At 32.4% G+C, this 57,671-nt stretch carries 55 protein-coding genes and 1 other RNA gene (1 of these 56 running past the window's edge); 27 read left to right on the top strand and 29 right to left on the bottom strand.

The features are described from left to right. Window positions 1-624 carry the 5' portion of a glycosyltransferase gene (locus V7719_RS17180; protein WP_335731207.1) on the bottom strand. Its footprint begins 102 nt before the window's first position, so only the first 624 of its 726 coding nucleotides appear in the window; the start codon lies at window positions 622-624; its stop codon lies beyond the left edge, outside the window. Between the two features lie 123 nt (window positions 625-747). Here V7719_RS17180 and V7719_RS17175 point away from each other — a divergent pair, with 123 nt between their 5' ends. After that, complete coding sequence (locus V7719_RS17175) at window positions 748-1,686, top strand: glycosyltransferase family 2 protein (protein WP_335731182.1); 939 nt, start codon at window positions 748-750, stop codon at window positions 1,684-1,686. Here the strand turns inward: V7719_RS17175 and V7719_RS17170 are convergent. Then, window positions 1,669-2,067 (bottom strand): sugar 3,4-ketoisomerase, encoded by a 399-nt coding sequence (locus V7719_RS17170; RefSeq protein ID WP_335731181.1) that lies wholly within the window; start codon window positions 2,065-2,067, stop codon window positions 1,669-1,671. The genes V7719_RS17175 and V7719_RS17170 overlap by 18 nt on opposite strands. Before the next feature lie 13 nt (window positions 2,068-2,080). Further along, complete coding sequence (locus V7719_RS17165; protein WP_335731180.1) at window positions 2,081-3,178, bottom strand: glycosyltransferase; 1,098 nt, start codon at window positions 3,176-3,178, stop codon at window positions 2,081-2,083. A gap of 34 nt (window positions 3,179-3,212) precedes the next feature. Here V7719_RS17165 and V7719_RS17160 point away from each other — a divergent pair, with 34 nt between their 5' ends. Beyond that, on the top strand, window positions 3,213-4,364 hold the full coding sequence (locus tag V7719_RS17160; protein WP_335731179.1) for a glycosyltransferase: 1,152 nt from the start codon (window positions 3,213-3,215) through the stop codon (window positions 4,362-4,364). 9 nt (window positions 4,365-4,373) lie between these two features. Further along, entirely contained in the window at window positions 4,374-4,850 is a 477-nt protein-coding gene (locus tag V7719_RS17155; protein ID WP_335731178.1) for an acyltransferase, read from the top strand. Here the strand turns inward: V7719_RS17155 and V7719_RS17150 are convergent. The 8 genes from V7719_RS17150 to V7719_RS17115 form a co-directional block, all read right to left on the bottom strand. Further along, on the bottom strand, window positions 4,847-5,578 hold the full coding sequence (locus V7719_RS17150; RefSeq protein ID WP_335731177.1) for an acyltransferase: 732 nt from the start codon (window positions 5,576-5,578) through the stop codon (window positions 4,847-4,849). The genes V7719_RS17155 and V7719_RS17150 overlap by 4 nt on opposite strands. A gap of 12 nt (window positions 5,579-5,590) precedes the next feature. Continuing rightward, complete coding sequence (locus V7719_RS17145) at window positions 5,591-7,084, bottom strand: oligosaccharide flippase family protein (protein WP_335731176.1); 1,494 nt, start codon at window positions 7,082-7,084, stop codon at window positions 5,591-5,593. Window positions 7,085-7,100: 16 nt separating this feature from the next. After that, window positions 7,101-8,408: an O-antigen translocase gene (locus V7719_RS17140; RefSeq protein WP_335731175.1), complete on the bottom strand. Its 1,308-nt coding sequence runs from the start codon at window positions 8,406-8,408 to the stop codon at window positions 7,101-7,103. After that, window positions 8,409-9,512 (bottom strand): DegT/DnrJ/EryC1/StrS family aminotransferase, encoded by a 1,104-nt coding sequence (locus V7719_RS17135; protein WP_335731174.1) that lies wholly within the window; start codon window positions 9,510-9,512, stop codon window positions 8,409-8,411. Beyond that, entirely contained in the window at window positions 9,509-10,381 is an 873-nt protein-coding gene (locus V7719_RS17130; RefSeq protein WP_335731173.1) for a GNAT family N-acetyltransferase, read from the bottom strand. The genes V7719_RS17135 and V7719_RS17130 overlap by 4 nt, the downstream gene beginning before the upstream one ends. Window positions 10,382-10,533: 152 nt before the next feature. Further along, on the bottom strand, window positions 10,534-11,712 hold the full coding sequence (locus tag V7719_RS17125) for a hypothetical protein (protein ID WP_335731172.1): 1,179 nt from the start codon (window positions 11,710-11,712) through the stop codon (window positions 10,534-10,536). A gap of 310 nt (window positions 11,713-12,022) precedes the next feature. After that, complete coding sequence (locus V7719_RS17120; protein WP_335731171.1) at window positions 12,023-13,405, bottom strand: class I SAM-dependent methyltransferase; 1,383 nt, start codon at window positions 13,403-13,405, stop codon at window positions 12,023-12,025. After that, a complete protein-coding gene (locus V7719_RS17115) occupies window positions 13,389-13,604 on the bottom strand; it encodes a hypothetical protein (protein WP_335731170.1) in 216 nt (71 codons plus the stop codon). Before V7719_RS17115 ends, V7719_RS17120 begins: the two co-directional genes overlap by 17 nt. Window positions 13,605-13,785: 181 nt before the next feature. On the opposite strand from V7719_RS17115, the gene V7719_RS17110 reads away from it, so the two are divergent. Together V7719_RS17110 and V7719_RS17105 are read left to right on the top strand one after the other, a co-directional pair. After that, a complete protein-coding gene (locus V7719_RS17110) occupies window positions 13,786-15,075 on the top strand; it encodes a hypothetical protein (protein ID WP_335731169.1) in 1,290 nt (429 codons plus the stop codon). A 27-nt stretch (window positions 15,076-15,102) separates the two neighbouring features. Continuing rightward, window positions 15,103-16,260, top strand: a complete 1,158-nt coding sequence (locus tag V7719_RS17105) for a glycosyltransferase family 2 protein (RefSeq protein ID WP_335731168.1) — start codon at window positions 15,103-15,105, stop codon at window positions 16,258-16,260. Window position 16,261: 1 nt separating this feature from the next. Here the strand turns inward: V7719_RS17105 and V7719_RS17100 are convergent, their stop codons facing one another. Together V7719_RS17100 and typA are read right to left on the bottom strand one after the other, a co-directional pair. Further along, complete coding sequence (locus V7719_RS17100) at window positions 16,262-16,825, bottom strand: class I SAM-dependent methyltransferase (RefSeq protein WP_335731167.1); 564 nt, start codon at window positions 16,823-16,825, stop codon at window positions 16,262-16,264. Window positions 16,826-16,984: 159 nt separating this feature from the next. Next, on the bottom strand, window positions 16,985-18,784 hold the full coding sequence (gene typA, locus V7719_RS17095) for a translational GTPase TypA (RefSeq protein ID WP_335731166.1): 1,800 nt from the start codon (window positions 18,782-18,784) through the stop codon (window positions 16,985-16,987). Window positions 18,785-19,107: 323 nt separating this feature from the next. Between typA and V7719_RS17090 the strand changes: the two genes are divergently transcribed. From V7719_RS17090 to V7719_RS17080, 3 genes are all read left to right on the top strand, one after another. Beyond that, window positions 19,108-19,467 (top strand): hypothetical protein, encoded by a 360-nt coding sequence (locus V7719_RS17090; RefSeq protein ID WP_335731165.1) that lies wholly within the window; start codon window positions 19,108-19,110, stop codon window positions 19,465-19,467. A 134-nt stretch (window positions 19,468-19,601) separates the two neighbouring features. Next, window positions 19,602-20,420 carry a 3-deoxy-8-phosphooctulonate synthase gene (gene kdsA / locus V7719_RS17085; RefSeq protein WP_335731164.1) on the top strand — a complete coding sequence of 273 codons (819 nt, stop codon included), beginning with the start codon at window positions 19,602-19,604 and terminating at the stop codon, window positions 20,418-20,420. 3 nt (window positions 20,421-20,423) lie between these two features. Continuing rightward, window positions 20,424-20,900: a GNAT family N-acetyltransferase gene (locus tag V7719_RS17080; RefSeq protein WP_335731163.1), complete on the top strand. Its 477-nt coding sequence runs from the start codon at window positions 20,424-20,426 to the stop codon at window positions 20,898-20,900. Window positions 20,901-20,904: 4 nt separating this feature from the next. On the opposite strand, the gene V7719_RS17075 is transcribed toward V7719_RS17080, so the two are convergent. Together V7719_RS17075 and V7719_RS17070 are read right to left on the bottom strand one after the other, a co-directional pair. Next, on the bottom strand, window positions 20,905-21,264 hold the full coding sequence (locus V7719_RS17075; protein WP_335731162.1) for a DUF1801 domain-containing protein: 360 nt from the start codon (window positions 21,262-21,264) through the stop codon (window positions 20,905-20,907). A 5-nt stretch (window positions 21,265-21,269) separates the two neighbouring features. Next, complete coding sequence (locus V7719_RS17070; RefSeq protein WP_335731161.1) at window positions 21,270-21,623, bottom strand: hypothetical protein; 354 nt, start codon at window positions 21,621-21,623, stop codon at window positions 21,270-21,272. Between the two features lie 107 nt (window positions 21,624-21,730). On the opposite strand from V7719_RS17070, the gene V7719_RS17065 reads away from it, so the two are divergent. The 4 genes from V7719_RS17065 (at window position 21,731) to V7719_RS17050 (ending at window position 24,998) form a co-directional block, all read left to right on the top strand. Further along, window positions 21,731-22,363 (top strand): hypothetical protein, encoded by a 633-nt coding sequence (locus tag V7719_RS17065; RefSeq protein WP_335731160.1) that lies wholly within the window; start codon window positions 21,731-21,733, stop codon window positions 22,361-22,363. A gap of 42 nt (window positions 22,364-22,405) precedes the next feature. Beyond that, the gene (locus tag V7719_RS17060) at window positions 22,406-22,699 is read left to right on the top strand and encodes a winged helix-turn-helix domain-containing protein (RefSeq protein WP_335731159.1); all 294 of its coding nucleotides are present in this window, start codon (window positions 22,406-22,408) and stop codon (window positions 22,697-22,699) included. Window positions 22,700-22,768: 69 nt separating this feature from the next. Next, window positions 22,769-23,569: an oxygenase MpaB family protein gene (locus tag V7719_RS17055; RefSeq protein ID WP_335731158.1), complete on the top strand. Its 801-nt coding sequence runs from the start codon at window positions 22,769-22,771 to the stop codon at window positions 23,567-23,569. 28 nt (window positions 23,570-23,597) lie between these two features. Continuing rightward, a complete protein-coding gene (locus tag V7719_RS17050; RefSeq protein WP_335731157.1) occupies window positions 23,598-24,998 on the top strand; it encodes a DUF4153 domain-containing protein in 1,401 nt (466 codons plus the stop codon). A 51-nt stretch (window positions 24,999-25,049) separates the two neighbouring features. Here the strand turns inward: V7719_RS17050 and V7719_RS17045 are convergent, their stop codons facing one another. Continuing rightward, window positions 25,050-25,214 carry a hypothetical protein gene (locus V7719_RS17045; RefSeq protein ID WP_335731156.1) on the bottom strand — a complete coding sequence of 55 codons (165 nt, stop codon included), beginning with the start codon at window positions 25,212-25,214 and terminating at the stop codon, window positions 25,050-25,052. A gap of 156 nt (window positions 25,215-25,370) precedes the next feature. Here V7719_RS17045 and V7719_RS17040 point away from each other — a divergent pair, with 156 nt between their 5' ends. Genes V7719_RS17040 through V7719_RS17020 form a run of 5 tightly spaced genes read left to right on the top strand, consistent with a single transcriptional unit; the run spans window position 25,371 to window position 27,819 of the window. Further along, window positions 25,371-25,871 (top strand): Coq4 family protein, encoded by a 501-nt coding sequence (locus tag V7719_RS17040; RefSeq protein WP_335731155.1) that lies wholly within the window; start codon window positions 25,371-25,373, stop codon window positions 25,869-25,871. Window position 25,872: 1 nt separating this feature from the next. Continuing rightward, window positions 25,873-26,160, top strand: coding sequence for a hypothetical protein (locus V7719_RS17035; RefSeq protein ID WP_335731154.1), 288 nt, complete (start codon window positions 25,873-25,875; stop codon window positions 26,158-26,160). Window positions 26,161-26,162: 2 nt separating this feature from the next. Beyond that, window positions 26,163-26,795, top strand: a complete 633-nt coding sequence (locus V7719_RS17030) for a SanA/YdcF family protein (RefSeq protein WP_335731153.1) — start codon at window positions 26,163-26,165, stop codon at window positions 26,793-26,795. Further along, the gene (locus V7719_RS17025; protein ID WP_335731152.1) at window positions 26,792-27,175 is read left to right on the top strand and encodes a ribosomal maturation YjgA family protein; all 384 of its coding nucleotides are present in this window, start codon (window positions 26,792-26,794) and stop codon (window positions 27,173-27,175) included. Before V7719_RS17030 ends, V7719_RS17025 begins: the two co-directional genes overlap by 4 nt. After that, entirely contained in the window at window positions 27,163-27,819 is a 657-nt protein-coding gene (locus tag V7719_RS17020; RefSeq protein ID WP_335731151.1) for a DUF1361 domain-containing protein, read from the top strand. Before V7719_RS17025 ends, V7719_RS17020 begins: the two co-directional genes overlap by 13 nt. A gap of 26 nt (window positions 27,820-27,845) precedes the next feature. Here the strand turns inward: V7719_RS17020 and V7719_RS17015 are convergent, their stop codons facing one another. Both V7719_RS17015 and V7719_RS17010 read right to left on the bottom strand, forming a co-directional pair. Further along, the gene (locus V7719_RS17015; protein WP_335731150.1) at window positions 27,846-28,592 is read right to left on the bottom strand and encodes a slipin family protein; all 747 of its coding nucleotides are present in this window, start codon (window positions 28,590-28,592) and stop codon (window positions 27,846-27,848) included. 113 nt (window positions 28,593-28,705) lie between these two features. Beyond that, window positions 28,706-29,911, bottom strand: coding sequence for an NAD(P)-dependent oxidoreductase (locus V7719_RS17010; RefSeq protein ID WP_335731149.1), 1,206 nt, complete (start codon window positions 29,909-29,911; stop codon window positions 28,706-28,708). Between the two features lie 407 nt (window positions 29,912-30,318). Between V7719_RS17010 and ssrA the strand changes: the two genes are divergently transcribed. Continuing rightward, window positions 30,319-30,714, top strand: a transfer-messenger RNA (tmRNA) gene (gene ssrA / locus V7719_RS17005). 177 nt (window positions 30,715-30,891) lie between these two features. Further along, window positions 30,892-31,125: a helix-turn-helix domain-containing protein gene (locus V7719_RS17000; RefSeq protein WP_335731148.1), complete on the top strand. Its 234-nt coding sequence runs from the start codon at window positions 30,892-30,894 to the stop codon at window positions 31,123-31,125. A 647-nt stretch (window positions 31,126-31,772) separates the two neighbouring features. Here the strand turns inward: V7719_RS17000 and V7719_RS16995 are convergent. From V7719_RS16995 to V7719_RS16980, 4 genes are all read right to left on the bottom strand, one after another. Next, window positions 31,773-32,990 (bottom strand): 5-methylcytosine restriction system specificity protein McrC, encoded by a 1,218-nt coding sequence (locus V7719_RS16995; protein ID WP_335731147.1) that lies wholly within the window; start codon window positions 32,988-32,990, stop codon window positions 31,773-31,775. A gap of 55 nt (window positions 32,991-33,045) precedes the next feature. After that, window positions 33,046-35,544: an McrB family protein gene (locus V7719_RS16990; RefSeq protein ID WP_335731146.1), complete on the bottom strand. Its 2,499-nt coding sequence runs from the start codon at window positions 35,542-35,544 to the stop codon at window positions 33,046-33,048. 168 nt (window positions 35,545-35,712) lie between these two features. Next, window positions 35,713-36,222 carry a hypothetical protein gene (locus V7719_RS16985; RefSeq protein WP_335731145.1) on the bottom strand — a complete coding sequence of 170 codons (510 nt, stop codon included), beginning with the start codon at window positions 36,220-36,222 and terminating at the stop codon, window positions 35,713-35,715. 264 nt (window positions 36,223-36,486) lie between these two features. Further along, a complete protein-coding gene (locus V7719_RS16980; RefSeq protein WP_335731144.1) occupies window positions 36,487-37,800 on the bottom strand; it encodes an OmpA family protein in 1,314 nt (437 codons plus the stop codon). 963 nt (window positions 37,801-38,763) lie between these two features. On the opposite strand from V7719_RS16980, the gene V7719_RS16975 reads away from it, so the two are divergent. The 5 genes from V7719_RS16975 to V7719_RS16955 are packed head-to-tail and all read left to right on the top strand — an operon-like array spanning window position 38,764 to window position 49,954. After that, on the top strand, window positions 38,764-39,297 hold the full coding sequence (locus V7719_RS16975) for a T9SS type A sorting domain-containing protein (protein ID WP_335731143.1): 534 nt from the start codon (window positions 38,764-38,766) through the stop codon (window positions 39,295-39,297). 2 nt (window positions 39,298-39,299) lie between these two features. Further along, complete coding sequence (locus tag V7719_RS16970; protein WP_335731142.1) at window positions 39,300-40,568, top strand: OmpA family protein; 1,269 nt, start codon at window positions 39,300-39,302, stop codon at window positions 40,566-40,568. A gap of 12 nt (window positions 40,569-40,580) precedes the next feature. After that, window positions 40,581-42,878: a hypothetical protein gene (locus V7719_RS16965; protein WP_335731141.1), complete on the top strand. Its 2,298-nt coding sequence runs from the start codon at window positions 40,581-40,583 to the stop codon at window positions 42,876-42,878. 30 nt (window positions 42,879-42,908) lie between these two features. Next, on the top strand, window positions 42,909-49,262 hold the full coding sequence (locus V7719_RS16960) for a DUF7507 domain-containing protein (protein ID WP_335731140.1): 6,354 nt from the start codon (window positions 42,909-42,911) through the stop codon (window positions 49,260-49,262). Next, a complete protein-coding gene (locus tag V7719_RS16955) occupies window positions 49,259-49,954 on the top strand; it encodes a hypothetical protein (RefSeq protein ID WP_335731139.1) in 696 nt (231 codons plus the stop codon). The genes V7719_RS16960 and V7719_RS16955 overlap by 4 nt, the downstream gene beginning before the upstream one ends. Before the next feature lie 233 nt (window positions 49,955-50,187). Here V7719_RS16955 and V7719_RS16950 read toward each other — a convergent pair whose 3' ends face one another. Continuing rightward, window positions 50,188-51,036: an alpha/beta hydrolase family esterase gene (locus V7719_RS16950; RefSeq protein ID WP_335731138.1), complete on the bottom strand. Its 849-nt coding sequence runs from the start codon at window positions 51,034-51,036 to the stop codon at window positions 50,188-50,190. Window positions 51,037-51,464: 428 nt separating this feature from the next. Here V7719_RS16950 and V7719_RS16945 point away from each other — a divergent pair, with 428 nt between their 5' ends. Beyond that, on the top strand, window positions 51,465-52,046 hold the full coding sequence (locus V7719_RS16945) for a hypothetical protein (RefSeq protein ID WP_335731137.1): 582 nt from the start codon (window positions 51,465-51,467) through the stop codon (window positions 52,044-52,046). 151 nt (window positions 52,047-52,197) lie between these two features. Here V7719_RS16945 and V7719_RS16940 read toward each other — a convergent pair whose 3' ends face one another. Then, on the bottom strand, window positions 52,198-52,791 hold the full coding sequence (locus V7719_RS16940) for a hypothetical protein (RefSeq protein ID WP_335731136.1): 594 nt from the start codon (window positions 52,789-52,791) through the stop codon (window positions 52,198-52,200). Between the two features lie 483 nt (window positions 52,792-53,274). Between V7719_RS16940 and V7719_RS16935 the strand changes: the two genes are divergently transcribed. Next, window positions 53,275-53,415 carry a hypothetical protein gene (locus tag V7719_RS16935; protein WP_335731135.1) on the top strand — a complete coding sequence of 47 codons (141 nt, stop codon included), beginning with the start codon at window positions 53,275-53,277 and terminating at the stop codon, window positions 53,413-53,415. Window positions 53,416-53,631: 216 nt separating this feature from the next. Continuing rightward, a complete protein-coding gene (locus tag V7719_RS16930) occupies window positions 53,632-53,796 on the top strand; it encodes a hypothetical protein (RefSeq protein WP_335731134.1) in 165 nt (54 codons plus the stop codon). On the opposite strand, the gene V7719_RS16925 is transcribed toward V7719_RS16930, so the two are convergent. From V7719_RS16925 to V7719_RS16905, 5 genes are all read right to left on the bottom strand, one after another. Then, entirely contained in the window at window positions 53,773-53,970 is a 198-nt protein-coding gene (locus V7719_RS16925) for a hypothetical protein (RefSeq protein ID WP_335731133.1), read from the bottom strand. The genes V7719_RS16930 and V7719_RS16925 overlap by 24 nt on opposite strands. A 457-nt stretch (window positions 53,971-54,427) precedes the next feature. Further along, on the bottom strand, window positions 54,428-55,138 hold the full coding sequence (locus tag V7719_RS16920; RefSeq protein WP_335731132.1) for a hypothetical protein: 711 nt from the start codon (window positions 55,136-55,138) through the stop codon (window positions 54,428-54,430). Window positions 55,139-55,313: 175 nt separating this feature from the next. After that, a complete protein-coding gene (locus V7719_RS16915) occupies window positions 55,314-55,913 on the bottom strand; it encodes a hypothetical protein (protein ID WP_335731131.1) in 600 nt (199 codons plus the stop codon). A gap of 191 nt (window positions 55,914-56,104) precedes the next feature. Then, window positions 56,105-56,527, bottom strand: a complete 423-nt coding sequence (locus V7719_RS16910; protein ID WP_335731130.1) for a hypothetical protein — start codon at window positions 56,525-56,527, stop codon at window positions 56,105-56,107. 313 nt (window positions 56,528-56,840) lie between these two features. Further along, entirely contained in the window at window positions 56,841-57,455 is a 615-nt protein-coding gene (locus tag V7719_RS16905) for a hypothetical protein (protein WP_335731129.1), read from the bottom strand. Between the last annotated feature and the right edge of the window lie 216 nt (window positions 57,456-57,671).

Below are 57,671 nucleotides of genomic sequence, written 5' to 3'. Positions count from 1 at the left end.
CTTATACATTGACCAACTATAGTTTTTAGATAAGCCTTCAGCACCGCAAAAAGAAATAACATCGTCTATCATTTTCGCCTTCTTCTTCTTTCTAAACAACTTCAAGTTTACATCATAATCTGAAAGAATTTTGTATTTTAAATTGTAACGCATTTCATTAAAAACAGAACGCTTATAAAAGACACCTTGATGATGAACTGAATTTGTAACCCATAAATTAAATGACCATTTAGTTTTACGTACGCCATGATCTTTATTAAGATAACGAGAAGCTTTACTCTCACAATCGTATTTGATACTTCCTATGATTAGCTCTATATTTTTATCGATTGGTTTTTGAAAAACAGAATCTAAGACATTGGTCTCAAAAAATTGATCATCACTACCCATAAAATAAAGCCATGAACCTTGAGCTTGTTCTATTCCTTTGTTCATAGCATCATAAACACCTTCATCCTTTTCAGTTTTCCAAAAAAAAGGAGGTTTCAATGTTTGTAATAACTGCTTTGTATCATCTGTTGATTGCCCATCAATTATCAAAATCTCATAATTTTTAAAAGATTGATTTTTAATACTTAAAACACATGTTTTTAATTGCTCATATGAGTTATAGGTAGGAACGATAATGGAAAGTAGTGGATTGATAATTGGTTTTTTATGATTATGTTATTAAACAACTTCAATTGTATGGAGTTTTATATCTTTACAATTGTTGTCACTCATGAATGTCAAATCTACAAAATAGTAATGAAACCTTACTTTTCTATAGTTATACCACTTTACAATAAGGAAAGGCATATTAAAACCACCATAAATAGTGTCTTAGCTCAAAAATTTATAGATTTTGAGCTCATTGTTGTTGATGATGGATCTACAGACCATAGTGCAGAACTTGTGAAGTCTATTGATGACTCGAGATTACAACTCTATACTATCGATAACCAAGGTGTATCACATGCTAGAAACTTTGGAATAGATAAGGCGAATTCTGAATTCATTTGTTTTTTGGATGCTGATGATATTTGGCATAGTCATCATTTGGAAAATATTAAGCATATGGTTGACCTCTTTCCTAAAAGCGGCATGTATTGCACAGCTTATGACAAAAAAATAAATGGCACACATTACAAATGCCATTATCATTCTATTTCTGAACCAGATTTCTTGGACATATTAGAGGACTATTTTAAAGCTAGCTATGTAGATTCGATAGCTAACAGTTCTGGTATTATGATTCCTAAAATGATTTTTAAAGCATTAGGTGGTTTTAATGAACAACTTGATTCTGGAGAAGACACAGATGTGTGGATTAGAATTGCATTAGATTATGATATCTGCTTTTATAACAACATAAGTGTTACTATAAACCATGATTCAGACAATAGAATTTCAGAAAAACATATTCTAAATCGAAAAGTCATGGATTTAGATAAATTTGAGATATTCACAAAGGATCATACCTCATTGAAAAAATATCTAGATATCAATAGGTTTTCATTAGGAATGCAATGTAAACTTACAGGAGAGCTCGAATTGGCAAAAAACTACTTAGATAAAATTAATCTTCAAAACATAAATTCCAAACAAAAATTTTTAAAGAGGAGTCCAAGACTAATTTTAATCCTTTCAAAGCAAATTCAGAATATATTACGAAAACTGAATATCAATTTAAGTTCGTTTAGATAGTAAGAACTCATCATAGTCTCGAATATAGTCGGATTCTTCAAAAACATCTGAAGCAAGGACTAAACAAACAGCCCCAGAAGAAAAATTACTCAGCTCTCGCCAAATACCTGTATCAATTAAAAGTCCTTTATTGGGCTTGTTAAGCATGACTGTTTCTTTAGATTGACCATCATCAAGTAACACATCGAAACTTCCGCTTAAGGCAACTAAAACCTCTTTCTGATCTTTGTGTGCATGCCCTCCTCGAAACGCATTACTCGGAATATCATACAAGTAGTACACTCGCTTTATATCGAAAGGAATTAAATCTTTCTCGATGACCGAAAGATTGCCTCTTACATCATCAATTTTTGGAATATCAAAAAGTTTTGTTTTACTCATGTATTACACTCATTTATAATTTTTGCAATAGATTATGCCACTGTTGTGCTATTGATTTTGAATCAAATTGTTTCACACTATCACTGGCATTCTCCGAACAGTATTTTAATAATTCATGATCTGATATCAATCTGTTCATCCCTTCAGCTAAAGCCTTAGAATTATGATTTTCTACCAATAACCCATTATGCTCATTAGTAATCACTTCACTAGGTCCAGACTCACAGTCAACCGATAATACTGGTATCCCCAAAGATAAGGTTTCAGGAATAACCATAGGAAACCCTTCAAATCTACTACTTAAAACTACAAACTTAGCAGCTTTCACAAAAGGATATGGATTCTTCGTATACGCTTTAAATATAACATAGTCTGAAATAGTCTGATCGAAAACATATTGCTTTAAATCCGCTTTGTCTGGTCCATCGCCTAAGATAACTAATCTGATATTTTTCCCAGGTAGTTTTGAAGCTTTGTAGGCATCCAACAATAACCCAATATTCTTTTGATATGCATCCAATCGTCCATAGAACAAAATAAAATCTCCTTCTGGTAATTCTATCTCAGTTTCAGATTTTAATCTAATATCCTCAAAATCAAAACCGTTATAAATGGTTTCGACATTTTTCAACTTGTATAAGGATTGAAACTTAGACTTAATAGCTTTGGAAACCGCTGTCATTTGCACGTTTTGATAGATGAGTTTATTAAGCCATTTTGTTTTTGGAAATGTTAATGAAGTCTCATGACTATGAATCACATATACAGTTTTGACAGTATATAGAAACTTAGAAATCATCAACTCTTTTAAGCCTTCAATTCGTGTTCTATTATCGATAATAACATCAAATTTATGATTCTTAATGTATGCTCTTAACGCTAAAAAGCGTTCGATCTGGTTTTTTGAAGAATTACTATTGTTTTTTAATTTACCCAGGTCAAGAAGGGTTCCGTTGTAATCAAAATCAATTTCTGAAATCACTGTCACGATATGAACTTCATAATCGAGTTCGCTCAGCATTTTAGATAATTGAGCCGATGATCGCTCTGCTCCTCCTTTGGCGAGTGAAGTAGAAATTATACAAACTTTTTTATGCTTATTTTTATGCATTAATTACGCATTTTAAGCAAATGTACTAATATAAATGAAGATTCTTTTAATTGGCGAATACAGTAGGTTACACAACTCTTTAAAAGAAGGGTTAATTGCACTTGGCCATGAGGTAACCCTGGTTGGTAATGGTGATGGGTTTAAAAATTATCCAGTCGATATTAAAATCAATTCTAAATACGAAAAAGGAATATCTAGAACCCTAAAAAGAATCATTTATAAGCTTTTTAAAACAGACCTAAATTCATTGTCTATACAAAAACAATTTGAGGCACTTAAGCCTCATTTAGTTGATTATGATGTGGTTCAAATTGTTAATGAACGTGTATTTAGTACAGTTGCAAGTATTGAAAAAAAGCTTTTAGAGTTTATCTTTCAGAATAATAAAAATGTCTTTCTTTTATCCTGTGGTTGTGATTTTCCAAGTGTAAAATATGCGTATGACAAAAAGTTTAAATACTCAATTTTAACGCCTTTTTTTGAAAATAAAGTCTCTAAAAAAGAGTTTAGTCAGGTGTTCCTATATCTTGAAGAATCTCATATCAATTTACATCATTTCATCTATGAGAATATTCAGGGCGTAATTTCTTCAGATTTAGATTACCATCTGCCTCTAAAAGATCATCCAAAATATTTAGGCCTTATCCCAAACCCAATAAATACGGATCGTATTGGATATGAAGACCATATTATTTCTGATAAAATTATCATTTTCCATGGTATCAATACCGAAAATTATCACAAAAAAGGTAATGATATTTTTGAGCAGGCATTAGAAGGTATTCAAGAAAAATATAAGGATAACGTTGAAGTTATCACCACTAGAAATATTCCATATCAAGATTATTTAAAGCATTATAAAAAGGCACATATTATATTAGACATGGTTTATGCTTACGACCAAGGTTATAATGCATTAGAGGCTATGGCTGCAGGTAAGGTCGTTTTTACTGGAGCGGAACAAGAATGGTTAGACTATTATGGTCTGAAAAAAAATAGTGTTGCCATTAATGCCGAAACTAATGCTAAAAGTATTGCTACACAATTAGAATGGTTAATTAATAACCCAGAACAAATCCATGCAATTTCAAAAAATGCTAGACGTTTTATAGAAGAAAGGCATAATTATGTTAATATTGCTCAAGAATATTTTGACCTTTGGACAAAAAGAACCCCACAAAATTGAACGTATTAGATGATTTCAGATAAAGCAACTATTGGAAAAAATGTACAGATAGGCTCGTATTGTGTTATTGAAGATGATGTCGTCATAGGAGATAATACGGTTATTAAGAACTACGTAGAGTTAAGAAAAGGCACTGTAGTTGGCAAGAATTGTTTAATCGATTCTAGAGTAAGCTCCTCTGGAGATTGTGTTATTGGTGACCATGTTGTTGTCCGTTATGATAGTATATTGGCAAGAGGGTTAAAAATAGGAGATCACAGTTATGTCTGTCCAAGAGTAATGACCAACAACTTAAATACTAACATGGAACAAATAGGTGGTGCTCATATTGGAAAAAATGTATTTATAGGAACAAACTGTGTGATTCAACACGGTATTACTATAGGCGACAATTGTATCTTAGGCGCATTATCGTATGTGAATAAAAACATTCCAAGTGATGAAATATGGTTTGGCAATCCTGCTAAGTTTCAAAGGAAGATTTAAAGCTTCACACGTTTGTAAAACATTAACTTCTCTTTTTCAGATTCCCAATCTCTTACGTAATCTCTTTTTATTAATTTGGCTGGAACGCCTCCTAATAGAATTTCACTACCCAAATCTGTATAATCTTTATTACACAAACTATTAGAGGCAATCACACAATTATCAGGTGTTTTTGTATTAGCCATAATCGAAACTCGATTAGAAACCGCATTATAATTTCCCAATTCGATTGGTCCCGAAATTGGATATGCTTCTCTTGTTTTACTATTAATCATTGGGTGAGAATTGGTATCTATCAATTGAGATTCGTAACCAATGCCTGCCCAATTTCCAATAACGATACGATTGGTACATAACAATTTCACATCTGACCCTAAACATCCCATAAAACCAAACTCGCAATAGGCATCTTTTTGAACACTTAAGAAGACATCTTTTCCAAAATGTGCATGCCCTTTAAACACCAAGGTCCCATTAAGAATAATTTCAGCAATCCCTTTTGCTTTGGACATTTGCTCAAATTTCTGACCAAAACCAATCATTGCTCTTTTTAAAGGCGCATCTATTTTGACCGTTCCGTTTAAGCTTGAAAATTTAACTTTTCCGTAGAAATAAAAAGGTAATATTTTAGCTTGTTCAAACGGCAACATCTTAAAATTGAAACGCAAGGTTTTGTACCAATTAATTGATAAGGCAAATTTTATTTTGTTTAATACCGTTCTAATCAATGCTTAAATAGATTATTTATTGTTCTTGTTTTTATTAAAAAATCGCTTCCATAAACCCTGAAAGTTAACTCTTTTGTTTAATTGATGATACGAATACGCCATTGAAACTATAATTAATAGGCTGCAAACGATATATTTATATAATTCATCATTTATAAAAGTAGCACCAAAGGCCGCTAATGACAAACACAATAAAATGATAAAAATTGTCCATACCTCAGTATTAAGCTGCACTTTATAAAACTTAAACGTGATGATTTTTAAACCAGTAAAATGGATGATATAATATATGAGATAGCTAATTCCTAAACCTTCCAAACCATAAAAATAATAGCCTAAAATATTTAGCGTTAGCATTAGAGTACTAAAAAATGTAGCCGTTTTAATAAATAGCTTAGAATCACCTTTTGCTAAAATCACATATCCCATTGACCAAGATAATGTTTTAAACAATATGCCCAAAATTGCCCACGACAAGAAGCCTATAATCACTAGAAATTCTTTTGAATATAATAACTTCACTATGATGGGTAAAAATGATAAAAACCCAATAACTAGAGGTCCAATAAGTAATATGCCTATAACCGCTTGCTGACTAACAGTTGCATTAATTTTTTCTTCGGAATGAATGATTTCTGACAACTTTGGGAAATAATCGGTTTGCATCGCATTAAATACCATGCCTACATACGAGTTGATAATCATAAAACCTGCAATGTAATAACCAACCACATCGATACCGCCTGCTTTACTGAGATACAACTGAAATATATAAGCTGCGATTAAAGTGATTGAACCTCTTAAGCTTAACATCAAACCTAAATTCAACATGGTCTTAGCTTGTTTGTAAGCTTCTTTATTACTTAGTTTTAATGCTTTAAATTTTAGCTTATTAGAGTAAAACCAGCTCACTATTAAACTTACAAAAGACGATAAAATAATGACTGGCACTATGGCATCTAGTCTGAAGACATAATACAAAGGAAGACTTACTAGCAGTCCTATAAAATTCCCGAGAAGATTAGCTTTTGCTAATAATTTAAGTTTTCTAAACCCTTGTAGTATTGCTAACTGCCCTGCAGTTAACTGATTAAATAACAGTGATAAGGACACCCAGATAAAAGCGATGGTATACTCATAGTTATGAAATGCAAACTGACTCAATAAAGGAGAAAGTACGATTGTTGCAATAACACCTAACAAACCTGTAAACCAGACTACTTTTCTAATCGTGGCTACCACTAAATGCGCATCATTCTCATCATCTTTGTTCTTAGACAATGCTATTTCTCTTACTGCTGTTGTATCAAGGCCTAATCGCGTTACTTCACTTACAACACTTAATGCAGACGACAAAAGACCTATGATTCCCATTCCTGTAGGACCAACCCAAATAGCAATAACTTTAGAACGCACTACAGAAATCAAAATATTAAAAACCTGTACAGCTCCAAAAAGTGAAGTCGATTTTAAAATACTCGTATAGTTGCTATGTTGTTTAGACATTAAACTGGATATCTATTTAAGGTTTTTTGGAATCTTTAGAAATAATCCCAAAAAGAGACGTCCCAAAAATAAGCAACACAATGCCATAATGCATTAAATAACTAATAAAATGTCCAATTACGGCCCCCTTAACTCCAAACATATCAATAAAATAGACACTAGAGAAGTACAGCATTACTACTAAGAAGACTTCAATAATAATGAAATGGGCAAACATTTTTTTAGCTAGGAACTGATAGGCTATAACAAGGGTTAACACCTTAACAAAGTCGCCTAAAAGCTGCCAAAAGAATAAATCTTGTACGGGTTTAAATTCATCGGAAAAGATAAGTGGTACAATAAATGGCTTTAAAAAATAAAGTAATACCAAGCCTAAACCAAAAATGGGCATTACCGATTTATAAAATCCAAACACCTCTTTTCTAAATTCGGCTTTACTATCAATCTCGCTAAATCTTGGTACAAGATATAAGGTAATGATTGAAGTGATAAACATTAAGTAGTAATCAGAAATCCGATTCATCGCCTCCCAATATCCAGCTTCTTTTAGTCCAACTTCGGAAATGATATAATTTCTAATACAAATAGATATTATGGGTAAGGCAATAGCTGTTACAAGCGCCATTGCAGCATATGGACCAAACGTTTTTAACATATCAAAACTAATATGATCGGTTTTGATATAGGTCATTAAATTTCGTCGGTTAATGATACCAACTAAAGTAATCAAAAATATAAGCGAAGGTGCAACTACTGCAGCTATTAAGGCACCATCAATATTGTTTTCATAAATTAAAAGCAAGGTCACCAACAGTCCTAAAATCTGACCAATAATGTTGATAATGAGCAACATTTTATAGTTAGAAAACCCATTCATTATAGAAAAGCTCATCATGTTTAAAGCATAGAAGGGCAATGCCAGAGCCATAATCTCTATGATATAGGCATATTTAAAATTTGAAGAAAAGAGCAAATCATTAATAAACTCGGCATTGTAATAGCATAAAAAGGAGACCAAAACTGTTGAAAAAAAGCAGAGGTAGTATGCTGTAGAAAGGGTCTGACTTAATTTTACACTATCATTTTTAACCTTGGCGATAGTTTTAACCACACCGTTATAAAAACCTAGTATAGAAACCGATTGTGCTGCACTTAAAAAATTTCGGAGGTTACCAATAAGAGCCATGCCCTCTACCCCAATAAAAATAGCGATAGCTTTTGATGTTAAAATTCCTGCTATAATTTTGGTAACAATAGTTGCAGAGTTTAAATGTGCAACCTTAAATAATACATTAGTATTAATGTACTTTATAAAGCTCTTCAATTAATAAAGGTTTAGGGCATTAATAATTGTTTCAATCTCATCATTAGTCATAACAGGACTCAAAGGTATACTTACCACAGTGTCGTGAATGGCTTCTGTAATAGGCAAATATAAAGATTTATATGGCAACAGTGCTTTTTGATGGTGTGGCGCCACTGGATAATGAATTAAATACCCAATGCCATTCTTCTCAAGATAGGATATAAAATGAGCTCTATCGGCTACTCTAATAACAAATACATGAAACACATGATTATCTGTAAAATCATAGAAAGGCAACTTAATTTTCGGATTATCAATCTCGCTCAAGTAGCGCTTTGCTATACCTTTTCTTATGGCATTATCACTATCAAGAACATTGAGCTTTATGTTAAGGAACACGGCTTGTAACTCATCTAATCGACTATTGATTCCAATCTTTTCGTTGCTATATTTTTTTGAGCTTCCGTAGTTATGTAATATTTTTATACAAGCGGCTAATTCATCATCATTTGTCGTGACAGCTCCAGCATCACCGAGAGCACCAAGATTTTTGGTTGGATAAAAACTAAAACCTGCTGCATCAGATAAGTTTCCTGCTTTTTTTTCTTCAGAAGATAACGTTGCACCATGCGCTTGTGCGGCATCTTCAATTACAAGCAAGTTATGTTTTTTAGCTATCGTATTTATAGCAAGCATATCTGCCAATTGCCCATATAAATGAACAACTAAAATGGCTTTAGTTTTCGATGTGAGGTGTTTTTCAATCTCTGAAGGTGAGATATTGAATGTGTCTTCATTTGGCTCTACAAAAACAGGTTTTAAACCTGAGTTGATTATCGACAACATCGTTGCGATATAGGTATTTGCTGGAACCAGAACTTCATCACCAGGCTTTAACTTCCCAAGCTCGATATAGGCTTTAAAAATCAGGAATAACGCGTCTAATCCATTGGCGACACCAATACAATGTTTTGTACCACAGTATTTGGCAAAATTCTGCTCAAAGCGCTCTACTTCGGCACCTTTAATGTAGTATCCTGAGTTTAAAAACGTTTTAAACTGAGAGGAAAATTCATCTTCAAACCTCGCATTGATTTTATTTAAGTCTAAAAATTTAATCATAGCATTACATCATCTAATAACTTATAATTTTCCGTTCGTACCAGATAAAAGTCTTGAGTAACGGTTCTTGCACCAAATCCTTCTTTCCAATATTGCAATCCTTCATTCACATTTTTACCACTATTTTCGTTTGATATTCCAAAATCAAAATACATTTTATGTTTAAATACGTTTTCTATTAAATGAGTATGCAGAAAGTCTAAACTTCCTAATGTGTTTTTATCACTGTTTCCAGAAATATATTGTGAATGCGCTACATATTCTGTTTCAAAAATAGTAGTGCCTGCAACGATATTTTCATCCTTATAGACATTGAATTGCCTTATACGGTTTGGGAATTTTTCTTTTAACAATGTTATTTCATTCAAAGAATGAACTGGATTAGCTTGGTGTTTCTCTTGAAGGTTGACTTTTAAAACCACGTTCCAAAATGCATCAAAATCTTGAACTTCTTTGATTACCAAATTATTCTTCAAACCTCGTTTATAGCCTTCAACTCTATCTTTAGAACGTTTTGGTCGATTATTTAATTTTAAAACTGCCAACGCATCTCTTCTAATCAATTCTGCTTTAGTCAAAAACATTAAATACGATAATTCATCACTAGGTTGACCAACATAAATTGGAGGGATTAGTTTAACATTAATTGAACTTATATCATGATCATATAGAAACTTTAGCACAACTCTTAATACATTCAAAGTATCCCTAAACTTTATATTTGAATCCAATAATAGACCTCCGTATGTGAGCCCTTGATGAGAAAACACTTCATTATCAACTTTGTTTGCTGGTAGTAAAGCAACCAATTTTTCATTTTTATATATCATCAACGAAAAATCATTAAAACGATCTTGGTGATAATCCATGAACCCTCTTTGAAATAAGAATGTCGCATTTTTTGAATAAGACACGAAACTATTCCATTCTTGCTCTTTATTAGGATGATATATTTCTACTTTAAAAATAAGATTACATTTTAAATTAATTATGCTAATTTAATAACTGAAAACTGTATAAACTAATTACTTACTTTATTAAACACAACATTGCCATTATTATCAACAACTTCATAAATGCCACCAGGAGCATCTTTAGTTATTCTAAGATAGCTTTTATTACTTTGAAGATATTCAAGGTATTTTTCGTCTTCACTTAAATAAGAAAATAAAACGCGAAACAAATTTACAGATGTTTTTAAATCCTCGTCATAATTAGGCGCTTGATTATCTGGCCATTTTACTGCTAAAACAGACGAAAATACCGAATGCAATAAATCCCTATCCTCTGTTTTACCGTTAGAGTTTGAAGTACTTTTAAAACCCACAAACCCACCATGATCAGCACAAATAACAATTAAACCATTTGGGTCGTTACTTGTTATTGTATTAACGACTTGAGTCAACCATTGATTTGCTTTAACAAGCTTTTCAAGATAAAATTCTCGTTCACCTTCAACACCTCTTGAGCTCGTTTCAGGAACGACAATATGGGCAGGAAGTATTTTTTCAAGGAAGTAAAAATTCTTTGAATTTTTATTTTGTTTTATAAGTGATTCTAATTCTAATTCGATAGGCATGTTCATATCAAAACCATTTGTAAAATATGGAATATCTCCTAACGCTATATTGGTGTAATCATAACCTATTTTAGGTCGATTTAATAAAAAATACGGTTCCTCAACAAGTAAGTGCGTTTTATAACTATTAGCCTTAAAAATAGATAGAACTGGGTTTTCACTTACTATGAATTTTCTAAAATCATGATTGTTTTTGTTTTCTTGAAAACTATAAAAATGATGTTTCATTCCAAAAATGGCACTATTGGTATAAATAGTTGATGAATAATTACTTCTAAATCCTTCATAAAACTCAAAACCTTTATCGTTTAAAAAACTTTCAAATTGAGAATTATCGAAACGATATACCTCATTCTTTAATTCCGAAAAATTAGCATAACCATCAGGCTGTATTAAATATATATTTGGAAGATTCTTGAATTCAACATTTTCGATATCATCAGGTTGTTTAATCCAATCATCTGTTTGCTGCGTATAACTGTAGAACTTAGGGATAAACATGATTACCACCATCAAAGCCAAAAGGAATTGTAAAACAACAATCTTCTTAAGATGTTTGTATATTACTATTGCCAAAACAAAAGCCACTAATAGTGCAACTGCTAATAGCTTCTTTTGCATTCCATAGTTACTAAAGACAATAAAAAAAGTAAAAAAACACAGATTTAGTATTGAAAATATATACCGATTGTATTTTCCCAAAAACCTATTAGTTGAAAAAAACCTATCTGCTAAATAGAAAGAAATAATTGGAATAATGATAAAAAATAAACTAGAAAACAGCAAATGATAATACGAATTTACCATTACCAAATTTGAATCAAAATAATGTAATAATGGATACAAACCAGCTCCAAATGCAGTCACTACTGGATACTTCTTTTGATTGCTAACAAAAGAGTTAATACTATTTCTCAGTTTATTGATTAGTTTAGTCATTTGACTGTAATAAATACATAACTCTTTCAGATCCTTTTATGGGTGTTTTCTCTAAAATATTGAAATACTTGGAGTAACTCCCTTCAAAATTTTCAATGTTATAAAAATCAAAGTGTCCTTTAAATTCACCTTTGGTATTTAGTAAACGTTGTACCCAAGAGTCGTTTCGCTTCGGAAATTCTATAATTAAATGTTTTGAAAAGCTTGAGAAGAATTCTGCAGACATTTCAAAAGGAATATTTCCACTTAAGGTCATGTGATGAATTACAGCCAATGCCATCGTAACATCTGGACTATAAGCTTTAATACGTTTTAAAAATGACTCCCTTTCCTTATTATTGAAACCAATATCTGCTGAAGGATTTAACACATCAAACACAAAAGGCAACATGAAGGTTTCCTTTCTCCGCTTTAATTCCTTGAAGTTAATATCAACAGCGTTATAATCTATATCGCAAACTAAAGCTTGCTTCAGGTTGTGATTTATTTTCCGAACGAAAGTCCCATCATTCCCTCCAATATCAATGAGTGTTTTCGTTTCAAGTTGCTTTACCCAACCCTCAATAATTTGTGATTTTTGATCAAATGCATCAGTAGCGTAGTTGATTTTATCGTAATAATTCCCCCATTCGCTAGTCGTTTCTAAAGACATCTTTTTGATGTATTCATAAAGTCCTTTGACAATGTTTAACTGACCTTTTTTTGATAATTGTGCAACTTTAGAATCTCCTTTATAATCTTCATTATGCTTCTCTTCATACTTTGCAAGCAGATGAATATTGGTGTATAAAAATGGATTTAACTTTGTTTTAAACGGAAGCATTGATGACAGCATCTTAATTGGAATACCATCAATAAAAGTGCTCATAAGTTTTAAAGATTCGGGACCATTATATTTTGCCAACAGCAATGGTCCAAAAAAATGAGATATAAACTGTTTAAACGCTCTCCAAGGTGAGTTTTCTTCATAAAAATCAAAAGACAAGGTATCTATAAACACCATTCTTCCTTTATGAAATGTCACGTTATATGCTGAAGCATCTTTTAAAGAAAATCCATTTTCTAATGCAAATTTCTGAATCTTTAAAGTCAATAATGCAGCTACTTTAAATTGGCTAAAACTCCACTCATAAGGATAAGTGAAAAACGGGATTTGCTCAGGCTCGATAATAATTTCAGTATCAGATTCCGAAATCTCTTTATGATCAATCAGTAAGCCAGCATTTTGTAATTTTTTAAAAAACTCTGAAGATTTAAGCGCATGATATTGCTCAAAATACAAAGGCGAAATAGAGCGCTTTAAAACACCTTGATCAACAAAAATAAAACCAGATGGATCTCTAAACGATGAAGAATGTCTATTGTTGTTGGTCACTATGTGATTTTCTTTCTATATCAGAATCTTTAATGTCAATATCATCAAATACATCTTCTTCATTTTTAGTAATTCCTAAAAACGATTTTATTTTAAACATCAAATTTTTGGAAAATAACACAACACCAGCTACAGCAGCAATTATCGCTTGAATAATCATTGCTCCTAATCCTGGATCAAAATATAAGAAGTGTATCATTTTTTACTTTTTTGTAAATATAGAAAAACTAGGGTTATGGTTAAACAAATTCAATTATTAAAAACTGATTTACATTTTAATCATCCTTGTTATTGCTCCCAATAACATTAACTTATATAGTAAGCTTGTAAAACTAAAATTTATTTTACTTTTACCTTGATTTATTACATAAAATCATTAAATGTCTAATAAACAATTTAGTTATACTTTCATCTTAATATTTGTTTTTACACTTATTATAATCTTAACTAGTCCCCTTATTTTATATCCTGATTCTGATGGATATTTAGATATGTCTATTATTAGATCTCCATCTTACCCCCTATTTCTATCATTATTAAAGTTGGTTTTTGGCTCGGCAGAAACTATCTTAACTATTATTATACAATCACTATTAGGCTTTTACGCTATACACTATCTCATAAGACAGTTTAGAAGTCATTTTTCTATATCTAATTTATGGTATGTCATCCTAACCATTTTACTACTTGCACCATATATTTATAATCATAAGTTAGCTAATTCGATTATGTCAGAAGCTTTGGCATATCCTCTATATTTAATAGTAGTCGCAAAATTTACAGATGCACTTGTTATAAAAAAATTTAAAAGAATATACTTTACTTTATTACTTCTAGCGATACTTATTTTAACTCGAAGTCAGTTTCTATTCTTAGTTCCAATTGGTGTGCTAATTGCTATTTATATCGCTTACACTAAATCGTCTTACACAACCTTAGCAAAATCAGCAATTATATTTTTAATATTACCGTTTTTAACATCTATACTAGATAAAGGCTATCATAAAGTCAAACATGGTCATTACACTAGTACTCCATGGACAGGCATTGTCCTGATTTCAGGACCTATGTATGTATCAGACAGGGAAGACATCAACTTATTTACAGAAGACAAAGAGCGTGATCTATTTCAAAAAGCACATGAAAAACTAACAAATCAATGTCTAAATATTAATTGTTTAAAAAATAAAGAAGACACCAATATCATACTGACCTATACAGATTCTTACTCTGAAATTGCCAATCGAACTATTCTTCCAATTGCGAGTACCATATTAAATAATGGCTTGACAAGAGCAGAGACATTCATTGAAGTTGATCGAGTGACTAAAAACATGTACTTCCCTTTATTAATGGATAATTTTAAAGAATGGTTTAAACTCTATTTGAAAAACATTAAAATGGGTTATGGCAATTCGATATACATGTTATTAACTTTAATATTAATGATATACAGCCTTTGGTTAGCTATTAAACACAAATCAAAATCAGGACTTGTGATGGGCTTTTTGCTTTCATTAATCCTTGCCAATATTGCTAGTGTAGCTATAGGCATCCATACCATAAATAGATTTACATTTTACAACAATTGGATTATATTTATGGTGATATTTGTTTTACTACCTAATTTCAAACATACTCATCATCAAGAATTAAACAAAACATCTTGATTCAATTTAAGCTTTAGTGCTATCTCTATGGATTCAAAAATAGAATTATCAATTGTCATGCCTTGTCTAAATGAGGAAGAAACACTAGGTGTTTGCATTAAAAAAGCACAGCATTTTATAGACTCTAATAAGATTTCCGGTGAGATAATTATTGCAGACAACGGAAGTACAGATACATCTATTTCTATAGCAAAGCAATTAGGAGCACGCTTAGTACATGTCAAAGAAAAAGGCTACGGCAATGCTTTAAAGGGAGGTATTAATGCTGCAAAAGGGGTTTATGTTATTATGGCAGATGCTGATGATAGCTACGATTTTGAATCACTCATGCCCTTTTTGAAAAAACTAAGAGAAGGACATGACCTTGTCATGGGAAACCGTTTTAAAGGTGGAATAAAAAAAGGGGCTATGCCTTTTTTACACAAATACTTGGGAAACCCAGTATTATCATTTATTGGTCGCTTATTTTTTAAGATAAACATTGGAGATTTTCATTGTGGCTTAAGAGGTTTCTCTAAGGAAGCATACAACAAAATGAATTTAAAAACTACAGGAATGGAGTTTGCCTCAGAAATGATAGTCAAATCTAAACTTAATAATCTTTCTATAGCTGAAGTGCCAACTGTACTGCATAAAGATGGAAGATCTAGACCTCCACATTTAAACACATGGAGCGATGGTTGGAGACACTTGAGGTTTTTACTACTTTATAGTCCTAAATGGGTGTTTTTATACCCCAGTCTTTTTCTCCTAATATTTGGCTTAGTATCCTCTACTATTCTAATCATTAAACCTGTTGCCATAGTTAACATTATGTTCGATGTTCACACATTGTTATACACCGCTAGTATGACACTTATAGGTTTTCAGTTTTTTGTTTTTTATGCGCTAACAAAAATATTTGCTGTAGAAAACGGTCTGTTACCAAAAAGCAATAGATATAATAATTTATTTAAATATTTAAACCTAGAAAGAGGACTTGTAAGTGGGGCTATCATTCTACTTATTGGTGTGATTTTAAGCATTAAAGGTTTATTCTTTTGGGAATCTGTAAACTTTGGAAGTCTTAATCCTTCGGATACCTTTAGAATAGTTATTCCAGCAGTATTTACGATATTACTTGGTATTCAAATCATTTTATTCAGCTTATTTTTCAGCATATTAAGTTTGAAAAGTAAAACCTAATTCAGTTAACTTCTTTCAATTTCTCAAAAACAAATAAATTGTTTAGTCCTAGCTGAAATTTTTTATGCTTTAGCAGTCTAAAATTTTGAGCTTCAAATAAGGTAAAAACTTCTTTGGTCTCAAAGCCATAATGCTCATCAACAGACATGCCTTCAATTAAACCTAGTTTTGTTAAAACAGTCAAAATATGATCGACAAATGGAGAAGGAACTGTTATTATTATTCGTCCGTTAGGATTCAAATGCTTAAAAAATTCTTGACTAAATTTCTTTTGTTGGACTCTAGGGATATGCTCTAAAACAGCTAGCATTACGATACAATCAAATGTTTCGTTTTCAGACAAGCTTTCTGGAAATTTACCTGAAATTAGCTTATGTTTTCCATTGTAAATCGTTTCCTTTAGTAACGGGTCAATACCTATGCTAGGCTGAATTGGTTTATCTTCAAGTGTTTTAAATAAGTATCCATCAAAGCAACCAAAGTCTAAGACTTTATCATCAGGTCTTATGTAGCAGCTTCCTTCTCTAATTCTCCAGTCTCTTAAAACTCTATCTAGAAATTTCATATGCTTATTAAATGCATCTTGGCTTTTTATTGGTTTTTGAACAAACTACTAAATTAATTGTATTTCCCTTATGAGTAACAAAAAAAATTAATATTTCTTCTAAAACCAAAAAGGAACCCAAATAAGGATTCCTTTTAAAACTATAAATATTATTTGTAATTAATTATGTTTATTACGCTTACGTTCTACTTCAGTGAGGTGAATTTTACGTAATCTTAAAAATTTAGGAGTGACTTCAACATACTCATCTTTCTGAATATATTCTAATGCTTCTTCTAAGGAGAATTTAATTGCAGGTACAATCTTCGCTTTATCATCTGCACCAGAAGAACGAACATTACTCATCTTTTTGGTTTTCGTAATATTAACAGCCATATCATCACCACGAGAATTCTCTCCAATCACCTGACCTTCATAAATATCTTCACCTGGATCTACGAAAAACTTACCTCTATCTTGTAATTTATCAATAGAATATGGAATAGCTTGTCCTTTTTCCATAGAAACTAAAGAACCATTTTGACGTTCTGGAATTCCACCTCTAAGCGGTTGGTATTCTTTAAAACGGTGCGCCATTATAGCTTCACCTTGAGTTGCCGTTAATAATTGGTTACGTAAACCAATAATACCTCTAGAAGGCACCATAAATTCACAAACCATACGATCACCTTTAGCAACCATACTTAGCATTTCTCCTTTACGCATCGTCACCATTTCAATAGCTTTACCAGAAACTGATTCAGGCAAATCAATCGTCATTTCTTCAATTGGCTCACATTTTACACCATCAATTTCTTTAATGATAACTTGTGGCTGTCCAATTTGCATTTCATAGCCTTCACGACGCATTGTTTCGATTAAAACCGATAAGTGTAATACACCACGACCAAACACCATAAATTTATCTGCACTATCAGTAGGCTCTACTTTAAGTGCTAAGTTTTTTTCTAACTCTCTAGCTAAACGATCCTTAATATGACGAGATGTTACATATTTTCCATCTTTCCCGAAGAAAGGTGAATCATTAATTGTAAACAACATACTCATTGTTGGCTCATCAATATTAATGGTTTTTAAACCTTCAGGAGTTTCCCAATCGGCAACAGTATCACCAATCTCAAAACCTTCTAATCCAACAATTGCACAGATATCTCCTGTTTGTACGCTATCAACTTTCAAACGTCCAAGACCTTCAAAAACATGAAGTTCTTTAATTTTTGATTTTACGATACTCTTATCTCGTTTTACTAATGAGATATTTTGACCTGTTTTTAACTCACCACGAGTTAAACGTCCAATTGCAATACGACCAGTAAATGATGAGAAATCTAAAGATGTAATTAACATCTGCGTTGTTCCTTCAGTAATTGTTGGAGCTGGAATATGCTCGATAACCATATCTAAAAGTGGCTCAATATTATCAGTTTCATCCTTCCAATCATCACTCATCCAGTTGTTCTTTGCAGAACCATAAACCGTTGGAAAATCTAATTGCCATTCTTCTGCACCTAATTCAAACATCAAGTCAAATACTTTCTCATGAACTTCGTCTGGTGTACAGTTTTCCTTATCAACTTTATTAATAACCACACATGGTTTTAAACCTAAATCGATAGCTTTTTGTAATACAAAACGTGTTTGAGGCATTGGGCCTTCAAAAGCATCTACTAATAGTAAAACACCATCTGCCATATTTAATACACGCTCTACTTCTCCACCAAAATCGGCGTGACCAGGTGTGTCAATAATATTGATTTTTGTATCTTTATAGATTACAGAAACGTTTTTAGAAGTAATTGTAATTCCTCTTTCACGCTCAAGATCGTTGTTATCAAGAATTAAATCACCAGTATTCTGATTTTCTCTAAATAGTTGACAGTGATACATGATTTTATCAACCAAAGTTGTTTTACCATGATCGACGTGTGCAATAATTGCAATGTTTTTAATATTAGCCATAATGATGCCTTATTTTAAGCGTGCAAAGGTACGTTAAATTCCGATTAAACAATCAATCTTTAGGAATAATTCAAATGACGATTTCTATGTTTACATAGTAAGATGCTCCAATATACTAACTAAAGCTTAATGTATTGATTACTAAACTCATTAATACAAAGGCTTGATCTGTTAGAATCTCCGAAGATTGCGTTAATAAAACGTTATTCAAGATTACACATATAATTTCTATGCGTATCTTTCGTTATAGAATTGATTAATAGTAAATAGCCTTACAGAATCAGCCAACTATGGGCGATTTACATCTGAAAAATAGCATACAGATGGAAACAATTAGCAAATATTCAAAATTTGTGCCTTACCTCTATTTCTTAGCGGTAATTGCATATTGGTTTACAGATGTCAACCGAAGTGCTGGCATAACCGCTTACCCAATTCTTTTATTTGGAATTCCCTTTTTGTGGCAATTAATAAAACCAAATAGAAAATTAAACTTCAGCTTAGGAATTACCTTTGTATGTCTGTCATCATACATGATTTTAGTGTATTTATCTGATCTACTTGACATCGTTAATTTATCTGTTCAAGTTAAACAGTTTATGGTATTAAGCGGTTTACTTGTTGTTGGCAACTTCGTCATGGCTCTTTGGATGATAAAAAACAGTCTTAATAGAAGCTTCTAAATAAGGCAAAAGGCCGCTTCACTTCTAGACCTAAGACGCAAGACTATTCTGTTTGATTTTACAATAACTGGCCAATGGACTAAATGGCATTATATTTTAGTAACTTTGCAGGTGAAATTTGAAATTTTAAGCAGATGCAATTATCAGACGTTCCTAAACTGAAACATACAAATTCTAACAACTTCTTTTTACTTTGTGGCCCTTGTGCTATCGAAGGTGAAGATATGGCACTTCGTATAGCCGAAAAAGTCTTAACTATCACCGATAAATTAAACATTCCTTATGTATTTAAAGGAAGTTTTAAAAAAGCCAATAGAAGTAGAATAGATAGTTTTACTGGCATTGGCGATGAGAAGGCGCTTAAAATTCTTCAAAAAGTATCTCAAACCTTTGATATCCCTACAGTTACTGATATTCATGAAGTTTCTGATGCTGAAAAAGCGGCCGAATATGTAGACGTACTTCAAATTCCTGCATTTTTGGTTCGACAAACCGATTTAGTTGTTGCTGCAGCCGAAACTGGAAAAGTGGTGAACCTCAAAAAAGGGCAGTTTATGAGTCCGGAAGCAATGAAACATGCTGTTCAAAAGGTAAAAGACGCTGGAAGTGATAAAGCTTGGATTACTGATCGCGGAACCATGTTTGGCTACCAAGATATGATTGTCGATTTTAGAGGCATTCCAACCATGAGAGCGATTGCTCCAACGGTTTTGGATGTGACCCATTCGTTACAACAGCCCAATCAAAGTGTTGGTGTCACTGGAGGACGACCTGATATGATTGAAACTATTGCTAGAGCTGGAATTGTGAATAATGTAGATGGCTTATTTATTGAAACACACTTTGATCCTGCAAATGCTAAAAGTGACGGAGCAAACATGTTGCATTTGGACAATCTAGAAAGCTTACTAACCAATTTAGTTGCCATTAGAAAAACGGTTAATAGTTTATAAGCCATGATGATAAACGATTTAAAAATTAGAGAAGCGACTTTAGAAGACCTTCCAGAAATTACTTCAATTTTCAGAGACACAGTTCGTGCTATTAATAGTAGAGACTACTCTGAAAAACAAATAGAAGCCTGGTCTTCTGGCGCAGATGATATTGAGATTTGGGAGAATCGTATTAAAGACCTCTACTTCATTGTAGCTGAAATTAAAAATGAAATCGTTGGGTTTGCCCATATCAAAAAAGGTTGTCATTTAGATGGACTCTATGTTCACAAAAATTATCAAAGACGTACTATAGGCTCTAAATTATTGCGTATTGCAGAATCTCAGATCATGGCTGAAGGCTACGAAATCATAAATGCTGATTCTAGTATTACCTCTGTAGACTTTTTTGATTCTCATTACTTTGACCAAATAAAGAAACAAAAGAAGTCTTATAAAGGAATGGGGTTTGCGTATTCAATATTTTCTAAGGAGCTATAAACCCTTATTTCAAAAATGATTTATTCTTATGTTTTTCAACTTCTTTAAGAATACTAATAAAAAGTTCATCGTTTATATCCTCTAAAGTTTTATAACGCATAGATTTAACGACTTTACGGTTTTCAGAAACCATATATTCTGTATACTTGGTTAAATGTGCCGAATGCCAAAATCCGACATCAACATAATCTTTACTCTGATTTAAATAACAAATAGGTCGCGTTTCAAAATAATAACAAGGAATACGCCATTTGTATTTCATTTCTGCCTCTGGTAAAGCATGCTCAATAAGCATTTGCAAATGCATGAGTATAGACTTAAATGGCTCAGGTTGCTTTAATATATATTCTTCTGCTGGTTTCAAAGGGATTAGAATATACTTAAAACACCAACAACTATTAGACCGATACCAATGATCGCTTTAAATGGCATGAGCTTATCTGATAATTTTTTTAAAGAATCCCCAAAAGCAGGAGCCTTACCAATAACATGAGTTAACAGTAAAAATCCACCTAAGATACTTGCAACATTTAATAATGGAGCATTCCAAAACTTAAGTATCGCCAACACAATAAGTGCACCACCGATTACCGTTTGAAAAGGCGCCAAAACACGAGCTATTTTATTAAAAAAATTGCGCTCACCATCCCATTTATCAAGTGTTGCTAAGCCCAATAACACACCTCCTGAAATATTCGCTATTGTTAATAAAAATCCCATCATGATTTTAAAGTATTAATTGTTCGAGTCCAAATTTAATTAATATCCTTCCAAATATATTTGTGAAATTGAATTAATTTTGTTTACTTTGTAATTCAAAGTACTTTACTATGGAGCCAAAAAACTATCTACAAGATATAAATGAGATCAAAAATTTGATGAACAAATCATCACGTTTTATTTCCCTTAGTGGACTATCTGGAATACTTGCCGGCTTTTATGCACTCATTGGTGCATATCTTGGTTATGGAATTATTTACGATCATAACATGGTCACGGCAGATGGCTACAGAGCCATAATTATTTCGCAAAGCGGATTATTAAGTATCGTCATAGTAGCTTTGACTGTTTTTCTTTTGTCTGTACTAACAGGTATTGTAATGAGTTATACCAAAGCTAAAAAGCAAAACGAAAGTATGTGGGATTCTACCTCTAAGCGACTGATAATTAATTTTATGATCCCTCTAGCAACTGGAGGCGTTTTTATTTTATTATTAATGGAAAAAAATCTTTACGCTTTTGTAGCACCTCTTACTTTGATTTTTTATGGTTTAGCTTGCGTTAATGCCAGTAAATATACACTAGGATATATAAGGTATTTAGGAATAACTGTTATTATTATCGGACTCATATCTACTTATTTTTTAGGTTACGGATTGTTCTTTTGGGCATTAGGATTTGGCGTTTGCCATATCATCTATGGAACAATTATGCACGTTAAATATGATAGAATGAAATCGTAGTTAGTGATACGTATACATTAACTTTGAATTTAAATTTTTTTAGTGAGCATCATCATCAACATAAACAAAGCATTTGACCATCGTATTCGACTAGGCATCATGTCGATTCTAATGGTGAATGAATATGCCGATTTCAATATGCTGAAAGAAATGCTAGGAGCGACAGATGGAAATCTAGCAAGCCACACCAAAGCACTAGAAAAAGTGGCGTACATTAAAGTTGAAAAACAATTTATTGGTCGAAAACCAAACACGCGTTACTCTACTACAATACTAGGTAAAGCAGAATTTAAAAAACATATACAAGCACTAGAAAAATTAATTAATAAACAATAAAGCCGTTATAGTAGCTTTTTTTTTGAATACTTACTTTGAATTTCAAAGTGAAACATTAAACATATATGAATGGAATATTTTGTAGATAAAAATTCAATAGTCAGAGAAATTTGGGGGAAAAGTGATACCATTCTCCTCATATTCGCTGGTGCTTCAGCTGAATTCGCACTCAACAAAGCTGTCGATTGGCTCTATTTTACTGGCCGCTTACCTAAAGATCCTTTAGGTCGATTATTTTCAACAGTCACCTATGCTAGAGACATTGTATTCTCTGAAAAAGAAATGGCTTATAAAACTATAAAAAACATCAATGTGATTCATGCTTCCGTAGAAAAAAAACGTGGAAAACGCATTCCAAATTGGGCATATAAAGACGTTCTATTTATGCTTATTGATTACTCTATTAGAACGTTTGAAATTTTAGAACGCAAACTTGAAACTCACGAACGCCAAGACGTTTTCAATGTGTTCTCTGATGTAGGACAACGCATGGGAATAACCGACTTACCTAAAGACTATGAAGCGTTTAAAGAGATGCGACATTTGCATATCAAACAAAATCTTTACAATGGCGATTTTACAAAAGATTTGTACAAGCAATATCGCAAACACATAGGAATTGTGAGATACAAACTGCTATTGGAATCACAAATATTGATTACACCAAAAGCAGTAGTTCAGTTGTTGGGTCTTAGAAAATTTTCAATACTTAAGCCACTAATTTCTAGTTATAAAATAAGCCGAAAGATCAATATGGACTGTCTATTGAAGGCGATGATACTGCCTTCGGCATATAAAGAAAACATTAGAGCGATGAATATCTCAAAACCCAGAAAAACAAATCGCATTTTTTTTAATTCTCCACTTTGAAAAACAAAGTACTTTAAATAAATAATATATGAAACCACTTTTAACCATTATCGCGTCCTTACTGTTTAGCATTCTTTTCTACGGAAAATACATTGGGCTCAACTTATCAATCTTTACCATTGTAACGATAGCGTTCCTATTTTTATATAATCCTGAAAAGTTTAAGAATAAACGCATTCTATTGCATACACTTGCCTATATACTAACCGCAATTGTCGTGTTTGTCCAACATTCCTCATTATCTATTATCGCTAACATTGTTGCATTTTTCACTTTAGTTGGAACCGTATCCAATAACAAAACATCAATTTATGTCAATTGGCTAAATGGCGTTTATACGTCAATAGCTGGTTTTTTTCACAGAACTTTTGAGGTTGATTTCCAAACTGAAAAAGCCGACTGGAAAAAAGACTTCGACCTCATTCATTTGGCAAAACTTATCGGGATTCCATTAGCGTTCATAATCATTTTTGTTTTGTTGTATAAAAACGGAAACCCAATGTTTAACGATTTGGTAAACCTGATTGATTTTGATTTTATAAATTTTCAATGGATTTTATTTAGCATTTTAGGTTACTTTTTATTTAGTAATATCTCTAGACCACTTAGTGTAGAACCTGCAACTTCAATCGATTTAAGAACCAAAAACGAATTAATTAAATCCGATACGTTTTCCGAAGAAAAATTAAAGAAGGAAAAACAATTAGGAACAGTATTACTAGGCTTACTCAACCTTTTAATTCTACTTTATATTATTACAGACATTACTTATCTGGCAACAAATGATATTACTAATGCCTCAGCGTTGTCCTATCAAGTACATAATGGAATTAATACGCTCATCGCTTCCATAATAATAGCCATTGTTATTATACTCTACTTTTTTAGAGGAAATCTCAATTTCTATTCAGAAAATAAAAATCTAAAAAACTTAACCTATTTATGGATTGGCCTAAATATCATGCTTATCGTGCTTATTGCAATTAAGAACCTAAACTATATCACATCGTTTGGTTTGACTTACAAACGTATTGGTGTGAATGTCTACATATTATTAACACTCATCGGACTAATCACCACATTTTTGAAAGTACTGAACATTAAAAACATGGCCTTTCTTTTTAGAAGAAATACACAAATCGCATTTGCAGTACTGCTCATATCTAGCTCAATTAATTGGGATCGAAGCATAACAAAATTCAACCTAAATCAAGCTGATGCTTTCGATATTGATTACCTCATAAAACTTTCTGATAGAAACGCCATCTTATTGCATGAAAAGGAGAATGGCATTGATATTTCTATAGAGAACAAGAATAGAATTGACACAAAATACAATGCCTATATGGACAGGCTCAACCTAAGAGAGTGGCAAGAATTTAGTTATGATAATTTTGTAGGAAAACGCAATTCTAAAACTTATGAATAACATGAATATTCGTGACAATCTTGCAAAATCTTGTTTGCTAGCAACAGCCATTTATTGGGCTGTTATTGGCGCAAAGTCTATAGATCCTGATGTTGTACCATTTGTATTCCTATCGATGATTCCGATTTTTTTCTGCACTTCGATTGTTATCTTATTGACTATTTGTCCTTTTTTTTGGGCTGCAAAAGACCAAAGCATTACTAAAGTACAAGTCATTAAAAGGTGTTTCCCGTACTATACTATTGCTTCGTTTGGTTTATGTTTCCTTGGAATTATCTCATCAGACTTCAGCACTTATATGGTTGCATTTTTCTCGTCCGCATATATAACAACCTGCCAATCTTGGATTTGGTTTGCAAAAGACAAACCAAAATGAAACTACTTAATCAACATAGAAAACAGCTGATAGAATGGCTTTTTGAGCATTCGCAAAAGGTATATACCAAAATGTTTAAACATCATGAACCTTGGGGAATTTCTCGCCTCACTTTACTTGAATACCCTAAAGATTCTTTTGGAAAACATTTAGGGACTTTTTTAGAGCAACACAATTATGAACTCATTGCCAAAGTAGAACGTCATGACGCCTACCATACCTTAACGGGTTTTGGAACTAAAGTAGAAGACGAAATCGCTTTACAATGTCTTTGTTTTGGCAACGGAAAACGGAGTTTATATTTGTATGGAGCGATGATTTTAGGAATTATTATTTTACCAGATTATTGCACTTATTATTATCGTTCGTTCACTATTGGAAAGCACGCAAACATCTTTCATCACTTAAATTATAAGAAATTACTGCATGTTAATATCGACAATTTTAGGCAAGCAATTTTCACAACATCACAACGTAATACATTACTAATTAATTGATATGGATAGATTTAATATGGCGATAACAACAGCATTTGTGTTTTTTGGTTTCGGAACAATGCTTTTGATTCTTCAACTTTGTTGTCAAAATAAATTTGCTATCACAATATTTGGCTTCTATTATGTGTTATTTTCAGTAATTGCAAACAGCCTTGTCGTTTTAGTATTGCTATTTGTGCTGATTTTCAAAATGAATAAAATAAAGACACTAAAATCTATAGGTGCATTACTAATAAACATTCCTATAGCTTGTGTCTATTTTCTAATTGTTACCGAAACCTATAATTAAAGATGAAAAAAACACTGAAACGTATAGTATTGCTTGCCATATTCTTAGTCATTGCTCTTATGCTTACCAATTATATGGTGAGTTATCAAGCTAAGGACAACCTTTATAGTTCGGTTAATGAGATCCCTAAAAACAAAGTAGGTTTACTTTTAGGAACAGCAAAAATTTTATCTAACGGCAATGTAAATCTCTATTACACCTATCGCATCAATGCGACAGTAGCGCTTTTTAAAGCCAATAAAATAGATTTTGTTCTAGTAAGTGGTGATAATGGAAGCAAATCTTATGACGAACCCACGACTTTCAAAGAAGATTTAATGGCCAGGGGTATTCCAGAAGATCGAATCGTATTAGATTATGCAGGTTTTAGAACTTTAGATTCTGTGATTAGAGCAAAAGAAATTTTTGGGCAAGAATCCCTTACCATTATATCTCAACAATTTCATAACGAACGCGCTATTTATTTAGCAAAACACAACGATATAAATGCTATCGCTTTTAATGCAAAAGACGTTCAAGGTCGTTACGGACTGAAAGTTCAACTTCGTGAATATCTAGCTAGAACTAAAGCAGCGATTGATGTAATGTTTAATGTAGAACCAAAATTTTTAGGAGAAAAAATAGAAATCAAATGACCTTTAAATTCAACAAGCCCTTTTTTGCATCAAGTCTTATAATGTTATCTACGGAAGTCTGTATTGCGGCATTTTTAACCAAAGGTTTTATTAGACATACCTTTGGCGATTTTTTGGTGGTCATTTTAATGTATTGCTGCATTCGAAGTTTTATTAAAGCAAAACCATTATATATCGCTATAACCGTTTTAGCATTTGCGTTTTTAATCGAGTTTTTGCAGCTGCTTAATATTCTAGATTTTTTGAATCTTAGAGCTAATGAACTTGCTGTAATTATCTTAGGAAGCTCGTTTCATATTTCAGATCTTATTGCCTACACCTTAGGCATTATTACTATTTATTTAATAGACACAAAAATTAACGTCATATGGAAACCATAAAAACTCTTATTCTCAATAGATTTAGAATCTTATCCTTATTAACCGTTTCGATGGTATTGAGCATCGTTTTGCTTATGATTAGGATGAAACTCCATCACTCGTTCTACTTGTTGTTTTTAGTATGGAATTTATTTCTGGCTGTCATACCATATGCTATTACTACAGCATTAATTAGCAAACCAAAAGTTAGCAGATTAACGCTATTTGTTTCGTTTAGCGCATGGCTTCTCTTTTTACCAAACGCACCTTATATCGTCACCGATTTATTACATCTTATGAATTCTGAAAGACATTTAATATGGCTAGATGTTTTGGTGATTGTATCGTTTGCGTTTAATGGACTGATTTTATTTTTCTTGTCACTTTCTGATATGGAAAAACTATTAAAACAATACCTCAACCCTAAACTTGTATTTGCTGTGATGTTGTCTATTTTTGGTTTAACTGCCTTCGGAATTTATCTCGGACGCTTTTTACGTTACAACTCCTGGGAAATTATAAATAATCCACTTAATCTTATTTCAGATATGTTTGATCTTCTATTTGGACCTCATCTTGAAACTTGGATTTTCATCTTAACCTTTGGAACATTTTTAGCTATTTCGTATTGGCTATTAAAAGCCTTCGCCTACTCTAAAAACTAAAGATATTCACTTTATTAAGTATCCATTTATTTCGTATCTGTTTTAGCGCTTCTATGTAAGACTTCTTCAGGAAACGGAAATATTATAGTAGAATTTTTCTCTGCTGCAATATTAGATAAGGTTTGATACAACCGCAATTTAATTGCAGATGGCGATTGATCTATAAGTTTACCAGCTTCTAATAATTTACCAGCAGCCTGTTCTTCTGCTAATGCCAAAATAATGCGCGCTCGTCTGGAACGTTCTGCCTCTGCTTGATTGGCCATCATACGTTTCATGTTTTCTGGTAATTGAATATCTTTTATCTTAACATCAATAATATCGATACCCCATTCTTTGGTTTCAACTTCAACTATATTTTTAATGTTTTTGCCCATTTCTTCACGCTTAGACAAAATAGTATCTAGCTCTACTTTACCACAAACATCTCTCAATGCTGCTTGTGACAACTGCGTTATGGCAAACTTATATTCTTCAACTTCTAATACTGCCATTTCTGGGTCAATAATCTTAAAAAATACAACACCATCTATACTACAGGGCACGTTATCTTCGGTCATAACTTCTTGTGAGACTACATTTATTGTAATAACTCTAATATCTACAATCTGTATCGTTTCAACCAATGGAATAACCCATCTAAATCCTGGATTTAAAGTTTTAATATATTTACCGAATCTAAATTTTAATGCGCGCTTGTATTCAAAAATAACACGTATACCTGATAAAAAGAATACAATTAAAAGAACTGAAAATAATATAGGAGGGTTCATAACATATTGTTTTTTAGTTACACCTTCTTAAGGTAGGTATTTTTTTAAAAACTACAACATGATATATATCAGTATATTGGAATAAAAAGGTAGAGCTAAACGCTAATTAGACCTTATTCACCATCCACGTAATCTTGAAGATACTTAAATCCTTCGGTCAATTCACCATCACTAGTTGTGATTTTAGCGCGTTTTAAAACACCACGTTCGTCGCCATTAAAAAAGGCAGGAATGACATGCTCTAAAAACATCTCGCCAAACCCTTCACTGGCATCTTTTGGCAACTCACAAGGCAAGTTATCGACAGCCATAACTGTTATAGCGTCTTTAGCATCAAAGGCCACTTCACTTTCTGTTTGCGGATCATAACCATAAAATGGGTCTGCAATTGTAGACGCTTTTATCGTACTTGCGACTGGACCATCTATATCGCAAGAAATATCGGCTACCAAATTGATTCTAAAATCGGAATGTTTGGCGTCTTCTCTTGTGAATAGATATGGCGCATTATTTCCGTAGAAGTGTCCAGCGATGAAATAATCGGTTTCTTTAGCATAAGGCATAAAATTGCCTTCGTAGCCAGTTGGATCTTTATAGAACTCCCATCTGTCACCTACTTTTCCATCAATACGTTTGGCATATTCCATAACATCTGCCATGACGTAAACTGGTTCTGTAAATTGAGTGGTTAAATACAGCGCATCACTCACTTGCTTAATTTTCAAATGGTCGAGGATTTCTTTGGCTCCATGTGCCACTTTACCGGTTCCAGTGAGTAATATTTTAATATTTGGCAAGGTTATTTTATCCAATTCGGACTTGACCTCATCTAAGTCGGCAAGCGTCTCCACCTTTGGTAAATTAAACAATCCATCTCTTAAACCTAAGGCTCGAAAGCCATTATAAGCACCTACCAATCCAGCATAACGACCAAAACCAATGAGTCTTGCGCTATTTTGCTTAACGATAGTTTCGTGGTCATACATTTCGATATGCTTATTGAGCATATCCACCAATAACTTTCTATTATAGGGTTGTTTTTTTATGGTATGTGAGAAATAGAAATATTTTTTATTCGGAATTAAATGCTCTAAAGGCACTTCTTTAACACCAATCATCACGTCACAATCGGATACATCATTAACCACAGAAAAGCCTTGAGCTTTGTAAGCTTCATCTGAAAACACACGAATATCTGAAGACTCAACAACAAATTCGGCTTGTGGAAATTGTGTTCTAGCTTCGGCGAGTTTTTCGGGAGAAAACACAACACGTCTATCTGGTGGGTTTTTGCGTTCTTTGATGATAGCGAATTTCATAGAAAAATTGAATTATGGCTGATTTAACTGACAAAACTGACAGTAAAATATATTGGTACAAAATTTGCACGAAAATACTAGTAAATGTAGGGTTATACAAACTTTTTGATAACTTTGCACTCCTTCACTGAAGCTACGGAGCACATTGGCTTTTATACTTTGGGGAAGTGCGTTAAGGATTGAAGCGACATCCTTTTGCTTTCGCAAAAGATATAGCGGAAAGCCTGACCTGAAAGGGAACGCCAAAATAAAAATTACAAAAAGAGATGTTGAGGAGATCCCGAAACGAGTTCGGGATTAATTCGATGACGTAAATTAAAATTACTAAAAGAGATGTTGAGGAGATCCCGAAACAAGTTCGGGATTAATTCGATGACGTAAATTAAAATTTACTATCTCATTAAAATGGGGTCGACTGGTTTTGACAGCGAGATTCATTAAATGGTAAGCACGTCGTGTAATGACTTTGAAACACGTAAAAGGCTAGGTCAACTTTTTAAACGGCGAGAATAACTACGCTTTAGCTGCATAATCTGAATCACAGTAAGATTAAGCCACGTCCTACTAGGTAGGAATGCTAAATGTCTCAAGAAAGCCTTGGTTAATGGCGTTCTTAATATAGGCATCGTAAATATTGACTTAGATTAGGTAGCGCTTTGATACCTTTTCGAGATTAAGGAGCTAAGTTGTAAGTGGGCTGTCTTTTGCCAGTTTACAATCGAAAACCTAATGAAAGAATAAACGTGTAGAAAACTCTTTAATAGCTTGTTTGGACGAGAGTTCGATTCTCTCCGACTCCACAATTAACCCTGTAAATGTCTAATTTACAGGGTTTTGTTTTTTTAGGTGACAAATAAGGTGACAATTTACCTGTTAATAACTTATTTTGAACTTCTTCATTCAACATTTGAATCAATACAATTATTATAAAAATGGAAAATTTAAAATTTGAGGATTTACCCAGAGCTATCGAATTAATTTTGAAAAATATAACAACAATTAGAGATATATTAAACCAACAAGAACTTCATTCTGGTTCTCAGGAGCCTGACACATTAATGACCAGAAAAGAAACTGTCGAATATCTCAAAATTGATTCTTCAACCTTATGGAGTTGGACTAAAAAAGGAAAGATTAAATGTTATGGTATTGGTAATCGTAGATATTATAAGAGAAGTGATATTGATAAAGCGCTAATTATTCTAAAGCAATAGACTTTTAACTTTATGTCTCAGTAAAATGAACTGTTTAATTTGGTAATCGAACCATTGATGAACCATTGATTTTCAATTCGAACCATTGATGAACCATTGAATAAGATAACAATTGTCATCAAAATGAGTACAATTGTTATCACAACAATGAATAATTAAAGCTTAAAAAGCAGAAAAATATAATGTATTATTAAAACCTATTTATGATATTAATATCTTTCATATCCATCATAACAAACTTTAAAAGTATTAGAAGTAATGAGGTGATTCTTACATTAGTACGCAATGTTCATATTATAGGTGTTAAAAAACATCTAAGTGAGCAATTAGATATAAAATGCCATCCTGAGATTGATGGCCCAATAGAAAATATTGAACAAAACATATGAAAGCAAACCAACTACCAACTATAAATTTTTTACAAGCACCTAATGTTCAATTTGTAATACCTGTTTATCAACGTAATTACGATTGAACAAATAATATTCTTCATAGTTGAAGTTGCGCACAACGTGTTCGTGTATAGTTTGTTGCGTTGGCGAAAACTAAGTTAATAAAAGAAAGCGAACCAGTAGGGAAATTCGCAGGATTTTCTGAGTACGCACAAACAAAGCAATTGGTTATACACGTTGTTATATTATTCATTTTTAGTTAGTGTGTGGTAATTTCAAACCGACTTTATAAACGTCAAAATATTGAGGTATTTCTTTTTCTTTTAAGTCGACATCTTTGAGGTCTTCAAGTCCATTATCTTGATCTGGATGAATAATTAAGCAATCAATTATATTTCCTTGTTCAATCTCTAATGCTTTATATACATTCCTTAATCTCGCATAGCCGCTTACTTGTCGAATATCTTCGTCATGCTTACCGCTAATATATTTTAATTTATATTTCGCGTCAATCACCATTCTATAATTATCCGACTTTAAAAGGTAATCCAGTTCATTGCCGTAATACTTGTGTTGAAACTTCACCTGATTATGGAATCGATCCTTTAGTAATCCAAGAGCATAAAGTTCAAATAATTTGCTCATATCTATCCAAAAGGGAGGTGTTTGAATTTTGTCCTTTACAGTGTTGGATATGTTGTAACCAAATCGCTTTAAAATAAGTTTTGCCAAATGGATTGCATGCTCATACTCCTTGTAAAAAGCATTCTTTTTTGACTGTTTAATCTCATTCAATTCAATCTCACCCGAGACATTATGAAATGCTGGGTTGATATAATTAAAAGTGTTTTGAATTTCTTTATTATCGGTGAGTTGAGTGTAATTAGGCAAATACCTTTTCACAAAGGAAAGTGCCTTTTTCAATAGCCGATTTTCTTTATTGTTCAGCCCAAACTCGTCATAACTACAATATGTATGAAGGTTTTTGTTTTGTAGGATATTGTGCTTAATGGATTTACCAATCAATATTTTTCCTTTGACCTTACTGTGTAGGTTTTTCTCAACTTTGTAATAAGACTTTTTTAATCCTTTACGAACAATAATTTTAAGCAGACTTAGAAACTCTACCACAAGAAATGGTGTGAGTAAATCCTGTTTTTGTTCAATTTCAATATTTGGCTGATCCCATTTAACCTCAAAAAGCTCGTCAATTTCTTTGGTCACATCAACATGTCGTAGGGAAGAGAAAAGCATTTTCACAAAGTCTACTTCCTTATTCTCAAGGTTTAGCTTTGGAGCTACATATAATGCTGTCTTATCTGAATCCAACCAATCAACACCAATGAAATAACCAGTTGTTAAATTATATATGTTTTCGGATTCTTTAGTCTTTTTAACGGTAAAACAAGGTAAACTTGCATCTCTTCCTCTATGAGTCTTAGTGAAGGTCACTTCATAAAAATTTTGAGTCAACGGTATAGTTTCGCTTTCGAACAGAACGTTTTCATGTTCTCTATATGTCAGTAGTTTAACACTCAAAATCTGCGATTTCTTCTATTTTTTCTTTAGCTATTTCTAATAGTAATCCATCCTTAACGTATTCATTTAGAATAGGTGTTATTTCATATTTTAATCTCATTTCAAGTTCCATTTTTTGTTCTTCAGCCGTTCCGGGTTTTAAAATGAAATAACTATGTCCCAATTGAACATCTTTGTAGTCAAAATCAGAAGCTAAATAATCAGAGTTCAATTTCTTCCCTTCTTTTTCCTGAAGAAAGAGAGCTGCTACCATTTTAAATAGCTCTTTAGATTTGTCATTATTGATAACATCTTCTCTTGGCAAAACATCAACAAAGGCAAAGCGTCTCTTTATCGCGTAATCAATATGACCAACGCTTCTATCAGCAGTATTCATGGTGCCAATGATGTACAAATTCTCTGGTATCGTGATAGAATTGTCACCATCCAAGGCATACATGCTTTCGACAGATTCATTTCTATATTCAAGAGCATATATTAGTTCTCCTAAAACAGAAGGTAAATTCGCTCTGTTAATCTCATCAATGATTAAAATGTAATTTTTTAATAACGGCTTTTCTATGTCGTCTCCAGTAGATTTTTTCAATTCAGCTTTGTATTCTTTCTGGAAATTATTCAAAACCTTAATAAAGTATGACGCGTGCTGTTTAGCTAATCCAGAAACTCCTGGTAGTTGCTTTAACTCTTGGCGAGTGGTGATCCCACTTATTTGAGCTAATACCAAATCACTAAATTTCATACGTTGACTTACTTTCCAATCACCAGTGTACCGAAAAGCATCATTTTCTACAACTAGAATTGAAACCGCAGGTGTAATAGGATATGCCTCATGAGTATCAATTTTATCTTGAACCTTTTCTGCAAATTTCAATAACAACTTTTCGATTTGCTGTTCTTTTGAAAGCTCTTTAACGTCCTTATTAACAGCATATAAATTGTTCATTGCTTTCTGAGCAAACGTAGCAAGAATTTTATTTTCGGTTTCATAGACTATATTACCGCCTTCGCTCTTAGCTGATATACCTCTGACAAAATCTTCATATGAATAAGATGGATGGAATTGAACCAATGAAAACTGACCTGATTCTTCAAGTTTTCTCTTTTGCTCTTTCTTATCAGAAGAAATGGAATTATAGATTAATTGCTCTGCAAAGTCTTTAGCCGAATATGTTTTACCCGTTCCCGGAGGCCCTTGGAGAATAACTTGTTTTTTAGATTGAATTAGATTGATTGTTTCTTTCATCTTCTTGTACGCATTAATATTTTCAATTTCTCCGGATAATATTCCTTTTACTATGTCATAAAACTTTCTGTCTTTAAGTTCAATAATAGTATCCATTACTATGGATGATGAACCTAAGTTTTCCGCAATTCCTGGAATTAAAACTCCTTCTTCATGGATATCTTCCCATTCTTGAATATTCAAACGTTGTCCCCATTCACCATTAAATCCATTTTCAGAGGTAAGGTCTTCATAAAAACATTTAGCATCGGTATAGGTGACTATCTTGCCAGGATCATTTTTTATAGCATTACTAATCTGATTATTCAGCGTTAGCTCTAATGTGTTTTCCAGGTCAGTTTCTTCAAATGTGGAATGCCCATAGTATTTGTTTTTGTTGAAGAGCAAAACTTTATCTCCTGGCTTAATACTTTTCGCTTTTCGCAATTGCTTTGTGACTTCTCCCTTTTTCTGAACATCATATTGGAAATACATTACATAACTGTTATTCTCCAAGTCATATTCAATTTTTTTCTTTTCAAATCCGTTGATCACCCAAAATTTAGTTTCTTGATTATCAACTTTATAAGGACACATACAAGCATCAAATAAGTCTTTAATCGTTAACTTATTACTTAGGTTTGAATTAGTGTTACTTATTGCTTTCAGAACTGAAAGAGTCCGGTCCTTTTGGGATTGACCATATCCGATATGTTTTGTGTTGTCCTTAAAGCGATTTACAATTTCATGATCACAATTGACTACTGGGTGCATATGCAATTGCCCATTCTCAAACTGCATTTGGATATCATAAGAGCTTTTTACTTCTTCTCCAGGTAGGAATGTCCTGATTTCTCTATAATTGGATTGATCTTTATATGTTTCTGGGTCTAATAAATTCACTTCGGTAAATCCAGGGTCTATTTCAAGTTCGAAAAATGCCTTTTTTTCCGCACCTGTCGATCTTGTTGACTTCACAATCAAGTCAATACTTAGTTTAAAATACTTGAAGGCAATTAAATCCTTTGTTTCAATCTCTGTATCTGCAATTATGATGTCAAAGTCTAATTTATCATTTGCTCCATCCCGCATTTCACCCCACTCTCTCGCTTTCCAAAGTTGGATCTTATTTCCACCTATAACAAAAGCATAGTCTCCAACTTCAATTCCGTTAAACCATGTACTGCTTTTTGGGGCTTGATAATAGCCGCCATCAATTTGAGCTGTATCGTACTTGGTTGATATTTTTCCAAAATATATTTTCATTTGTTTTCGTTAATGGCATACAACATGTTTGTGTATGGTTAGTTGCGTTGGCTAGAACTAAGTTAGCAAAAGAAAACGAACCAGAGGAAATTCCTAAGGAATTTCCAAGTAGGCGATAACCAAGCAATTAAATATACACGTTGTTAGCAAATGTTATTGTTCGTCTAATTATTTTTTCGGATTTTTAACGTATATAATATTCTTGTTTTTATTTTCGATTATGACATAATCTCTTAATTCACCAATGTCCATATATTCAGGAAAACCTTTCAATTCATCAAGTTCAAATTTGAAATGATAACGTCTCGTAGTATACATGCAAACTGTATTAGTTTTAAATATCATTCCTTCAAAACCAATGTCAGAATAATTGTCATAACCATATCTTTTGAAACCAGAAATTTGATTTAAAAGTTGAGCAAAGGAAGAAAGTAATGCTTTATTCTGCATTTCCTCTGGTTCAAACTTTTTATCTCCACAGTCTGATTTTGTTATTACAACAAAGTATTTATCTTCTATTTCATAATGAGTTCCTTCAGTTGCGTTTTCATTGAAGACTCCAACCATTAGTTCTCTTTTTGCTTTATCCGAAACTGTTCCGTCTTCATTGACGTATCCTTCTTGGCAGAAACCGAGATAATTTACAGATAAAATAATAATAAGTATAAATCTTTTCATTGTATTAGTTTAAATTCAGATTAATAATATGAAGTTTAACGGTTGAGTCAGTTCTAATGTTTGCTAACGGTTTTGTATATGGCTCGTAGCGTGCAAATTAGAAAATTATTTTCGGATTGATCACAAGCCAGATTTTTAAATTTTACTATTTATCTTTTTTATTGGAAATCGTCAAATTTAAAAATTTGGCGACTTTCCAAATAAGCCTTAACTTCGTTTAAGTAACTAATTAGCTATGAGATATATACGATGTTAGCCACAGTATTATTCCGCACTAATTATCGTTACGTTACTTCTTCTATTTAAAACTAAATCGCTTTTTCCATTATTGGTTGAAACAAAGTTCTGCATTCCAATTGGTTTAATAACAATAAGATTTTCGGCAATACCAAACCTATTTAGTTCTGATTTTAAATTATCAGCTCTAACTTTGCCTAATTTTTCATTAGATTCTTTTGAACCAATAGTACAAGTAAATCCTTCGATAAGAACTTTGTAAGGAAAATCTAACTTTTTATACTCATTTGCAAATTCCGCTAAGATTGCTTTTCCATCGTTTGAAATGTCCGCTGAATTATATTCGAACATTGAACCAATTACAGGAATAATATTTTGATTTTCTACAATCGAATTAAACTCGGAAATATCGGTTACCGATTTCGTTAAGTCGTCTAAAGGCTTTGCGAATCTCATCTTTGATTCTATAAAACCTTCACCTATAGGATTATTTTCAATCGTTTTATTTTCATCGGTCATTATTTCGGATTTAGGAACAACATTAGTTTGATTGTTTTTGTTATCAAACGGAAATATATTCTTAAACCATAAAAACAATAACAGTAAAATGATTATTACTATAATACCTAAAATAAGCTTAACAGGTACTTTGGGTGTATTTGCTGAATTAGAAGATGAACTTGACTTTGAAGTATTTTTGGAATTTGAACTTTTATTTGAAGAATTTGATGAACTTCTTGATGTAGATGATTTTACAGGTGGTATAAATGCTGCTTTTTTATTAAATTTTGATGGCTGACTACTTTTCTGTTTATCATTATTGTCATAAGATATTGGAAAATCAATGTTTGATAAAGAGTTGATGCTGTTTTCTGCATCTATCAATGCTTTTTTTGCAAGGTTTTTATCAATACCAAATCGCTCTATTTTTTCCTTTTTATCGAGTATATAATCCTTTAGATTATGTTGCTTTTTATGATTGTTTATATCCCTTCTTGTAACTCCAACATTTTTAGGGTTATTGACTATTTTTGCAATTTCTTCTTCTGTATGAGTTCCTCTGAGTTTCATATATAAATAATTCGCAGACACAATATGCTCAAAATCGTATGCGTCGCCACCTCTAATTATCTTACCTGTGTAAACATCTGTGAAAACTTTATGTTGTGGATTAAGTTTTAGTTCTCTGTCGAAATCTTTTTTATCGGTAATTTTAGGTAAACCTTCTATTTCTCGACCTCTATTAAGTGCTTCTTCATCCATTAAACGCACTCTAATTTTCTGTTCTTTATTTATAGCATCTCTATTGTAAGCTCTATTTGGGTCAAATTCTTCTTTCATATTTTTTTAGTATGGTTGGTATATTGTGGCTAACAATTGGATATAGTTAATAACTATACCGATGCTATATCACTTGGATGATAATAATTTTAATTAAAAGGTAAATATAGGTTTATAGTTGTGAGTTTTTTATGACAAACATCATTCAATATACAATATTATAAATTATTCTAGGAGAGGTTTTACGGGATTCCGTATCTTGGTATATAACATATACTATTACAAAAAGCTTTGTGTTGCTTATTGCTAAACCATTGCTAAACTATGAATTGTGATATCGTGTTTTTATATGATTAGTTGCGTTTTTGTGTGCGAGGATTTTCCGTAGTAAATCAGACGTAACAAAAGCACAAAGACCTTTGGTTTAGCCTAAAATAAGCAATTATTTTTATACGATGTTGGCAATAGTTTTTTTATTTAGTTCAAGTCGCTCATTTTTATAATTGACTATAATTAAATGAAATAATGTTAGAAACAATAAATTTCCAAGTCCAGTTGAAAAGTCTTGTATCCGAAACACTAATGAAAATAATGCTCCCAAAAAAATAATGTAAATGATTAAATTTTTTATCAAAAGCGTATTTACCAAACTGTTTTTTTTAAGCCATTTTAAATCCGATTCAAAAAAACAGTATTAAAAAGGAAAAGAGTATTAAGTCAATTTCGTTAAAAATGTAATTCGGAATCAAATGCAACGCTTCGGTTTCGTAATTATTACCAAAAGAATAAGAGTAAGTAATAATCTGATTTTTAATCTTTTGTAACAAAATATTTGCAGAATTTCTTTTTTTTTATTACATTCAATTCCTATTTAGAAAATTATTCTTTTTTTTTATTACATTCAATTCCTATTTAGAAAATTAGCTATTTTATTTGGCTGCCCTCTTAAATCAATTTGACCTTCTAATATACTGGTTGTCCTCCTAGATCAATTTAGCCTTCCATTTAAAGAAATTAATTGAGATGGGTAAACAATTTTTATTTGGTATAATGGCTTTTTGCTTTTTTGCAGGCCATAGTCAAAATTCTTCAATAGAATCAGAAACCGCTACGTCCAACGCTATTATAAGGTCAAATCTTGGCTCTAGCGGAGGGTCCACCACAATGTCAACCTCCAATGGAATTTACGTCATTAGTCAAAGTATCGGTCAATCCAGTATAATAGGAACAGAATCCAATTCAGGATTTACATTAAGACAAGGTTACCAACAACCCTCATTATTAATAGAGGTCAGTTCAAATACTAATTCTAATATATTATTGGCTAAAATCTATCCTAATCCATTTAGCCATTATCTGTTCATCACTTTTTCAGAAAACATAACAAACGAAGTCAAGATCCTTTTATTTGATATTAAAGGAAGTCTTATTTATTCTCAAAAATTTGCGCCATCTCAAACACTTAAATTGAATTTAGGTGATTATGCCAATGGCAACTACATTCTCAATATTGAGTCTAATAACAAAAGCTTTAGTACCAAACTAATAAAAAGATAAATATGAAATCATACATTGTTTTTGCATGTCTTTTCCTAAGTTATTTTTCTGTAAATAGTCAACAACTGTATTTCGAATCGGGGAAAACTATTTCATCTTTCGATTATAAAAATTCACAGGGAGAATCTTTAGATAATCTGCAATCTTCTAATCACACTTATTTGAGTTTGGGTTATCGTACCAAGTTTTTTGCTAAGGGGTTATTCGTCAATTTTAATGGTAATTTTTATGAATATGGCGCTATAGGTAGTGATGTCGATTTTGATAATTACTTTGAATGGGACCTTAGTTATTTAGGAGCAAGTTTAGGTTTTGATTTCGAAATTTTTAAACCGGGAAATTTTACGATCTATATCAAAGCCTCTGCAGGAGCTGAATTTTTAATACAAGGAACTCAAACTTTAAACGATCAGGTTTTCAATTTATCTGATCAAGAAGATTTTGATAGTGCTATCTACGTTATTAGAGCTGGATTGGGTATGCAATACGCTGTATCACAAGGGCTTTCAGTATTTACACAATATATGTATGGAACAAGTGACGCGTTTAAGGACGTGCAAGGCGATCTCAAAATAAAGACACATAACATTGGTATTGGCTTATTGGTGAGCCTTAAAAAAGGGCAAGAAACAATCTCTGAAGAAAAGATAGTTCAGATAGAAGAATTGAAAAATGAATTGACTGCCAATTCAGAAAAAATTACAGCTTTAGAATTGGAGAACACACAAACCAAAGCTACCCTTGAAAACAAGATTGCTGAGCAGGAAATTATAGTCAGCAAGAATCAAAAAGAAATTGATGCAATAAAAGTTTCAATCACTAATGCCTTGAATCCTTATCAGGGTAGTGACATGACAATTGAACAACACGATGGTAGAGTTCATATTGTCATGGAAAGAGAGTTGTTATTTAGATCAGGGAGCTGGAGTTTAGATAAAAATGCTATAAATACCATAAATGATTTAGGCAATTTTTTAGCAAAGAATCCTGATTTATTATTGATGATTGAAGGTCATGCCGACGATGCCTCCTTTAATAAGGAAGCGTTCATTAATAATAACTGGGACCTCTCTACAAGAAGAGCTTCCAGCATTGTGCAGATCCTGGAAAAGAATGAAGCTATTAATCCGAAAAACCTCATTATAGCCGGACGTGCACAGTATGATCCAATTGGAGATAATACAACTGAAGAAGGTAAGGCCAAGAACCGACGCATAACCTTTATCATTGCCCCAAAACTGGATGACCTTTTAAAAATGACCAAAAACTAAACACAATATATCATGAAAAAAGTATTAATCGCCTTATTCATATTTGTAAGTCTACAACTTACTGCTCAAACTGATGGTATAAGCTATCAAGCCGTCATTATCGGTCCTGACAATCAAGAATTGCCTGGTGTTGATGCAGAAGGTAATATTTTACCTAATGCTACGATTGCCATCCGATTTACCATTCTCGATGAGAGTAATCAGGTGGAGTATCAAGAAGTCCAAACGACAAACACCGACCAATATGGCAGGATCAATTTATTAATAGGTCAGGAAGACCCTGATGGTTTTGCCGAAATAAGTTGGGATGGAACCAACAAGGACCTCAATGTCGAGATCGATTTTGATGGCGGGACCAACTATGTGGATATGGCCCGTGAAAAACTCACCTTTCTGCCTTATGCTTTTCACAGGAATATTACAGCTACTGGGACTTTAACTGTTGATGATCTTACCTTTTTGAATGGTGAATTGCAAGTTGAAGGACCAGCTAATTTAAATAGTACTTTAAATGTCAACGGGGGAAATGCCACCAATCTTTCTGGAGATTTGACGGTTGAAGGGAATACCAACTTAAATAACGATTTATTGATTATTGGAGATCTTGAAGTTGTTGGAGCTACGGTATTGAACGATTCCTTAAATGTGGTTGGTCAAGCAACTACCAATCTATCGGGAGATGTGAATATTGGAGGCAATTTAAATGTTGAAGGCAACTCCGATTTTGATGCTCTAACGGGAAATACTTTATTGATCTATAATGAAACCACATTAGCCGGAGAAACTACAATAGCCGATGATACAAATATTAATGCACAGCTTACTATTAATGCTACTATTGAAAATGAAGGCCAACAATCAAATTTTGATTTGTATCCTCTTCAAGTTGAGGGAAGTTATCAAGGCATTGCAATAAAAGTTAAAGATGAAAGAGGTATAGCTAATAATTATATATCATTTTGGGATGAGGATGAGGCCCAAATGTGGGGACGTATTGAAGGTATAACTATTGATGAGTTACACGATGACCCAGAATTTCAATGGGAACAGGGATTTAAAATTACTGATGCTGCAATTACTTATGTTGAACTATTAATTTTTATTGCAGAATTTGGTGAGTCTGGGCTAGATTTAGCAACCGAGCTTACCGCGTTTGCTGCTTGTGCAGGTTTGGGTGCTTGTGTTGTATCGCCCGCACCAACTAAAATTGGCGAAAAAATATTTAATGTGGTTGTAAAAATAGCCAATGCTGCTGCAGCTGTGGGAAGTTCAGTATTATCCTATGCAGAATTAGTGGCTTTTGAAGTGTTTTCAGAAGAAAACATAGGTGTTTCATATCAATCCGGGGCTGGTGATTATGCCGAATGGTTACCAAAGGAAAATATAAATGCTCATTTCTCTGCTGGTGAGCTTGTAGGAATAAAAAACGGTTTAGTTACCAAGAATATTTGGGGTGCTGAAAAAATAATGGTTGTTTCTACAAGACCAATAGTTCTGGGAAATATGCCTCAAAAAAGTAATGAAAAAAATAATGTTAAAATTGCTTTTATAGGACAAGTACCTGTTAAAGTATTAGGTAGTGTATCACCAGGAGATTTTATTTTGCCAAATATACTTGATAATCGTTATGGAACTGCCGTAAATCCAAAAGAAATGAAAGCTTTGGATTACAAAAGAATGGTAGGAGTTGCTTGGAATATTATTGGAGTTTCAGAAGGTATAAACATTGTAAATGTAGCAGTAGGAATTAACACTAACAATTTGAGTGATATAGTGTCACAGCAAGAGACTGAAATAAAAGCTCTCAACGAAGAGCTTATAAACCTTAAAACCCGAGCGTTCAATTCAAATAGGATTTTGTCAAATTTGGTGCCTGGTTATGCTGAAGCTATTGGTAATACTAAAAGTGAAGGCATTGTGAAAGTTGAGGAAAAACAAGAAAATCAATACGATAATAATATAAAAGATAATATTGCTTATGGTGATGAAGAGGACGTTATTTATTTTAAAATTACTAGGGAACAAATAGAAACCGCAATTACAATGGCTCGAGAACAATATGTGCAAATGTTAGAAGATAAAGATCGATTGAGTAAACTTTTCTTAGGGAATAATAAAAATTCAAAAGAAGAGCTAAATGAAATTCCGTTATTACCAATTGAAGATCATCCTTTTTGGAAAAAAATAGATAACGATCAAGCATATAAAAATGAAATAATAAATTTTATCCAATCTAATACTTTGAAGGACTACCATACACATAAAAAATATGCTCATAATTTTACTGAATTAAAAGTAAGAAAGAATTAAGGTAAATTGAATTGGTTTAAAATCAAATTTATGAAGAAGGACGCTTACATTATTTTATTATTGGCTCTAATTTCTTTCACTATTTCAAATGCGCAAAATACGATAATTCCCGATTCGAATTTTGAACAGGCATTGATCGATTTGGGTATAGATACGGAATCAGAGATCAACGGCGTGGTTTTAACTGAAAATATCGAATCTGTCGATAGTCTTAATATTTTTAATAAAGGTATATCCGATCTAACGGGGATCCAAGATTTTAGTAATCTTGAGGTCCTAAATTGTGCAAATAATGTACTAACCACGATTGATATCAGTTCGAATTTGCTTTTACGAAAACTCAATTGTTCGTCCAACGCTCTATCGATTTTAAATGTTTCTATAAATAGCAGTTTGGAAGTCCTAAATTGTGCTAACAATTTAATAACTGATGAATTAGTAGTGTCAAGTAATACAATCTTAGAAGAATTAGATTGTAGCACGAACCAAATTGAAATTATCAATGTATCAGCCAATTCAGAGCTTCAAATTCTTAATGTTTCCGATAATCGATTGACTTCCATAATACTGAACAGTAACTCATTATTAGTTGAATTAAATTGTTCCTTCAATCAATTGGACGCTTTAGAAATATTTGACAATCAAGATTTAAAAAATTTATTGTGTGGGAATAATCAAATTGAAGTACTTGATGTATCGAATAACATGGACTTAGAGATTTTAGATTGTTCTAGCAATCAATTATTCTCCATTGATGTGAGTTCTAATAGTGCTTTAGAACAGTTAATTTGTACAAACAATCAAATTGAAAATTTAATAATAAATAACGCAAATAATCCTGAATTAACTTTATTAGGAGTGTCAAATAATCAATTGACAACCTTGGATATTTCAACCAATGCAAATTTGGAAAATCTTACAGCCGCTTCCAATCAACTATTAACAGTGTTACTTTCGCCCTCAAATACGCTTATCAATTCATTTGATGTTTCTGATAATTTAATTACTGAATTGGATTTGAGTATGATCAATACCGTTGAATGTCCTGTTCAATTAGACGATCCTATTAATATTGAAGCAATTAAGACGGCAGGTGTAACTGACAATGCCCCAGAAGGAATAGGAGTCGGTGATGTGATCTCTTATACCATAACAGTATCGAATATTGGAAATGACGTTTTAAGTAATGTCGGACTGGTTGACTCTTTGACCGATTTTCTAGGGAATGCTCTGTCGTTGGATGAAGGGCCAATTTTTGAGGATGCCGATTTAGATTCAGATGAGGGTACCTTACAATTGGGTGAAACAGCCACATATACGGCATCTTATACGTTGACTCAGAATGATGTTGATGCCGGAGGTGTAAGTAATTCTGTGACTGTCAATGCGGAAATGCCAGACTCATCAATTGTTTCAGATGTGAGTGATGATGATAATGACTTTGATGGGAATACTTCAGATGACCCAACTGAAACGATTATAACCGAAGCACCTTCACCCGATCCTTGCCAAAGCGAAAATGCGAGTATTAATGTATCAGGAAATCAACTCTCCTCATTAACTATAAAAAATGGCTTTAATAACAAATACTCCAGTTTTAATGCCGAGGACAATCCCGACTTGTTTTGTATCACAGTAGATGACCTCTCCGTTGCTTTAGATGCTGTAAATTGGATTAAGGACGATTGGGCCTATTATTCCGACACACATCCCTGTAATGCCTCTTTAAACACTTATGTGCCTGACGATAATTTTGAAGGCTATTTAGAAGCCAACGGTATGGGTGATGGGATACTCGACAATAACTTCGTTTTGTTTGCCAATATAAATTTAGTTACAGATCTGGATTTAAATGGACAAGGTATTTGCGATTTGACTGGAATTGAGGATTTTACCGATTTAGTAACCTTGGATATTTCCAATAATGATATTTCAAACTGCCCGGATGATGAAAACGGCGATCCCCATACATATGTTTTAGATCTTAGTGCTAACATCTATTTAACTTCTCTAATTTGCTCGGGGAATGAAATCAGTGTCCTAGATCTTAGCAGTAATATCAATCTGACAGAACTTTATGCGAATAATAATGTATTGACCCATCTGGATTTGAGTCAAAACAACCTATTAACCGTACTGGATATCTCCTTCAATCAGATAACCGAACTCGATCTCAGTAATCTTACAGTATTGACCAATCTTAATTGCGCATCAAACGATCTGGATTTTCTGAATATCGATTCGAATCCCGGTTTGACAGATTTGGATTGTTCTGCTAATGATCTGAGCATTTTAAGTATTAAGAATGTGAACAATGCTATCACACTTGATACATCGGGTAATACAAACTTGTTTTGTATTGAAGTGGATGATGCTGCAGATGCAATGACCAATTGGACCAATCTTGATCTGCAACCTGACTATAGTGAAGATTGCAACTCCAGCTACATTCCAGACCTTAATTTTGAAAATTATCTGGAAACTCATAATGCAAACGGGGATGAAGTTGTTGATCCTGCAGATGGATTGGGTGATGGTATTGAAGGCAACCATATTGTAGATAAAGCAAAGATTGAGATGCTCATCGATTTAGATATATCTGGTCTAAATATTGAAAGCCTAATCGGAATATCATCCTTCATCGCGTTGCAAAACTTGAATTGCAGTACCAATCAGATTAGTAAATTAGATTTGACCAATAATGCTGCATTGATAACAATTGATTGTTCGAATAATGCGATCGCGAATCTGGACCTAAGTATGAATTCTAACTTAACCGAGTTGTATTGTAATGACAATAATTTGGAGGTATTAAATATTGCTAATGGTCAAAATGGGACACTATTGAATATGGTAACAACATCAAACCCCAACTTATATTGTATTACTGTTGATAATCCTATCCCTGATCCAGCTCCGGATGACTGGTATAAGGATCCACAAACTATATATGATTTGAATTGTGAAGGACGATTAACAGATATTCCCGACAGTAGATTTGAAGTTTTTTTAGAACTTAATGGTTTTGGCGATGATGTGGCAAATAATGGGAAAGTATTTACATCAAGAATTGAAGTGATTCAAACCCTCGACATCAATGGCTTGAATATTTCAGGAATTACTGGAATTCTCGATTTTAAAGCCTTAATCTCCTTAAACTGCTCCGGTAATAATTTGGCAGATCTTGATGTTTTGACCTTAGCTAATCTTAAAATTTTAGATTGCAATTCCAACAATTTAACTAGTGGAAATCTACTTTTACAAAATGGATTAGAACAATTGTTCTGCGCGAAAAACAATCTAACGAGTTTGGATGTTGGTCCATTCAACGATTTGAAGAAATTAGATTGCTCTGATAATTTTATTGGAGTTTTGGACCTAAGTATGAATCCCAATTTGTCCAATTTGTACTGTTCGAATAACTATTTGGATGCACTAAATATTGCAGCGAATTCTGATTTGGTCGAATTGCGCTGTGATGCCAATGAAATAGACAGCATAGATTTTGGGGCAAACGGCCTACTGGAGAAAATTAATTGTGATGCAAATGGCATAAATGAACTCCTTAATTTGGATGCTTGCTTGAGTTTAACAACGCTTAGCGCTGTTTCTAACGATATAGAGATAATAAATCTTACATCAAATACGCTTTTAGATACTCTAAATGTCTCTTCTAATCGATTTGGTGTGAATGGATTAAACGTTGATGCTAATACCACATTAAAATTTCTAGCTGTTTCAGACAACGGATTAAGTGATTTTTATGTAGACCAAAATATTGCCTTAACTAATTTGAATGTATCGAATAATGAACTAGAAGCACTAGATCTCATGGCTAATTCAGAGATTACTCATTTGAATATCGCATCGAACTCTTTTGCTGCAATTGATCTGGCTTCTATCGAGTCCTTAGAGGTTTTCAATGGAAGCGACAATCAATTTACAGACCTTAATTTCAATGACCATCCTTATTTGACCGATATAGAATCTTCATCCAACCAATTGATAACATTAAAAATTAGAAATGGGAATAATACAGAATTAGAACGATTGAATACCGTCGGAAATCCAGATTTAGAATGTATTGAGATCGATGTGGAAGACGAAATCGGTGATTCGTGGGCGACGGACGCTGAAACTCCTGAAGAGGAGGAAGAATTATTCAAAGAGGACTGCCGTTATACAGATACCTATGTGCCGGATGATGCGTTCGAATTGGCACTCGCAGCCTTTGACGATATTGCAGATGACAATTACGTCCCAACAGCAAATATTGAAGGACTGACCGATCTTAATTTATTCGGACTTGGAATCAATGACCTAACTGGAATCGAAGATTTAGAAGATTTACAGACATTGGATATTTCTGGAAACAATTTTCCGTACCATCCTGATGATCTTGATGATGATCCTGATCTTTATATTTTAGATCTGAGTTTTAATACAGTTCTTTCCGAACTTCAAGTTAATAGTTCCAATTTAACACACCTCGATCTTAGTCAAAATGATGATCTTATCACCTTAGGTGCACATTCAAACAATTTGGAATCTATAAATTTAAGTGAGAACTTACAATTAGAATCTGTTGATCTTAGCTTGAATCAAATCATGACTGTTGATTTCAGTTATCTGTCAAGCTTGTCAAATTTTGACATTAGTTCTAATCAAATCACTGATTTGGACTTAAGTTCGAATGCAGGGCTTACCGATTTAAATTGTGCGTCTAATGGATTAATCACACTAAATATTCAGAATGGAAACAACGCTGAGCTTTTAAATATCGATGCCACCAATAATCCAGAGTTGATTTGTGTAGAAGCCGATTCCGACTCCGAACCATCTGGTGTCAACTGGCAACTTGGAGGCGCATCTTTGAGTATGGATTGTCATTATTATCAAACCTATGTACCGGATGATGCTTTTGAGCAAATTCTGATAACCTTTGGTTATGATAGCGGGGAATTGGATGACTATGTCCCTACAGTAGGAATTAGTGGCGCAACCAATTTAAATATCATCAGCCAGAATATTATGGATCTAACTGGAATTGAAGCCTTTGAAAATTTGATCAGTTTGAATTGTAGTTCGAATGAATTGGCAACTCTTGATTTAAGTGCAAATCTTATGTTGGAGAACTTAGATTGTTCCGGGAATCAATTATCAACATTAGAGATCACATCATTAACAAATTTGATAAATCTAAACGCATCAAACAATGTTTTAACCAATATCGATTTATCATCCAATTCTAGTATAACAAATTTAGATCTTGCTACAAATGATTTGACAGATTTAGATTTGAGTTCTAACGGGAATCTTGAAAATTTAAACTGTTCATACAACCAACTCACTTTTGAGTTAAATGTGAGTCAGAATAGCAATCTTGAAGTATTGGATGCACGTTCAAATCAATTGCAAAGTATCGATATTCAAAATGGGAATAATGGCAATATCTCCTTTTTTAATTCAACCGATAATCCCAGTTTGACCTGTATTTTAGTCGATAACCTAAGTGAGGATTTTAGTTCTTGGCAAGTTGATCCTTGGTCCAGTTTTGAATTGGAATGTGATGACCTTGACAATGATGGTGTTACAAATGATGAAGACCTGTGTCCGAATACGCCCTTCGGTGATCCGGTAGACCTATTTGGATGTAGCTATTTTATCCTCCCTGCCGATAACTTTAATGTATTAATAACCGACGAAAATTGCATAAGTAGTAATAATGGAAGCATTAGTATTTCGGCAACTGAATTGCATAACTATATAGCCACCGTATCTGGCGAAAACTACTTTCACACCTTTAATTTCACTAACAATGGATTAAATATTCTGAATCTGCATGCTGGTAACTATGAAGTTTGTATTACTGTTGATGGGGCGCCTGATTTTATTATTTGTTATAATGTTATAATTACAGAACCCGAAGCATTGGAAGTTTCTCGATCAATCGATTATGTTAATGAAACCGTGTCATTCGAATTATCTGGTGGACTAAACTATATAATTAATTTTAATGGTTTAGAATTTAATACTTCTGAGCATGAAATCACCTTTGGTTTAATGAGTGGGATAAACACAATCACCATTCGAACAGATCTAGAATGTCAAGGTGTATATACCAAAAGAATCTACAATTCCAATGAATTATATGTTTATCCAAATCCATTTGAAGATCAAATAAATGTATTAAACGGATTTCCTGAATTGGCAAAAATTGATATAAGCATATATTCGGCGTCAGGTCAATTAGTATTTGAAAAAACTATTATTAATGAAGATGGGTTTTTATCATTTAACACTAGTAGCTTATCCTCGGGATTTTACTTGGTTACTCTAAAATCTGATACAGAATTAACGACATTTAAAATTGTAAAAAAATGAAAAAGGCATTAATAGTTTGTTTGTTGTTCTGGCTATACGGTTGCGGCACTGATAGCCCCGGAAGTGACGACCCTATTGCATCCAATGATCCAACAAGAGCTAATTTAGTATTTCCGTATCAAGGGTCATTATGCAATGAAGGAACGAACGTAACACCAACTGAAAGCACTGTCCTTTTTGAGTGGAGTCCTAGTGGTAATACCGACAATTACGTCCTGAACCTAAAAAATCTAACCACAGGAAACCAAAGCACATACCAAACTGCAGCAAGCGAAATGTCTGTAGTTCTAAATAGAGCTACGCCATATGAATGGTATATTGTTTCTGAATCAAATCAAGTATCGGCAACAGCCCAAAGTGACGTATGGCAATTTTATAATGCTGGTGAAGCAACTCAAAATTATGCGCCATTTCCAGCTGAAATAATCAGCCCTTTAATGGCAGAAACTATTAACACGACTTCAAACGAAATTACATTAGATTGGAATGGAAATGATGTTGATGATGATATTGTAGGGTACGATGTATATTTTGGAACTGATAACCCTCCAGCGATGTTCACTAGTGATTTAGTGCAAACCACTTTGGTTGTACCAATTTCACCTGCTGCAATTTACTATTGGTATATTATAACAAAAGATGCTGAAGGGAACAATTCGAATTCAGGGATATATCAATTTAGAATCCAATAAACGTTATAATTGCCTAATTAGGTTTCCTAAAGTGAAATGAACATAATGTTTAGAATTTTGTAGCCTTTATTCAGGACGGGTCATAATGTTTGCCAACGTGTTCGTGTATGGTTAGTTGCGTTGGCTAGGACTAAGTTAGTAAACAAAAACGAACCAGAGGAAATTCCGAAGGAATTTCCAAGTAGGCAATAATCAAGCAATTGATTATACACGTTGTTGTAAGTAGTTTTTCATTAATCTTTTAAAGTATATAGCGCTCCTGTATTGAAAAAGCTCCAAATATTTTCAGGTATATCAAATCCACTATTTGTTATTTGTGCCCAATCATGGCCTTGATTTTTTATGAAGCTTCCTATAACGTTATTCTTATTATTCTTATCACTCCATTTCAAATGCAAATAAGATTTTGAGTTAACTAACGTATCTGCAACTTTACTACACTTATTCCATTCTACCCATTGATTTAATACATCATCTATGGCAAGATATGGCCAACTTGGATGTTTGGAACCAGAAAGAGGTACAGCTGTATCTGCAGTGCCATGAATATGTAGAATTGGCACAGGAGATTTTGGAGTGATGTTATTAAACATAATGGAACCTGCTACATTAGCCATGGCAGTTATTTTATGACTCAATTCCATTGCTAATCGATAAGACATCATCCCACCATTTGAATGGCCAACAACAAAAACACGATCTTTATTAATTGCGTATTTATTTGGTAATTTATCAATTAAATCTTCTATAAACTTAACATCGTCTACACCTCCATAATTTTGCGATAATGCGCCACCAGAATTCCAAAAATAGTTAATACCATTTTCCTCTTTTAATCCATGAGGATAGATAATGATACAATCTCTATCAACAAATTTATCGAAACCAGAATATTCGGGCATTCCAAGAATTTCATGATGATAACCATGTAATACAAATATTATTGGATAATCCTTTTGTTTATTATAATCATTAGGGAGTTGCACTTTATAAGTACGCTGAATATTTGAACTTACAATGGTGTCGATTTGAGAAAAGCCAAGAAAAGGAAAAAGCAGAAATAATATTAGAGTAAACTTCATTTTCTTATATATTTTAAGGTTTCTTACAATTACTTACAACGGTCTTGTGTATGGTTAGTTGCGTGTTTAAGCAACTAATTTAGCAAACAAAAACATGCCAGAGAAAATTCCGAAGGAATTTTCCAAATAAGCAATGACCAAAGCAATTAATTATACACGTTGTTGTACTTAGTTATTTTTTTATTCCGTTTATTCCAATCTCGTCAAATATCATTGAGTAGATAATTAAACTTTTTTTGAAATTCTTCTAGGGGTATCATTATCATTTGTAAACGGGGTAAGATTTAACGGGTATTTCAAATTTAATTAAAAATAAATTAATACCTTTAGTAAGTTGTTCGACTTTCTTCACTTCTTATTGTTTGGATATTCACAGCCCTATTGACTCATAAGAGATTGTTTTTACTTTGAATTTAAATCATGATATTATGAAAACTACAATGATGCATTGCTTTTTATTCTTATTTAGTCTATTGTTTTTATTAGGCTGTAGTAAAGACGATGATAATGTGAGGGAATTTGGAACTATGGAAGCCCGAATTAATGGAGAGTTGGTAATCTTTGCAAATGCTAGTGGATATGGTTTTTTTGACCTTGAGAATAGTTGTTCTAAAAACTTTCATCAAGTTATCGGAGGTATGGAATTTAGAGCTTCCGACGGCCATACGATTTATTTAAATTTCAGACCTTCTCAAGGCATTGGAACTTACAAATCAAATGGACAATATCATACATGGGTCGGAGAGTATAGTGATTTTGGGACTAACGGAATTTTTTATAGTCAGAACTATTTTGTAGGTGAAACTCAAACCCATCATGAAGAAATAGGTTTTGTAACAGTCACCTCAGTAGAGAATAATAGATATAAAGGAACATTTTACTTTACTGCTGTTTATAATGGTGAAGATTATTATGACCTTCCTGAAGTTGTAAATATTACTGAAGGAAAATTTGACATTCTTGCAGAATTTCATGTTGATTATGGTGCGACTCCATGCGGATATGACTAAGTTTTTTAATTAAGTACAACGTGTTCGTGTATGGTTAGTTGCGTTGGCTAGGACTAAGTTAGTAAACAAAAACGAACCAGAGGAAAATCCGCAGGATTTTCCGAGTACACAGAGAACAAGCGATTAATTATACACGTTGTTGGCTAACGTTTTATATTACTTTGTTTATGTCTTTATCTTTTATCACACTGAATAAATCTCTTTTGAATGTGTAAGCGCCTTGAACTAAATGTAGGATTCTGGTTGACTCTTTAATTTTTGAGATCAAAGTTGTGTAATCATCCTCTCCATATAATTCAGCTACTAAGTGAAGACCATCTTTTTTTACAATTTCTTTATGAGCTAATACTTTATCTAATTCAGGATCTTTGTTCATATTATGCTCATTAACTTCTGGTATAGACCAATTTCCATGAATAATAAAATTCCTTTTTTCATTAATTTTTAACATTGCTTTAAAAAAAGGGTCAAGATGTTTTATATACTCTGGTTTATCCTTGTAAGTAAATGCATAAATTGCTCTAAATTTTGTTATCAATTGATAAGCCGATAAATCGGCTAACATTATTCTTGATAAATCTTGCTCTTTTAATCCGTGTCCTTGAAGAAAAAACAAAATATCCATTCTTAAAAAACTGCACATTCTTTCAAATTCTACAGCAATTTTTCCAAAATAACTATAATGAGTGTCTATTTTTTTTTCAAATTCTATTTTATCGTTATTTTCCATTTCAATGTTTGCCAACGTCTTCGTGTATGGTTAGTTGCGTTGGTTAGGACTAAATTAGTAAAAGAAAACGAACCAGAGGGAAATCCGTAGGATTTTCCGAGTACACACAGAACGAGCAATGAATTATACACGTTGTTGGCAAATCGTTATTATTTCACGTACAGTATGTTTTTCCGATGTAATTACTTTCTATATCAACAATTTGCTCTAATTATTAACAGTTAAATTGTTGAATACATGTTAATAATGCAAATCTATTATTAGCTTTTTTTACATAAGTAAACTTTATCTTTGAATCGATAAAAAGTACATAAGTAACACATAAATTACTTTTTAACACAACTTTAACATTTTATTAACACTTAAAATAATTTTAAATTTGTATACAATTTACTTGTAATTATTTTCATTATTAAGTATTTTTGTAAAAGGTTGAAATCACACTATAGATAAAATTCATTTCTACACTAAAAACAGAGTGATGAAATTTTATGAAGCGTGAAAACCGCAAGCCTGTGTCCTTTAGAAGGAAGTGGCTTAAGTATGGATGGATTGCAAGTGCTCTTAGATGGACGTATCTTGCAGTTAAGTATGGCATTGAAAAGTGGCCATTCTAATTTTAAAGAGGTTTGTTGTTGACGCAACAGACCTTTTTTCGTTATACAAAAGTAATCTATATGTTACTTATTAGCAAATTTTAACCTCTGTTTAACATTTATAGCGGAATTTCAAAGAACTTTATTTACCGTACTGTTAATCAATCCGACATTGTATTTTTATATTAAATAGTATTTATTTGGCAGACAAGTAACAAGCTCCATGCAATTTATTTTTTTAGTTTAAAATTAAATAATCATGAAAATAATAACTGTTAGCGGATTAGCTATAGCAATAAACAAAGAGAACATTACTAATATAAGACCAAATGGTAATAAAGGTACTGTGATATACTTTACAGATGGAACAACTTTAAATACAGGTTATGTTGTTGAAACACTAGTTGATATACTTAATAAATGATTCATTAGTTAGTGACCTTAAAATATATTCTAATGTATGTGTTGCTTCGTGATGAGATTTTCCATCAAGCGCTTTTAAAATAGTATTTACTTCGTTATCAATTTTCTCTTTAGATTTTTGTTGTTCAGCGTCTGTGATTTCCGCAGTTTGATACTCGTTTCTTGTTTTATACAACTCTTTATATATAGGTTGGTGTTAATGTTTGCCAACGTCTTATATACTAACTAAAGATACTGTTATCCAGTTCTAATAGTTGGATAAGACGACGTGTTGTATTTGTTTATCAATTTGAAAAATACGCATATCTACACACTTATATATACGTAGAACTACGTATTTTTTTATAAAAATAGGCGGTTGTGATCTAGTTTGGTTATGGTTTCCCGTAGTGCTCTTATAAAACCTGTATTGCGATTGCTTTTGGAGCTGTATTGTGGTGTTTTAAGCTATGGTTTGAGATGCTTGGTTTGTGATAGCTGTCTTTGCATAGATGATGAGCAGGAGAGGGTTTTATCGTGTTTAAGCAACTCATTTAGCAAATACAGACCAGATAGAAAGTTTGCGAGGATTTTCGTAAGTAATCTAAAACCAAGCAATTAATTATACACGGTGTTGCCAACAGTACTTATTTTCAGTTTCTCATTTCCAGTATCAGTTGTCTAGTTGCGTTTTTTGCAAATTCAATTAACTTATCCTCTTCAACAGCTTCGTATGATACTTTTTTAACTTCATCAAGTTCACGTTTCGTAAGTCGCTTTGCAGGTCTAATTTCACAACCGTCAACACAAGGCACGTAGTTAAATTTATAAATTCCAGCAAATTCATTAGTATTAATCATAACTACTTTAAATTCGATAGTTGCTCCATAAAAAATTCTTTCAGCCAACATTGAGGAAGTTTTTTCTTGCCCTTTTTCGTCAGAATAAGTATTGGTTTGATATATAATACTTCTGTCCAAATTTGTCAACTCAATGATTAAATCGGTATCGGATTTTTGTTTTAAGTTTTCGTAATTAGTATTGTTGTCAGAATTCGTTACAATTTTTTCAAATAGTTGTCTATCTCGAACTATAAATCCACTTTTTAATAGTTCACTTTCTATTGTATTATATAAGTAATTGTTTTGTTCTTTTTCAGTTACGTTGTCACTAATTAATCTTGCGCTTGTTCGCAAAACGATTTTAGGATTTTGGTTAGTTGATAGATATTCTGACAAAGATGGCGTTGTAGTAATTTCGTCTTTTTTGTCACTGAACTTTACCGTTCTCAAACTAGAAAGTGGTGTTCCGCAAGCAACTGTTAAAATTGCAATTCCAATTCCGATAAGTAATGTTTTTTTCATTGTTTGTTTTTATGGTTGATGTTTTTCTCGTATTGTTGGCAACGTGTTCGTGTATGATTAGTTACGAGAAAATCATAACTGATTTTCCGATTAATGACTAAGATAATTAATTTCGAGGAATTTCCATTTAGGAAATTCAGAAGTAATTAATTATACACGTTATTGGCAACAGTATTTATATTAATTCTATATACCTATTTCCACTGCAATGAAAACAAATTCCATTTAAATGATAATGATATTCTGGTCGATAACCACTACCACTACAAGTTGTACATTTATTATAATTAAGTCGTATATTTTTTTTATCGTCAGAATATATTTGGATGTCAGTATTATCGTGTAGTTTTTGGTGGCATAAATTGCACAAAGTGATTAAAGAATCATTTGGATAATCCCATGGTAAATTATCAACGATATAATATTTGTGGTGAACTTGTAAAACTATTTGTTCAGGCTTTATCATCAAATTTTTTAAAAATTCAGGTAAAATATCTCGGTCATATTGATCTTTGAATTCAGGTAATACAGAGTCATACCAAGAATTTGCTATTTTACGTTTATATTCCTCAAGTTCTTTTTTGGTTTTATCTCTAAACATTAGACCATTTTCAAAACTAGTAGCTTTAAAATTACAAATATCACAAGTATGTTTATCTCTTTCAATAATTACGTTTCTCTTTAAACTCCATTCTTTAGTACTTAACTTTTCTAAATAAGAAATATACTGTTCGGGTTTTCTTTTTATTAAAGAAGAATAACTAATGTTGTTCATGAAATTTGTTATTAATGAGTATTCCTTTTTCTATTGATAATGTTTATTTCATATTGTTGCCAACGTGTTCGTGTATGGTTTCGTTGCGTTAGCACGAAGATAGAGAAAAGGAGCAAACCATTGTTCAGCCGCAAGGATTTTCCGAAAGGAAAATCAGACGCAATGATCTATACACGTTGTTAGCATTAGTTTTAACCAATTCGTCCGGATGGTATTAAGGGCTTAAGTTCTTTCTCTAAATATGCTTCAATCGCCAATAGCCAATGATTATTCTTTTTCTCTTTGACATTTAACAAGAGTATTGATTTGTCGTCATATTTGTCTATATCCCAAATCGAATAACCATTTTTCGAAGTTTCTGCTTTAAGATGTTGCATCACTCTTCCTCTACTATTGTGCATACTCACACCTACACGGTATATATTTGCATTGCCAAAAAATATATAGACACCTGGATGCCACACTATGTTATTTTCATCAGATGGAAGCTTGAGATATTGTATAATATCATAATCCATCTTTGATCCGTTTTCTAACAAATCTATTAGTTCGAATTTATCTGATATAAAATCAAATTCATCATGGAAAACTCCTAATATTTCGTCTTTGGTCATAATTGCAATTAACAGGTCGATGTTGTCTTTAAATTAATGCTAAAAATTGGATATAGTTAATAACTATACCGATGCTATATCACTTGGATGATAATAATTTTAATTAAAAGGTAAATATAGGCTTATAGTTGTGAGTCTTTTATGACAAACATCATTCAATATGCAATATTATAAATTATTTTAAGATAGGTTTTACGGGATTCCGTATCTTGGTATATAACAGATACTATTACAAAAAGCTTTGTGTTGCTTATTTCTAAACCATGACCAAACCATTGCTAAACTATAAATTATACACGTTGTTAGCTATTGCCTAAATCAATTTTATTAAATTAATTATATAGTTTTTTTTTTGATTATTAACTTCTGTTTTAAAATAATCTTGGGCGATAACTTCTAAATGATATTTTTTGAATTTCCTATTATCAATTTCAGATTTCAAAAAGCTATTAAGAAAATCTATGTTTATGTGCTTCTGATCGTGAACCCCAAAAAGTAATATATACTTATTTTTATTCCCTGCTCTTTTAATTTTGTCAAAGTCATTTTCTATACCTTTCACGCTTCTTTTATGAAGTCCTCCATTACGGTTATATCTCACTTGTTTTATTTCAATACCGATTTCAGCAAATTTATCTGGGTCTTTTATATTTTTATATATTGATAAATCCAATCTTTCCTTCGTATTAAAGTATGCTGAGTCTTCAGGAAGGACCTTAAAATTTAAACATAATTCTTTGAAAATAATATATTGGAGAGTTCTCTCTGTTAATATGTAAGAAGATATGCCCTTAGTGTCATCTTCATAAAACTTTGAATGAATAGAGCGATTGAATTGTTTTTTTATAAGTTTATCCTCTCTGAATAGAGCTTTTCTAATTGAAGGTAAAATTTCTTCTATAAGAAATATATCAAAAGCATTTCGCATTTTTTTTCCTAGGTTTTAGCTAACGTGTTCGTGTATGATTTAGTTGCGTTTAAGGAACTAAGTTAGCAAAAAGAGACGAGCGCATTGGAAATTCGACAGAATTTCCAAAATAGCCTTTAAACAGCTTAGCAATTAATTATACACGTTGTTGGCAGTAGGATTTTGTTCAGGTTTAATCAACATTTCATTCAGAAAGTCTTTTTCAAGTTCCAATAT

The sequence above is a fragment of the Psychroserpens sp. genome (genome assembly GCF_036960315.1).
GTDB lineage: Bacteria > Bacteroidota > Bacteroidia > Flavobacteriales > Flavobacteriaceae > Psychroserpens.
The sequence above is the reverse complement of the archived record's forward strand: the minus strand, read 5'-3'. Positions and strand labels throughout refer to the sequence as shown.

Excerpts from the sequence above, each read along its gene's own strand:
- V7719_RS17015 (WP_335731150.1), bottom strand. The coding sequence starts at position 28,592 with ATGAACCCTCCTATATTATTTTCAGTTCTTTTAATTGTATTCTTTTTA.
- V7719_RS16955 (WP_335731139.1), top strand. The coding sequence starts at position 49,259 with ATGAAAAAGGCATTAATAGTTTGTTTGTTGTTCTGGCTATACGGTTGC.
- V7719_RS16950 (WP_335731138.1), bottom strand. The coding sequence starts at position 51,036 with ATGAAGTTTACTCTAATATTATTTCTGCTTTTTCCTTTTCTTGGCTTT.
- V7719_RS17025 (WP_335731152.1), top strand. The coding sequence starts at position 26,792 with ATGACCTTTAAATTCAACAAGCCCTTTTTTGCATCAAGTCTTATAATG.
- V7719_RS16920 (WP_335731132.1), bottom strand. The coding sequence starts at position 55,138 with ATGAAAAAAACATTACTTATCGGAATTGGAATTGCAATTTTAACAGTT.
- V7719_RS17160 (WP_335731179.1), top strand. The coding sequence starts at position 3,213 with ATGAAGATTCTTTTAATTGGCGAATACAGTAGGTTACACAACTCTTTA.
- V7719_RS17155 (WP_335731178.1), top strand. The coding sequence starts at position 4,374 with ATGATTTCAGATAAAGCAACTATTGGAAAAAATGTACAGATAGGCTCG.
- typA (WP_335731166.1), bottom strand. The coding sequence starts at position 18,784 with ATGGCTAATATTAAAAACATTGCAATTATTGCACACGTCGATCATGGT.
- V7719_RS16915 (WP_335731131.1), bottom strand. The coding sequence starts at position 55,913 with ATGAACAACATTAGTTATTCTTCTTTAATAAAAAGAAAACCCGAACAG.
- V7719_RS17030 (WP_335731153.1), top strand. The coding sequence starts at position 26,163 with ATGAAAAAAACACTGAAACGTATAGTATTGCTTGCCATATTCTTAGTC.
- V7719_RS16905 (WP_335731129.1), bottom strand. The coding sequence starts at position 57,455 with ATGCGAAATGCTTTTGATATATTTCTTATAGAAGAAATTTTACCTTCA.
- V7719_RS17135 (WP_335731174.1), bottom strand. The coding sequence starts at position 9,512 with ATGATTAAATTTTTAGACTTAAATAAAATCAATGCGAGGTTTGAAGAT.
- V7719_RS16965 (WP_335731141.1), top strand. The coding sequence starts at position 40,581 with ATGAAAAAAGTATTAATCGCCTTATTCATATTTGTAAGTCTACAACTT.
- V7719_RS17115 (WP_335731170.1), bottom strand. The coding sequence starts at position 13,604 with ATGATACACTTCTTATATTTTGATCCAGGATTAGGAGCAATGATTATT.
- V7719_RS16945 (WP_335731137.1), top strand. The coding sequence starts at position 51,465 with ATGAAAACTACAATGATGCATTGCTTTTTATTCTTATTTAGTCTATTG.
- V7719_RS17130 (WP_335731173.1), bottom strand. The coding sequence starts at position 10,381 with ATGGATTATCACCAAGATCGTTTTAATGATTTTTCGTTGATGATATAT.
- V7719_RS17090 (WP_335731165.1), top strand. The coding sequence starts at position 19,108 with ATGGAAACAATTAGCAAATATTCAAAATTTGTGCCTTACCTCTATTTC.
- V7719_RS16980 (WP_335731144.1), bottom strand. The coding sequence starts at position 37,800 with ATGAAAGAAGAATTTGACCCAAATAGAGCTTACAATAGAGATGCTATA.
- V7719_RS17110 (WP_335731169.1), top strand. The coding sequence starts at position 13,786 with ATGTCTAATAAACAATTTAGTTATACTTTCATCTTAATATTTGTTTTT.
- kdsA (WP_335731164.1), top strand. The coding sequence starts at position 19,602 with ATGCAATTATCAGACGTTCCTAAACTGAAACATACAAATTCTAACAAC.
- V7719_RS17050 (WP_335731157.1), top strand. The coding sequence starts at position 23,598 with ATGAAACCACTTTTAACCATTATCGCGTCCTTACTGTTTAGCATTCTT.
- V7719_RS17065 (WP_335731160.1), top strand. The coding sequence starts at position 21,731 with ATGGAGCCAAAAAACTATCTACAAGATATAAATGAGATCAAAAATTTG.
- V7719_RS17165 (WP_335731180.1), bottom strand. The coding sequence starts at position 3,178 with ATGCATAAAAATAAGCATAAAAAAGTTTGTATAATTTCTACTTCACTC.
- V7719_RS17080 (WP_335731163.1), top strand. The coding sequence starts at position 20,424 with ATGATGATAAACGATTTAAAAATTAGAGAAGCGACTTTAGAAGACCTT.
- V7719_RS17040 (WP_335731155.1), top strand. The coding sequence starts at position 25,371 with ATGAAACTACTTAATCAACATAGAAAACAGCTGATAGAATGGCTTTTT.
- V7719_RS17145 (WP_335731176.1), bottom strand. The coding sequence starts at position 7,084 with ATGTCTAAACAACATAGCAACTATACGAGTATTTTAAAATCGACTTCA.
- V7719_RS17170 (WP_335731181.1), bottom strand. The coding sequence starts at position 2,067 with ATGAGTAAAACAAAACTTTTTGATATTCCAAAAATTGATGATGTAAGA.
- V7719_RS17045 (WP_335731156.1), bottom strand. The coding sequence starts at position 25,214 with ATGACTTGTACTTTAGTAATGCTTTGGTCTTTTGCAGCCCAAAAAAAA.
- V7719_RS16990 (WP_335731146.1), bottom strand. The coding sequence starts at position 35,544 with ATGAAAATATATTTTGGAAAAATATCAACCAAGTACGATACAGCTCAA.
- V7719_RS17125 (WP_335731172.1), bottom strand. The coding sequence starts at position 11,712 with ATGCAAAAGAAGCTATTAGCAGTTGCACTATTAGTGGCTTTTGTTTTG.
- V7719_RS17105 (WP_335731168.1), top strand. The coding sequence starts at position 15,103 with ATGGATTCAAAAATAGAATTATCAATTGTCATGCCTTGTCTAAATGAG.
- V7719_RS17100 (WP_335731167.1), bottom strand. The coding sequence starts at position 16,825 with ATGAAATTTCTAGATAGAGTTTTAAGAGACTGGAGAATTAGAGAAGGA.
- V7719_RS17070 (WP_335731161.1), bottom strand. The coding sequence starts at position 21,623 with ATGATGGGATTTTTATTAACAATAGCGAATATTTCAGGAGGTGTGTTA.
- V7719_RS17010 (WP_335731149.1), bottom strand. The coding sequence starts at position 29,911 with ATGAAATTCGCTATCATCAAAGAACGCAAAAACCCACCAGATAGACGT.
- V7719_RS17035 (WP_335731154.1), top strand. The coding sequence starts at position 25,873 with ATGGATAGATTTAATATGGCGATAACAACAGCATTTGTGTTTTTTGGT.
- V7719_RS16975 (WP_335731143.1), top strand. The coding sequence starts at position 38,764 with ATGGGTAAACAATTTTTATTTGGTATAATGGCTTTTTGCTTTTTTGCA.
- V7719_RS16960 (WP_335731140.1), top strand. The coding sequence starts at position 42,909 with ATGAAGAAGGACGCTTACATTATTTTATTATTGGCTCTAATTTCTTTC.
- V7719_RS16930 (WP_335731134.1), top strand. The coding sequence starts at position 53,632 with ATGAAAATAATAACTGTTAGCGGATTAGCTATAGCAATAAACAAAGAG.
- V7719_RS16970 (WP_335731142.1), top strand. The coding sequence starts at position 39,300 with ATGAAATCATACATTGTTTTTGCATGTCTTTTCCTAAGTTATTTTTCT.
- V7719_RS17020 (WP_335731151.1), top strand. The coding sequence starts at position 27,163 with ATGGAAACCATAAAAACTCTTATTCTCAATAGATTTAGAATCTTATCC.
- V7719_RS17175 (WP_335731182.1), top strand. The coding sequence starts at position 748 with ATGAAACCTTACTTTTCTATAGTTATACCACTTTACAATAAGGAAAGG.
- V7719_RS16985 (WP_335731145.1), bottom strand. The coding sequence starts at position 36,222 with ATGAAAAGATTTATACTTATTATTATTTTATCTGTAAATTATCTCGGT.
- V7719_RS17055 (WP_335731158.1), top strand. The coding sequence starts at position 22,769 with ATGGAATATTTTGTAGATAAAAATTCAATAGTCAGAGAAATTTGGGGG.
- V7719_RS16910 (WP_335731130.1), bottom strand. The coding sequence starts at position 56,527 with ATGACCAAAGACGAAATATTAGGAGTTTTCCATGATGAATTTGATTTT.